Here is a 57,671-nt window from a genome sequence, read left to right as displayed (position 1 = left end):
TTTGCTGTGGCATGAGTGTGTCGATTCCGTCTGATTCTGAACCCGCAGGCTTATTGCCCGCAGCACTTTTTATATTTTTTGCCTGAACCGCAGGGGCAAACGGCATTTCTGCCCGGTTGAGGTTTGGTTCCGTCGATATAGTACCAGCGTTGTTCAAGACGAAGGAAGCGGGAACGCTCATGCATGGCACTCTCGCTTTCTCCATCGCGCGAACGGGCGATGAATTCCACGAACCCTTCATCGGCGCTATTGCCAGCGGTTTCCGCTACCACCGTCAGCCCAAGCCATTCGGTATCGCCAAAGCTGCTGCTGATGGCGCTGCGCCACTCTTCGGGGTTGCAGTCTGGGTGCCAGGTCGCAATTAGATAATCCACATCCCGTTTTACATAGGCGGAATATCTCGAACGCATTAATATGCCCGGCGACATAGCGTATTGAGTACCTGTTATATAGGGCGCACAGCAAGTGCTGTAGTCCTGCCCGCTGCCGCAGGGGCATAGCTCAGTCAAAATAACGCCTCTCAGTAGTTAGCTCGCACGATGTATAGCCGCGGCTAAAATCAATTTAACGCATATGTTACCTAACATCATTCGTTGATGACAATGTACCCTGCGATTGGGTTGAGTGAATTCACCGAGCAAAGGATAGGCAAAGCATGCGGAAAGTTAAAATCGGGTTGGCATTAGGGGCCGGTGCCGCCAAGGGGTGGGCGCATATCGGCGTGATTAACGCACTGCGTAAGCTAGGTATCGAAGCCGATATTGTTGCAGGATGTTCCGTGGGAGCACTGGTTGGGGAGGCGTTTGCCAGCCATCGGTTGCCAGCGATGGAGAAGTGGGTACGATCATTCAGCTACTGGGACGTAATCAGACTGATGGATCTGTCCTGGCAGCGCGGTGGTTTATTACGCGGTGAACGCGTATTTAACGTCGTTGGCCAAATACTGAAAATTAACGACTTTACCGACTGCTCATTGAAATTCGGTGCGGTGACCACCAACCTCAGTACCGGCCGTGAGCTGTGGATGACCAAAGGGGATATCCACCAGGCCATTCGTGCCTCCTGCAGCATGCCGGGTTTGTTGGCACCGGTCTGGTTTGACGGATATTGGTTGGTGGATGGTGCCTTGGTCAACCCGGTTCCTATTTCATTGGCTAGGGCGATGGGGGCAGACATCGTGATTGCCGTGGATTTGCAACATGACGCGCACCTGATGCAGCAGGATCTGTTTTCGGTACGCAATGATGCTGGCGAGCAGAGTGAAACAAGCATTAGCGATGCCAATAACTGGCGCGACCGCCTGCGGGAACGCATGAATAAAATGATGCTGAAGAAAACCACCTTCACCCCCACGGCGATGGAAATCATGAGCACCTCGATTCAGATGCTGGAGAATCGAGTGAAGCGAACCCGTATGGCCAGTGACCCGCCGGACGTACTGATCCAGCCGTATTGCCCACAGATATCTACCCTGGATTTCCATCGCGCCAGCGAGGCGATAGAGGCGGGCCGCTTGGCAGTCGAAAAACAGATAGATGTTTTGGCACCATTGATAAAAAATAAATGATTACCATTTGTTAGGGTGGAATGATGCTATTGGGCGTGTTTTCGACAGGCACAAGTGCTCATTATGAGCCACTATTACAACATCAAAAGGGAAGAGGCTGGGTCGATGGCATTACCACTGATAAGCAAGCGCATCTTAATCGTTGAGGACGAACAGGTTTTCCGTTCTGTGCTTGTAGGTTATCTTGCATCCTTGGGAGCACAAACCAGCGAGGCGGCCAATGGCCTTGTGGCGTTGAGTGCGGTTGAAGAGTTCGCTCCCGATCTCATCCTGTGCGATCTCGCCATGCCGGAAATGGACGGCATCGAGTTTGTTGAGCATCTGCGCTTGCAAGGGATAAAGATCCCGGTATTGGTGATCTCGGCGACCGATAAAATGGCGGATATCGCCAAGGTGCTGCGGCTCGGCGTTCAGGATGTGCTGCTGAAACCGTTGAGCGATCTCAATCGGCTGCGCGAAGCGGTACTGGCTTGCCTCTATCCTAATATGTTTACTTCGCAGGCGATCGAAGAGGCTGAGATGTTTCAGGATTGGCAGGCATTAAGCCAAAACCCCTCCGAGGCCGTGAGATTACTCAAGCAGTTACAGCCACCCGTGCAGCAGTCTATTGCCGGTTGCCGTATTAATTATCGGCAATTAACCACCAGCGAAAATCCGGGGTTGGTGCTGGATATCGCGGCGCTATCGGATAAAGACCTGGCGTTTTATTGCCTGGATGTCACCCGTGCGGGAGATAATGGCGTGATGGCTGCCTTGCTGTTGCGTGCTTTATTCAACGGTTTACTACAAGATCATTTAGCCAATCAACAGCATCGCCTGCCGCAAATGTCTGCATTGTTAAAACAAGTTAACCAATTATTGCGCCAAGGCAAGTTGGAAGGCCAATTTCCGCTGTTGGTGGGCTATTATCATGCCGAATATAAGAATCTGGTGCTGGCCTCTGCCGGTTTGCATGCCAATGTAAATACAGGGGATAACCTGATTCAATTAAGTAATGGCGTCCCCTTGGGCACGCTTGGCACCACTTACATGAATCAAATAAGCCAACGCTGTGATGCCTGGCAGTGCCAAGTCTGGGGGAGCGGCGGTCGGTTACGTCTGATGCTGAGTGCTGAATAAATCATCAATGGAACTCCAGCAATTGCCTCTGCCTATTCTCCATTAACGTCGTTTCCATAGGTAGTTGTCTTAATTTATTGCTATTTGAGCTTGGGGTAATACTCAGCGGATTTAAGCTGGTATACTTTGCGGGTTTTTCGTATGGCGGAGTAAGTGCGCAATTTGAGAGCGAAAAGAGAGCTACTTAGAAAGATCGTCAGGACTTCAGTAGCCATTTGCGGGTGATAAGCTCGTTGGTGAGCTCTTTGACCCATAGCGTGTCGAGACGAAAAGACCACCCAACACGGGTAAAGAATTGTTGGTTTGGCTGCGGCCTAGGGCGGCGGACAAACAGAAGTAGCTTGATAACTTTTTGTTAAATTTGAAAATTAGGACTTCCCGATGAAAGTAACCGTTTTCGGTATTGGCTATGTTGGCCTGGTACAGGCAGCCGTGTTGGCTGACGTGGGTCATGATGTCATGTGTATCGACATCGATGAACAGAAGGTCGAAAACCTCAAAAAAGGCAATATTCCGATCTTTGAACCGGGCCTGACCTCGTTGGTACAGCAAAACTATGAAGCCGGTCGTCTACATTTCACTACCGATGCAAAAGCCGGTGTTGCTCATGGCGCTATCCAGTTTATCGCCGTGGGAACGCCACCGGACGAAGATGGTTCTGCCGATCTGAAATATGTCACCGCTGTGGCACGCACCATCGCCGAACATATGACAGACCGCAAAGTGGTGATCGATAAGTCAACCGTACCAGTAGGTACCGCTGATAAAGTTCGTGAAGTGATGACCGAAACGCTGCGCAAGCGCGGCAGCGACTTGGCGTTTGATGTCGTCTCCAACCCAGAGTTCCTCAAGGAAGGGGCAGCTGTTGCCGATTGTATGCGCCCTGAGCGTATCGTGCTGGGCACCGACAACAAAGACGTCATTGAGCCGTTGCGTGAGCTCTATGAGCCGTTCAACCGTAATCATGACCGCATGATCCTGATGGATATCCGCAGCGCAGAACTGACCAAATATGCCGCCAACTGCATGCTGGCGACCAAAATCAGCTTTATGAACGAAATCTCCAATCTGGCAGAGATGCTGGGTGCGGACATTGAAAAAGTGCGTCAGGGGATCGGTTCGGATTCACGTATTGGCTATCACTTCATTTATCCAGGCTGTGGCTACGGCGGCTCCTGCTTCCCGAAAGACGTTCAGGCGTTAATCCGCACCGCAGAGCATATCGGTTATCAACCGAAACTGTTGCAGGCGGTAGAGCAGGTGAACAACCAGCAGAAATATAAGCTGACCCAGTTCATCAAGCATCATTTTGCTGATGATATAAAAGGGAAAACCTTCGCGTTGTGGGGCTTGGCGTTTAAACCTAATACCGACGATATGCGTGAGGCTTCCAGCCGCGTGCTGATGGAAACCTTGTGGGAGTTAGGCGCCAGCGTGCAAGCCTATGACCCGGAAGCCATGGCAGAAGCGCAGCGAATCTATGGGCAACGTGCCGATCTGAAACTGATGGGAACCAAAGAAGCGGCGTTGCAGGGAGCCGATGCGTTGGTGATCTGTACCGAATGGCAGAATTTCCGCGCTCCTGATTTTGATGCGATTAAGGCAGCCTTGAAGCAACCCGTCATTTTTGATGGCCGTAACCTGTTTGATCCAGAACGTCTGCAAGCTCGCGGCTTTACTTATTATGGTATTGGTCGTGGCGCATCGATTAAGCCGGTCATCTAAGAGGTGAGCATGAAATTCCTGGTTACAGGCGCTGCAGGGTTTATTGGTTATCACGTAACGGAGCGCCTGCTAGCCATGGGGCATCAGGTTGTCGGTATCGACAACCTGAATGATTATTACGCTGTCAGCCTGAAACAGGCACGGCTTGACATGCTGGCTAATCAGCCAGCATTTCAGTTTATCAAACTGGATTTGGCCGATCGCAATGGAATTGCCGAGCTGTTCGCTGAACATCAGTTTGAGCGGGTCATTCACCTCGGCGCCCAGGCCGGGGTGCGTTATTCGCTGGATCACCCCTTGGCTTATGCGGATTCCAACCTGATTGGCCATTTGAACATTCTTGAAGGGTGTCGGCATAATAAGGTTGGGCATTTGCTGTACGCGTCCTCCAGCTCGGTTTATGGCCTGAATCGCAAGCTACCGTTTTCGACGGATGACTCTGTCGATCACCCAATATCCCTGTATGCTGCGACGAAAAAAGCCAATGAGCTTATGTCGCACAGCTATTCGCATTTATATGGTCTGCCAACCACTGGCCTGCGCTTTTTCACCGTATATGGCCCTTGGGGGCGTCCTGACATGGCGCTGTTTAAATTCACCAAGGCGATATTGGCCGGTGAGAGCATTGATGTATATAACCACGGTGAGATGCATCGTGATTTTACTTACATTGATGATATTGCCGAGGCGGTAGTGCGCTTGCAGGCCATTGTTCCTCAACCCAATGCCAATTGGACGGTGGAACAAGGGTCTCCAGCCAGCAGTTCTGCGCCTTACCATGTCTATAATATCGGCAATAGTAGCCCTATTAAGTTAATGGAATATATTCATGCCCTGGAGGCTGCGTTAGGTATCACGGCGCGCAAAAATATGCTGCCGATGCAGCCTGGTGACGTTTTGGATACCAGCGCGGATACCGAGGAGCTGTACCAGACTATCGCGTTTAAACCTGAGACTAGCGTTGATGAAGGGGTTAAACGGTTTGTTGATTGGTATCGGGCGTTTTATAACGTTCAGTAACCGAACGATAGAAGGGTAGAATAAAGGGGCTTTAGCCCCTTTTTCTTTTCCTGTACATGAGAATTTTGCTAGTCAACCGGAATAACGCGTGTGAAGGTCAGGGGGATTACCGTGGCTGCAAAGCAAAAAGGCTCCCATAGGGAGCCTTTTGAAGGTAACTAAAATGCTATTACAGCAGGAAATCGTCCAGAGATTTGCCTTGCTCTTCGATAGCTTTTTTAATCACGGCTGGAGTACGGCCCTGGCCAGTCCAGGTTTTCATTTCGCCGTTTTCGTCTTTATACTGGTATTTAGCTGGGCGTGCAGCACGCTTTGCTTTACCAGCGGCTTTGGTAGCAGCCATAGTTTGCAGCAGTTCGTTTGGATCAATACCGTCTGCAATCAGCATTTCGCGGTATTGTTGCAGTTTACGAGTGCGCTCTTCAATTTCTGCTTGAGCCTGGCTGTCTTCTTCGCGGCGTTCGTTAACAACAACTTCCAGCTTCTCCAGCATCTCTTCCAGTGTTTCCAGGCTGCATTCTCTTGCCTGTGCACGTAGAGTACGGATGTTGTTCAAAATCTTCAATGCTTCGCTCATTGTTCTAGCTCTCAAATTATATTGGTGGGGGGCGTGACGATAATAATAGAGTGCTCCTTTCTTTTCTGCAATAGCCAAATTGAAAGAGTGACTAAATTTATCTTTAAAAAACCGATATTGAGAACTGTCCGACTAATAACATAGGGGGATCAGGCTTTAATCCCCCCTGGTTTTTATGCCAAATTGTCCAACCGGATGGCATAATCGCCGAGCTTAAAGTCATTTTGGTCCTCTCGTCATAATTATGCTCTATAACAGTATCGGGAAGGATTTGTGTCCATAATCACTTCCCCAAAAGGACTAGTACTGTAAAGAATGGGGGTATAGCGGAAAACAGCCTGACAGGAGAGAGTAAGTTGTTAAGCGTTCCAATTAACCGGGTAGTCATCGCTCAAAACACATTTAATTGCATTGTTGGCGGGAGGGGCTGGGCAGGCTGTTTGCTCGCTGGCAGGACATATCCGTTTGAGCATTAATGAATTTAGTTAATCATTAACAAAAATTAATTGTGCTTGATAAACCACAGTAATCTGTAAATAGATGTAAAAGTGTCCGTTGCGCGTGTAAAATGTTTCACATGAAACTTGGCTTATGGCTATTTTCTTAGGTCAAGATAATGTCAGCCCGCTTGCTGAGTCTGACCAGGGTCTATGCTACACTGTCAACCTGCACCTTCCGACAGTATATACCCGTCGTCTTTCAGGCCGCAGCGTTGTTAACCGCAACAGACTCATCAACCGGGGGCGAATATATTCTCCCTTATTGGCAAGGGCGCAGTGAAGCGCGCCAGCTAGACCAGATGATGAGTCAGCGGGGGGCTCAGCTACGACCAGAAAGTCTTAGGGTATATATTTTAAACCATTGGAGTCGCGGCCACATGGCTCAGCTTTATTTTTATTATTCCGCTATGAACGCGGGGAAATCGACGGCACTGTTACAATCTTCATATAATTATCAAGAACGTGGTATGCGCACGCTGGTGTTCACCGCGGAAATCGACCACCGCTTCGGCGTGGGCAAAGTGAGTTCGCGGATTGGGTTGTCGTCGCAGGCACAGCTTTATAATAACGCCACTCAGCTGTATGCCATGATTAATCAGGAGCATCAGCAGCAGCCCGTACATTGCGTGCTGGTGGATGAGAGCCAGTTTCTAACTAAAGAGCAGGTTGAAGAACTTTGCGAGGTGGTCGACCAACTGGATATTCCTGTGCTGTGTTATGGCTTACGTACGGATTTTCTTGGGGAACTGTTTGTTGGCAGCCATCATCTGCTGGCCTGGGCCGATAAACTGGTCGAACTGAAGACCATTTGTCATTGCGGGCGTAAGGCCAATATGGTGCTACGCCTGGGGGACGATGGCAAGGCGATGCATATGGGGGAGCAGGTGGTGATCGGGGGTAACGAAAGCTATGTTTCGGTATGCCGCAAACACTACAAGGAAGCGATCAAGACCCCAGAGTGATATTGCGCCAGAAGCGCCGCAGAAGGCCTATGTGGCGTTTTTGAATGCCGACCTGTGGGGTAGGGTAGTATCGTTGTCAAAATCGTGTGGTGCTCATTGGGAACAATTTGTCTCACGCATAAAAAAACCCGCCTTTCGGCGGGTTTTGACCATTCAGAGAACGGTTATTTCTTGGACTTTTTTTCCGCTTTGGCTGCAACTGGTGCCGCAACTACCGCCTCTTCTTCAGTCGCTTCGCTGAATTCGCGACCGTAGAAGGTATCCATCAAGATTTGCTTGAGTTCGGCAATCAGCGGATAACGTGGGTTAGCACCGGTACATTGGTCATCGAACGCATCTTCAGACAGTTTGTCGACCTTGGCCAGGAAGTCGGCTTCCTGTACGCCAGCTTCGCGGATCGAGGTTGGAATACCCAGCTCTGCCTTGATTTCGTCCAGCCATTTCAGCAGTTTTTCGATCTTCTGCGCGGTACGGTCACCGGCAGCGCTCAGGCCGAGGTGGTCTGCGATTTCCGCGTAGCGACGACGAGCCTGAGGGCGGTCATACTGGCTGAAGGCGGTCTGCTTGGTCGGGTTGTCGTTGGCGTTATAACGAATAACGTTAGAGATCAACATGGCGTTAGCCAGGCCGTGCGGGATGTGGAACTCAGAACCCAGTTTGTGGGCCATTGAGTGACAGACACCCAGGAAGGCGTTGGCAAACGCGATACCGGCGATGGTAGCGGCGTTGTGTACACGCTCACGAGCAACCGGGTTTTTCGCCCCTTCGTGATAGCTGGCTGGCAGATATTCTTTCAGCAGTTTCAGCGCTTGCAGCGCCTGGCCGTCGGAATATTCGTTAGCCAGTACGGAAACGTAGGCTTCCAGGGCGTGAGTGACCGCATCCAGCCCGCCGAAGGCGCACAGGGATTTAGGCATGTTCATCACCAGGTTGGCATCGACAATCGCCATGTCCGGGGTCAGAGCATAGTCAGCCAGTGGGTATTTCTGGCCGGTGGCGTCATCGGTTACTACCGCAAACGGCGTGACTTCTGAACCGGTACCTGAAGTGGTGGTGACGGCGATCATTTTCGCTTTCACGCCCATTTTCGGGAACTTGTAGATACGCTTACGGATGTCCATAAAGCGCAGCGCCAGATCTTCGAAGTGGGTTTCAGGATGTTCGTACAGCACCCACATGATTTTCGCGGCGTCCATTGGTGAACCACCACCCAGCGCGATGATCACGTCTGGTTTGAAGGAGTTCATCTGCTCGGCACCTTTACGTACGATGCTCAGCGTTGGGTCAGCTTCAACCTCAAAGAACACTTCAGTTTCAATACCGTGCGATTTCAGAACCTTGGTGATCTGATCGGCATAGCCGTTATTGAACAGGTAGCGGTCGGTAACGATGAAGGCACGTTTTGCCCCGTCGGTAGCCACTTCTTCCAGCGCGATTGGCAGTGAGCCACGGCGGAAGTAGATTGATTTCGGAAGTTTGTGCCACAACATGTTTTCTGCTCGCTTCGCTACAGTTTTCTTGTTGATCAAATGTTTTGGACCGACGTTTTCAGAGATGGAGTTACCACCCCAGGAACCGCAGCCCAACGTCAGTGACGGAGCGAGTTTAAAGTTGTACAGGTCACCGATACCCCCCTGAGAAGCCGGGGTGTTGATCAGAATACGTGCGGTTTTCATTTTGTCGCCAAAATATTCCACGCGTGCAGTCTGGTTGTCTTGATCGGTGTACAGACAAGAGGTGTGACCGATACCGCCCATGGCGACCAGTTTCTCGGCTTTGCTGACGGCGTCTTCAAAGTCTTTGGCCCGGTACATCGCCAGGGTAGGTGACAGTTTTTCGTGAGCAAACGGCTCAGATTCGTCAACCAGTTTCACTTCACCAATCAGGATTTTGGTGTTGGCTGGCACTTTGATACCGGCCATTTCAGCGATTTTTGGTGCAGACTGGCCAACGATAGCGGCGTTGAGGCCACCGTTTTTCAGGATGATGTCCTGAACGGCTTTCAGCTCTTTGCCCTGCAGCATGTAGCCGCCGTGGGAAGCGAAGCGTGCGCGCACTGCATCGTATGCGGAATCCACCACAATCACGGACTGTTCAGACGCACAGATCACACCGCTGTCGAAGGTTTTTGACATCAGGATAGAAGCAACAACGCGTTTGATGTCGGCAGTTTCATCGACGACAACTGGAGTGTTACCGGCACCAACACCGATAGCGGGTTTACCAGAGCTGTATGCGGCTTTAACCATGCCTGGGCCACCGGTTGCCAGGATCAGGTTGATGTCTGGGTGATGCATCAGCTGATTGGACAGTTCCACCGTTGGCTGGTCGATCCAACCGACGATGTCTTTCGGCGCGCCAGCAGCAATGGCAGCCTGCAACACGATATCTGCGGCTTTGTTGGTGGCGTTCTTGGCACGTGGGTGCGGAGAGAAGATAATGCCGTTACGGGTTTTCAGGCTGATCAGCGCTTTGAAGATCGCGGTAGAAGTTGGGTTGGTGGTTGGCACGATACCGCAAATCAGGCCAATTGGCTCTGCAATGGTGATGGTACCGAAAGTGTCGTCTTCGGAGAGGATCCCGCAGGTCTTTTCGTCTTTATAGGCGTTATAGATGTATTCGGAAGCGAAGTGGTTTTTGATGACTTTGTCTTCAACGATACCCATGCCAGATTCTTCAACGGCCATTTTAGCCAGAGGAATACGGGCATCTGCGGCGGCGAGGGCAGCGGCGCGGAAGATCTTATCAACTTGCTCTTGTGAGAAGTTGGCATACTCGCGCTGGGCTTTTTTGACACGTGCAACTAGCTCGTTCAATTCAGCGACATTCGTTACAGCCATGATGCTCTCCTGATAAATGTTAAACTCTTTCAGTAAATAAGCCGTTCGAGGAACTAGTATAGACATCTGTCAGGAAGGCGTCTGTTAGATCATGAGACTTTTCCCGCAGTTAGCGACCCATACTGCTGATTTACTTAAAGAGCTTTACCAAGTGCAAGTTGGTAGTAGGCAAGCGAGATAGAAATCGGTATCCATACCTCGTACTCCCTTTTGACTACGACTAAGAGCTTAACTATTCCTGAGTAGATATTTTGTGATGTACATCATAAAAATCGCAAGCTGACACCTTTCAGCTAGTGTTTGTTGAGAGTAATTATCAACAAGGTGCTTGACGATGACGCGATGATACTTGATAACAGCATGCAACACACAAAGCATTAACAATAGCGAATTGTTTTGTAACATTCTGTTGAGGTAGGGAAAAATGCTGGTCGAGTGGATGGATTAGCTGGCGCAATTCCATTACATTAGCGCGCATCGGCAGTGTCTCTTTTTACAGCTATTTATGCGGAGTTTTTCGTGGGCCAATCTCTGTTGGATTTTTCCGGCTACATCAAGTTCTTTGTCGGCCTGTTTGCGCTGGTCAACCCGGTAGGTATTCTGCCGGTGTTTATCAGTATGACCAGCTATCAGGCCGAGGTCGGGCGTAACAAAACCAACCTGACGGCTAACCTGTCGGTGGCGATTATTTTGTGGACCTCGCTGTTCCTGGGCGAGGGTATATTGCGTATGTTTGGTATCTCCATCGATTCTTTCCGTATTGCTGGCGGCATTCTGGTGGTGACCATCGCCATGTCGATGATCAGCGGCAAGCTGGGTGAAGACAAACAGAACAAGCAGGAAAAGTCAGAGAGCGCGATCCGTGAAAGCATCGGGGTTGTTCCCTTGGCTCTGCCGCTGATGGCCGGGCCGGGTGCTATCAGTTCCACCATTGTCTGGAGCTCTCGTTACCACAGCTGGCAGAACCTGTTAGGTTTTACCGTGGCAATCGCCTTGTTCGCTTTCTGTTGTTGGCTATTGTTCCGGGCAGCTCCGCTGCTGGTGCGTCTGCTGGGGCAAACCGGCATCAACGTCATTACCCGTATCATGGGGTTGTTGTTGATGGCGCTGGGGATCGAATTTATTGTCACCGGCATCAAAGCCATTTTTCCTGGGTTGTTATAACCTTAATAAAGCCGCGGATAATCCTGTTTGCGGCTTAAGTAATTTTTAATTTTTCAAATTATCCCAGCTGATGCATTATTAAAGTGCATAACCTGCCTGCTTTTTATTCTATTGCCCCACCCTGTGGCACAAATCTCACTTTATCGGTTGATAAAGCACCAAGATGTTATTTTCTCCACTTTTAAAAACCGCGTGACGGGGGTTTTTGTCTCCCTATGGGTAAAATTGTTGTTAATTTAATCACATCATTCTGTAGGGCTTGTCTCCGTTTCACACAGGTGTTATTAGTGATTAACCACGGATAGGCAGGTGTTTATTCTCTGAACGGCATTTTTGTTAACTGAATGTTTCTTTTGAGTGGTTTTTTTCATCCGTGAAGAAAAGGTTAAAAATGAAGCTGTTATTTATCCAGTAAAATCATGGTGTTAATCGGTTTGCGGGCAGATGGGAAGGCTAGGTGTCTGTAGGGCCATGGGATAATAAAAGAGAAATGCTTAACATTTCTGTAAAAATTATTAGCTATGAATTTTTGCTTCTGCTAATTTCCGAGCAACTCGTTGGAAAGAAAAATCTTATCTTTGGCGCGCCAAGTAGGAATGATTTTTGCTGGTATCCGTATATTTAGCCCGCTTGATAACTATTTCACAATTATTGCTTAGCCGTGAAAAGGAGCCTGTAGTATGCCGCAAACCACGAAGCATCAACCGTTGGCCGTTATCACCGCCGCCGTGTTGGGGATGAGCGCCAGCCAAAACCTGCAGGCCGTTGAGGTTCCGGCCGGGGTGCAATTGGCACCACTGCAGCGCATGGTGATCAACAACGGTTCAGAAGTCGCTTCATTGGATCCGCATAAGGTCGAAGGAACGCCTGAAAGCAATATTATCCTCAACCTGCTTGAAGGGTTGGTCAGCACCGATGCCAATGGTCATCTGGCCCCTGCAGTGGCGGAAAACTGGGAAAATACCGATTACCAGACGTGGACCTTCCACCTGCGTCCAGGGGCGGTATGGAGTGATGGCTCTCCGGTGACCGCACAGGATTTCGTATACAGCTGGCAGCGGCTGGCGGATCCCAAGACCGGTTCCCCTTATGCCAGCTATCTGCAATACGCCCGAATTGAGAATATTGACGCTATTCTTGCCGGTAAAAAACCGCCTGAATCGCTTGGCGTAAGCGCCATTGATGATAAAACGTTGAGGGTGACGCTCAGCGAGCCGGTGCCCTATTTTGTCAGCATGCTGTCCCATACCTCAATGAAACCGGTGAAACAGTCCGTGGTTGAGAAATTTGGCGATAAGTGGACACTGCCACAAAACTACGTGGGCAACGGGGCATATCGCTTATCCGAGTGGGTCGTCAATGAACACATCATGCTCGAACGCAGCCCGAGCTACTGGAATAACAGCAAGACGGTAATCGAGCAGGCCACGTTCCTGCCGTTGTCTTCAGAAGTCAGCGATATTAACCGCTACCGCAGCGGTGAAATCGATATTACCAATAGTGCCATCCCGCCGAATCTGTATGCCAAAATGAAGCGTGAGATCCCGGAACAGTTGCACGTTAACCCTTACCTGTGCACCTTCTATTACGAGATCAACAATCAGCGTGCGCCGTTTACCGACGAGCGCGTACGTGCGGCAGTCAAGTTGACGCTGGATCGCGACATTATTGCCAACAAGATCATGGGCCAGGGCCAAATCCCGGCCTACAGCTTTACGCCAACCTTTACCGAGGGGGGCAACTTCAGCCAGCCAGAATGGGCTGGGTGGACGCAGGAAAAACGCAACGAAGAAGCGAAGAAACTGCTGGCGCAGGCCGGGTTCACCGCTGAGAAACCGCTCAAGTTTACCTTGTTGTACAACACCTCCGATCAAAATAAACAGCAGGCCATCGCTGCTGCCTCAATGTGGAAGAAGAACCTCGGCGCACAGGTCACATTGCAAAATCAGGAATGGAAAACCTCGCTGCAGAGCCGCCATGAAGGGCAGTTTGATGTGGCCCGTGCCACCTGGTGCGGCGATTACAACGAACCGAGCGCGTTTCTGAATATGCTGCTTTCCAACAGCAGCAATAACACCTTCTTCTATAAAAGCTCGGCGTTCGATGCGCTGATGGCCAGCACCCTGCAAGCACCGGACGCCGCTGCACGAGGGGCCATTTATCAGCAGGCGGAGACCTTGCTGGACAAAGATTCTGCGTTGGTCCCGGTTTATTATCGGGTCAGTGCGCGGCTGGTCAAACCTACGGTTGGCGGTTTCACCGGCAAAGATCCGCAAGACTATATCGATCTGAAAAACTTTTACATCATCAAACAGTAATGAAGGGTGTTACCGGCGGTGATAGCAGCCGGTAATACACAGGAAAGGCAGCGTCGTTTCGTTCCACAACGTCCAGCCAAAGCAACCCCCGGTTAACGGGCAACGCAGCTCCCACGACGGAGTTGTGATAATAAAAACTGGAGTTTAACCACATGACCAACATCACGAAGAAGTCCCTGCTGGCAGCAGGCATTATTGCGGCGCTAGGCTTGACGGTGGCAGGAACTGCTTTTGCGGCCGATGTGCCAGCGGGCGTTCAGCTGGCAGACAAGCAGGAAATCGTCAAGAACAACGGTTCCGAAGTACAATCCCTTGACCCGCACAAGATCGAAGGCGTGCCTGAAAACAACGTCACTCGCGATCTGATTGAAGGTCTGGCAAATAACAGCCTGGACGGTTCAGTGGTGCCGGGTGTCGCAGAAAGCTGGGATAACAAAGATTTTAAAGTGTGGACCTTCCATCTGCGTAAAGACGCCAAATGGTCGAACGGTGAGCCGGTAACGGCACAAGATTTCGTGTATAGCTGGCAGCGTTTGGTTGACCCGAAAACCGCCTCACCTTATGCCAGCTATCTGCAATATGCTCATGTAGAAAACGTGGATGACATCATCGCGGGTAAGAAAGACAAATCGACGTTGGGCGTCAAGGCCATCGACGATCATACCTTCCAGGTAACGCTGACCGAGCCGGTGCCGTATCTGGTAGAAATGACTCCGCACTACGCCATGAAGCCGGTGAATAAAGAAGCGGTAGAGAAGTTTGGTGAGAAGTGGACCTTGCCACAGAACTACGTCAGCAACGGCGCGTACAAGCTGAAAGACTGGGTAGTTAACGAACGTATCGTGCTGGAACGTAACCCGCAATACTGGGATAACGCCAAAACCGTCATTAATAAAGTCACCTTCTTGCCGATCGCGTCAGAAGTCACCGACGTCAACCGCTATCGCACCGGCGAAATCGACATGACCTATAACAACATGCCGATCGAACTGTTCCAGAAGCTGAAGAAAGAGATCCCGAACGAAGTGCACGTCGATCCTTACCTGTGTACTTATTACTACGAAATCAACAACCAGAAAGCCCCGTTCACCGATGCTCGCGTACGTGAAGCGCTGAAGCTGGGGATGGATCGCGATATCATCGTCAACAAGGTGAAGAACCAGGGCGACCTGCCAGCTTACAGCTTTACTCCTCCTTACACCGATGGTGCCAAGTTGACCCCGCCAGAATGGTTTGGCTGGACGCAGGAAAAGCGTAACGAAGAAGCCAAGAAGCTGCTGGCCGAAGCCGGTTATGGCCCTGGTAAACCGCTGACCTTCTCACTGTTGTACAACACCTCCGATCTGCACAAGAAACTGGCCATTGCCGCTGCGTCTATCTGGAAGAAAAACCTGGGCGTGGACGTGAAGTTGGTGAACCAGGAGTGGAAAACCTTCCTGGATACACGCCATCAGGGCACCTATGACGTGTCACGTGCTGGCTGGTGTGCGGACTACAACGAACCAAGCTCCTTCCTGAACATGATGCTGTCCGACAGCAGCAGTAACACCCCGCACTATAAGAGCGCAGAATTCGACAAGCTGATGGGCAACGTCTTGACGGCGAAAACCAAAGAAGAGCGTGCCGATCTGTATCAGAAAGCCGAAGTTCAGCTGGATAAAGACTCTGCCATCGTTCCGCTTTATTACTATGTGAATGCTCGCCTGGTGAAACCTTACGTGGGTGGTTACTCAGGCAAAGATCCACTGGATAACGTTTACGACAAAAACCTGTACATCATCAAACATTGATGCGGCAAGGGCTGGCGGCATAGGTCGCCGGCCCATTTCAAGACAATAAGCCGTTATCAGGCTGAAGCACAGGGCTAGGGCAATGCTTAAATTTATCTTTCGTCGCCTGTTAGAGGCGATCCCGACACTATTTATACTTATTACCATCTCTTTCTTTATGATGCGCCTCGCACCCGGCAGCCCGTTTACCGGTGAGCGTGCGCTGCCACCCGAAGTGTTGGCCAACATTGAAGCCAAATATCACCTTAACGATCCGATCTGGAAACAATACGGACACTATTTGGTGCAGCTGTCGCAGGGCGATTTTGGCCCTTCATTCAAATACAAAGATTATTCGGTTAATGACCTGGTCAAGGCTTCGTTTCCCGTTTCAGCCAAACTGGGTTTTGCCGCTTTTGTTCTGGCGGTGGTGCTGGGGGTGAGCGCTGGGGTTATTGCCGCGTTGAATCAGAATACCAAGTGGGACTATACGGTGATGGGGTTCGCCATGACCGGTGTGGTGATCCCCAGCTTTGTCGTGGCCCCTTTACTGGTGCTGATTTTCGCCATTACCTTGAAGTGGTTGCCCGGTGGAGGCTGGAACGGTGGGGCGCTGAAGTTCATGATCCTGCCGATGGTGGCGCTGTCTTTGGCCTATATCGCCAGCATCGCGCGTATCACCCGTGGCTCGATGATTGAGGTGCTGCACTCCAACTTTATCCGTACCGCCCGTGCCAAAGGTTTGCCGATGCGCCGCATCATTCTGCGTCACGCATTAAAACCTGCGCTGCTGCCGGTGCTGTCGTATATGGGGCCAGCGTTTGTTGGGATTATCACCGGTTCGATGGTGATTGAGACTATTTACGGCCTGCCAGGAATTGGTCAACTGTTCGTTAACGGTGCATTGAACCGTGACTATTCGCTGGTGTTGAGCCTGACCATTCTGGTCGGCGGCTTGACCATCCTGTTTAACGCGATCGTCGACGTGCTATATGCCGTGATCGATCCGAAAATCCGTTACTAAGCTGGAGCACGCAAGATGTTGACGAAAAAGAACAGCGAAGCTCTGGAAAACTTCAGCGAACAGCTGGAAGTTGAAGGGCGCAGTCTTTGGCAGGACGCTCGCCGCCGCTTTATGCACAACCGTGCGGCGGTGACCAGCCTGTTTGTGTTAGCGCTGATCACCCTGTTTGTGATCTGTGCCCCCTGGCTGTCGCAGTTTGCTTATGATGACACCGATTGGGCCATGATGTCTGCCGCGCCTAACCTGGAGTCCGGGCACTATTTCGGTACCGATTCCTCAGGGCGTGACCTGCTGGTGCGCGTGGCCATTGGTGGGCGTATCTCGCTGATGGTGGGGGTTGCTGCGGCGCTGGTGGCCGTGGTATTGGGCACCTTGTACGGTTCACTTTCTGGCTATCTGGGCGGCAAGACCGACTCGGTGATGATGCGTTTGCTGGAGATCCTGAACTCCTTCCCGTTTATGTTCTTTGTGATCCTGCTGGTGACCTTCTTTGGGCAAAACATCCTGCTGATCTTTGTGGCGATCGGCATGGTGTCGTGGCTGGATATGGCGCGTATTGTGCGCGGGCAGACGCTCAGCCTGAAACGTAAAGAGTTTATCGAAGCAGCGCTGGTGTGCGGCGTATCGACTCGCAATATCGTCCTGCGGCATATCGTGCCAAATGTACTGGGCGTGGTGGTGGTATACGCCTCGCTGCTGGTGCCGAGCATGATCCTGTTTGAATCCTTCCTCAGCTTCCTGGGGCTAGGTACTCAGGAGCCGTTGAGCAGTTGGGGCGCATTGTTGAGCGATGGCGCCAACTCAATGGAAGTATCACCGTGGTTGCTGCTGTTCCCAGCCTGTTTCCTGGTTATCACTCTGTTTTGTTTCAACTTTATCGGCGATGGCCTGCGTGATGCCCTCGACCCGAAAGATCGTTAAGGAGTGCAACCATGAGCATTAATTCTCAACCACAAGACGGACTGCTGCTGGACGTCAAAGATCTGCGTGTAACGTTCGGTACGCCAGACGGCGATGTTACCGCGGTGAACGATCTCAATTTCGATCTGCGCGCGGGTGAAACCCTGGGCATCGTCGGGGAGTCGGGTTCCGGCAAGTCACAGACGGCATTTGCGTTGATGGGCCTGCTGGCCAGCAATGGCCGCATCGGTGGCTCGGCAAAATTCAACGGCCGTGAAATTCTCAATCTGCCAGAAAGCCAGCTCAACAAGCTGCGGGCCGAAGAGATCTCGATGATCTTCCAGGACCCGATGACTTCATTGAACCCTTATATGCGGGTTGGTGAGCAGCTGATGGAAGTGCTGATGCTGCATAAAAAAATGAGCAAAAGCGAGGCGTTTGAAGAATCGGTACGCATGCTGGATGCGGTCAAAATGCCGGAAGCCCGTAAGCGTATGCGGATGTATCCGCATGAGTTCTCCGGCGGGATGCGCCAGCGCGTGATGATCGCCATGGCGTTACTGTGTCGGCCAAAACTGCTGATTGCCGATGAGCCAACCACCGCGCTGGACGTTACCGTGCAGGCACAGATCATGACGCTGCTTAACGAACTGAAGCGTGAGTTCAATACGGCGATCATCATGATCACCCATGATTTGGGCGTGGTTGCCGGGATCTGTAACAAGGTTTTGGTGATGTATGCTGGCCGCACCATGGAATACGGTAGCGCCCGCGATGTGTTTTATCATCCGAGCCACCCATATTCTATCGGGCTGCTTAACGCGGTGCCGCGTCTGGATGCTGAAGGTGAAGCGTTGATGACCATCCCCGGTAATCCGCCGAACCTGCTGCGTTTGCCGAAAGGCTGTCCGTTCCAGCCGCGTTGTCCGCATGCGATGGAGCAGTGCGCGAGTGCTCCGCCATTGGAGCAGTTTGGTGAGGGGCGCCTGCGCGCCTGTTTCAAGCCGGTGGAGGCGTTGGTATGACCGCAACCGATAAAAGAGTGCTGCTGGAAGTCGCAGACCTGAAAGTTCACTTCGATATTCATGATGACAAGCAGTGGTTCTGGCAGGCACCGAAAACCCTGAAGGCGGTTGACGGTGTCACCGTGCGCCTGTTTGAAGGCGAAACGCTAGGGGTGGTAGGGGAGTCAGGCTGCGGTAAATCCACCTTCGCACGGGCAATTATCGGCCTGGTGAAGGCGACCAGTGGCCGCGTTGCCTGGTTGGGCAAAGATCTGCTGGGCATGAGCGATGCCGACTGGCGCAAGACGCGCAGCGATATTCAGATGATTTTCCAGGATCCGCTGGCCTCGCTGAACCCGCGTATGACCATCGGTGAGATCATCGCCGAACCGCTGCGTACCTATAATCCGAAAATGCCGCGTCAGGAAGTGAAGGATAAGGTCAAAGCGATGATGTTGAAGGTGGGCCTGTTGCCGAACCTGATCAACCGTTATCCGCATGAATTCTCCGGCGGGCAGTGCCAGCGTATTGGCATCGCCCGCGCCTTGATCCTGGAGCCGAAACTGGTGATTTGTGATGAGCCGGTCTCCGCCCTGGACGTGTCTATCCAGGCACAGGTGGTGAATCTGCTGCAGCAGTTGCAGCGTGAGATGGGGTTATCGCTAATCTTTATCGCCCACGATCTGGCGGTGGTTAAACACATTTCCGATCGGGTGCTGGTGATGTATCTGGGCCATGCGGTGGAGCTGGGAACCTATGATGAGGTCTATCATAACCCGCAGCATCCTTACACCAAGGCACTGATGTCGGCGGTTCCGGTGCCGGATCCTGACAAGGAGAAGGAAAAGCAGATCCAACTGCTGGAAGGGGAACTGCCATCACCGATCAATCCGCCTTCGGGCTGTGTGTTCCGCACCCGTTGTCCGATTGCCGGGCCGGAGTGCGCTAAAACTCGCCCATTGCTGGAAGGCAGCTTCCGTCATGCGGTATCGTGCTTGAAAGTCGATCCGTTGTAATGTATTGATTAATAATAAAAAACCTGCCACTTGGCAGGTTTTTTTGTACCGTTCACCGGCTTATTCTTTCCACAAAATGTGGCACAGCTTGTTATCTTTCTCGCGGCAGATCAGCACGCGGGCAAAGACATCGTTGATAGGTTCGCCATCGCTGTCCGCCAGGCCGATCACCACCTCGGCAAAGAAGTCCGGATTCAGATCGTAATCCACGTGTTCCTGCCAGTCTTCTGCCGGATCGTACAGCTCGGCACCGCCGCGCTCTTCAAACTGTAAATTGAACAGCAGAATATCCGCGGGATCCAGATTGTCGCCTGCCAGCTCAAGGAAGATGTCGTAGGCTTGTTCCAGCGTTTCATCTTCGGTAAGGCGATTATTCAAGTCCATATAAAAATCCTGATAACAAATGATTTGAGGCTATTAAACCATGCTCGTTGCCGCTTTTACAGCAACGGGCTGAAAAAGTAAAACAGGCGTTCGACCAGACGGTGCCAGTACGGGCGCTTCAACCATTGCTCGGCATCCAGCAGTTGCGAGCGGGCGATGTAATCATCTTGCACACAGGCCAGATCGGCACCAAAGCCGCTGTCGTCAATCACCAGGGTGATCTCAAAGTTCAGCCACAGGCTGCGCATATCCAGATTGACCGTGCCGACCAGGCTGAGCTGGCCATCGACCAACACGCTTTTGGTGTGCAACAGCCCGCCTTCAAACTGATAAATCTTCACGCCCGCTTCCAGCAGCTCTGAGAAGAAGGCACGGCTGGCCCATCGCACCATCATTGAATCGTTGTCGCGTGGAACGATAATGCTGACGTCAACGCCACGCAGCGCAGCCGTGCAGATGGCATGCAGCAGATCGTCGCTTGGTACCAGGTAGGGAGTGGTCATGATCAACTGCTCACGCGCGGAATAGACCGCCGTCAACAGCGCCTGATGGATCATCTCTTCCGGGAATCCCGGGCCAGAGGCAATAACCTGGATGGTGTGGCCGCTTTCCTGCTCAAACGGCATGATATTCACGTCTGGTGGCGGTGGCAAAATGCGTTTGCCGGTCTCAATCTCCCAGTCACAGGCGTAAACGATACCCATCGTGGTTGCCACCGGGCCTTCCATGCGTGCCATCAGGTCGATCCATTGACCAACCCCGGCATCTTGCTTGAAGAAGCGTGGATCGACCATATTCATACTGCCGGTGTAGGCGATGTAATTGTCGATCAGCACCACTTTGCGATGTTGCCTCAGGTCCATACGCCGCAGGAATACGCGGAACAGGTTCACCTTGAGTGACTCAACCACCTCAATACCGGCGTTACGCATCATGCTGGGATAAGGGCTGCGGAAGAACTGTACGCTGCCAGCCGAGTCCAGCATCAAACGGCAATGTACGCCACGGCGTGCGGCGGCCATCAATGATTCGGCGACCTGATCGACCAGCCCACCTGGCTGCCAGATGTAAAACACCATCTCGATATTATGGCGTGCCAGTTCGATATCCCGCACCAGGGCATTCATCGTTGAATCGGTGGTCGTCAGCAACTGAAGCTGGTTGCCTTTGACGCCATCAATCCCTTGGCGGTGGTGGCAAAGCTGGAACAGCGGGCGGGCCACTTCACTGTACTCGGTAGCAAAAATCCGGCTGCTTCCTTTAAGCTCATTCAGCCAGCGAGCGGTTGAGGGCCACATGGCTTTGGCTCTCTCTGCGCGGCGCTTGCCCAGGTGCAGTTCGCCAAAGGATAAATAAGCGACGATACCGACCAAGGGCAGAATATAGATCACCAGCAGCCAGGCCATGGCCGAAGGCACGGTGCGTCGTTTCATCAGAATACGCAATGTGACCCCGGCGATAAGCAGCCAGTAGCCAAACACCAAAAGCCAACTAATTACGGTATAAAAGGTTGTCATAAAGGCAAAAATTTCCGTTGGTAAGCCACCAATAATGAGTGTACGCACAGAACAACAAAGGTGAAACCTTTTCTCGGTAGTTAAGTTACATAAAAATGATTGACCAAAGGAACTTGCTGAAAATAAAAACCGTACTTTTTGTCGTCTCTGATAGAGCTAATGTGGTGAAAGGGCGACTTGGATCGTACGTTGAAAGGGATATAATGCCCGCGGTTGGCATTGATGGGTAACGTAAAATGAGACGCAGTAGAAATGAAGTGGGCCGCTGGAGGATGTTACGGCAGAGCCAGCGGCGCAGGCACCGTTGGTTAGAGCGCCAGTCGTGCAGTAATCGGCATATCATTCGTGTTCGCCGTCGTTTGGACGATCAACACCGCAGAGCCTTATTGTTCGTTGTGGCTTACGAGTGGTAAAACAAGAACAGCCCGTTATGGGCTGTTCTGCTATTGGCTGGACCTGGGTTATTTACCCAGATAGGCGTTCAACATCCACACCTGTTTTTCCTGCTCTTTGATGTAATCGCTCATCAGCGAAGAGGTACCCTCGTCACCGGCCTCTGCGGCCAGCGTCAGCAGTTCGCGCTGCTGTTGCAACAAAATGGCGTAACCTTCCAGCAAGCCGCGCAGGGTGCCTTTATCGTCGGTGACATTGGTGTCTTCCTTGATATCCGCCGTTTTCAGATAGTCACTGAAGGCGTGGCGAGGCTGTGAACCCAGAGTCAGAATACGCTCTGCCAGTTCATCCACCTTGGTCAGCAGGTCATTGTAGGTTTCTTCAAACTTGACGTGCAGTTCAAAGAAGTGCGGGCCGGAAATATTCCAATGGTAGCCGCGCACGTTCATGTACAGCACCTGGTAGTTAGCCAGTAGGGCGTTCAGTGCTTCAGAGAGTTTTGCTGATTGTTTGGTGTCCAGGCCGATATGAGTCTTGGTCGCTTTCTTTGCCGTTGCCATAATAATCTTCTCCTGATTATTTGTTTCGATTATCTAGATTGATATCCATACAAAACAGGTTAACCGCATCTATCATAAGGTTAAAGTTGCTACTAAGCATCAATTCAATCGTTCAAACCAATTTACCCGCCATCTTTCAAGCTGCTTACATTCATCAATTGGCTAATCGGGTAGGGGCGCTGCATGCTGCGCCCACTTAACCTCATCGATTAAATTACACTGAACTGACCCCAAGAAGTTGGACGGTTTAAAATTAAGCAACCATCAAAGCCTGCGTTCTGTACTCCACAGGGCTCAGGCCTTTGAGCTTCTGTTTGATACGATGGTTATTGTAGTAATCTATGTACATGTCTATCTCTTCAGACAGCTGTTCCACACTCTCAAAGCGTTGTAAATAATACAGTTCAGCTTTCAGATGGCCAAAGAAGTTTTCCATTACCGCATTATCCAGGCAGTTACCCTTGCGAGACATGCTCTGTTCTATCCCATTTTCCTGCAACTGATGCTGATAAGCCGCCATCTGATAGTGCCAACCTTGGTCACTGTGCAGCAACGGCTTTTCTTCCGTTTTTAGCGTACTGAGCGCCTTATCCAGCATCGTTTTTACCAGACTGAACACAGGTTTACGGGACATCTCATAGGCAATGATTTCACCGTTAAACAAGTCGAGTACCGGCGATAAATACAGCTTTTTATCCGCCACCCGGAACTCCGTGATATCGGTCACCCACTTTTGGTTAGGCTCCAGAGCGGTAAAATCGCGCTGCAAGGTATTCGGGGCCACTTTACCGACATGTCCCTTGTACGAACGGTATTTTTTACGGCGAACGGGCGATTTCAATTGCAGCTCAACCATCAGTTTTTGCACGGTTTTATGATTTAGCACAGCCCCCATCTTTCGAAGAACACTGGTCACCCGGCGATAGCCGTAACGGCCTTTATGCTCGTTAAAAACAGCCATTATTTGCTGCTTGGTTTCACCATACTTATCCGGTGCTTGATGGCTTTTACAACAATAGTAATACGTACTGCGCGGCAGTTTTCCGGCCCACAGCAAAACCTCCAAACGGTGTTCTGACCTCAATGCTCTGATTATTTTTGCCCTTTTCGACGAGTCTGGGCTTCCTTCTGTTGCATCAAGGCTCTCAACTTTTTTATGTAATCATTCTGCGCACGTAAAAACTCGATTTCCTCCCGCATCTCTTCGGGGGTCAACTCATCAGGCGATTTATCGGCATGGGGGGTTTTGGGATGCTGACGCATTTGGCGACTACGCTTATTCAGGTTGAGGGCTTCAGCCCCATTCTCCCGATAGAGTTTAATCCAGCGTTCCACAGTAAGGTAAGAAGGAATATTGAATTTAGCGGCGACTGTCGCTAAAGAGAGCGGATTTAAAAGCGCGAATTCGACAACAGAGAGCCTGAAGTCAGGTGTGTAATGTTGCTTGCGTCCTAACCGCAGCCCCTGTTCCCCATGATGCTGATAAGCGGCAATCCATCTGCGTAGTTGGACATGGGCAATAGAAAACTTCTTAGCGGTCTGTTTTTGACCGCCGAGTCCGGCAAGATAGTACCGGACAACGTCAAGTTTGAACTGAAGTGAATACTTCATCAGAACTGTACCTCCAAATGTCAGATGTTTGTCCAACATTTGGGGTTCAGTTCACACCTGCGCCCTTTTGCGCAAAGCAAATTTTAGCACACCGGCGCTCAGGCTGGTGAGCAATGCGGCGGCGATCAGCACGGCAATAAAGGCCTGATCAAAGGCGCCTCTAGCCAGCTGGATCAGCCTTTCTGCGCTGTCTGCGCCCATATTTCCGGCTAACCGTAGCGCCTCATCAATGCTGTCATATGCGAGATCGCCTGCAGGAAGATTGGCAGGCAATATCAGGCTGTGGCTATAGACCGCCGTCATCAACCCGCCCAGCAGCGTGACGCCTAACACGCCACCCAACTCCCACGAGACGTCTTCAATGGCGGCGACCATGCCCGCCTTGTCTTCCGGGGCGTTGAGCATAATGGCCGTTGAGGCGGCTGTGATGGCACCGCCGAGGCCAAAGCCCACCACAAACAGGCAGACCAACTGCATAATGACGTTGCCTTGATACCACAGCGCGACACCCGCAATGCCTAAGGCGGTGAGAATAAAGCCGCCAACCAACATGGATCGCTCGCCATAACGCGGTAGCAAGGCCCCAGCCAACGGGCCAGCCAGAGCCGAGGCTACTGGAATGGGTAAAATAAACAACGCGGCCAGCAGCGGCGTCATCCCTAGCACCAACTGTAACCGCTGGCTTAACACCAGCTCGACCCCTATCAGCGCGATCATTGAAACGATCGCCACACCGACACCGCTGGCAAACAGCCGATTGCGGAACAGTGAGAAATCGATCATGGGGTATTGCGACCGCTGCTGACGGCGGACAAACAGCGTCAGGAACAGCGTACCGAGCGCCGCCGCAATGGCGAAGTAACTCAGGGAGAACGCGGGTTTGCTCAGCTCTTTCAGCGCATAGATCGACGCCACCAGGCCGAACATGATCTGTAGCGAACTGATAAAGTCGCAGGGGCGTTGACTGTCTCCACCGCAACGAGGGATCAGATAGACCGCCAGCGGCAGAACCAGCATCACCACCGGCACGTTGATCAGAAATACCGAGCCCCACCAGAAATAGGACAGCAGAACGCCGCCTACCACCGGGCCAAGTGCGGCGGCGCCGGAGGCCACGGCGGCCCAGATGCCAATCGCCAGCGCACGTTCACGCTCATCGGTAAAGACGTGGCGCACAATGGATAGCGTGGCTGGCATCATCATCGCAGCCCCGATGGCCAGGAAAGCCCGTGACGCAATGAGCAGCTCGGCACTGGGGGAGAACGCGGCGCACAGTGAGGCCAAGGCAAAGACCGGCAAACCGGCGATAAACATTTTCTTGTGGCCAAGACGGTCGCTTAACATGCCAGCGCCGGGCAGCAGGCCAGCAACCACCAACGGGTAGGCGTTAACGATCCATAGCTTTTGTGAGGCTGTGGCATCCAATGCCTGGGTCAGGCGCGGCAACGCGGTGTAAAGCACCGTCATATCGGTAATGATTAAAAATAGCGCACTGGAGATCATTGCCAGGATCAGCCAGCGGTTTTGGGCGTGCATAAAGAGTATCCTAGTAAACCGATGACGCGGCTGCGTCACCTTACGGTAACCACCCGGTAGTACCGGTGGTATACTGCTATAATATAAATCCATACGTACGTATTGAAAAGGGGCTTTCTCAATGGGGCGTCAACGGAGTATCGATCGTGACAAGGTGCTGGATACCGCAGAAGAGATTGTGGCGACCCAAGGTGCGGCAGGGTTGACCATCGATTCGGTGGCTAAAGCCATGGGGATCTCCAAGGGGGGAGTGCAATATTGCTTTGGTAGCAAAGATGCGCTCATCGATGCGATGTTTGACCGTTGGGGTAAGGTTTATGAGCAGGTTTTTGACGATATCGCAGGCAGCGATCCGGACCCATTAACCATTGTCCAGGCGCATATGCAGGCTACCCGCAGTTCCGATCAGGCTTCCAGCGCCAAGGCGGCCGGGTTGATGGCGACGTTAATTCAGACGCCAGAACACCTGGACAGTACGCGAGAATGGTATCGCAGCCGCATAGCAGGTTTGGATCTGACTACCGAGGCGGGGAGAAAGGCGCGATTGGCCTTCCTGGCCACCGAGGGTGCCTTCATGCTGCGCTTCTTCGGCTTTATGGATATCACTCAGCAGGAATGGGAAGCGATGTTTACCGATCTGCAAAAGTGGGTTCTTAACGATACGGCTCGCAATGGTTGACCTATCACACTGATAGATGGCGATCGCTCCGGGTGGCGAGTATGTTTAGCGAATAAAGATATTCCCTCGAAGAACCCACTTTTAGCCAGCCACCTCCGTGCTGGCTTTTTTTTTGCTTAAAATACCTGCTTGAAGGGTTTCACCGTGACTTCGCCGTATACTCCAGCGTCCACGTACGGGTCTTGTGCTGCCCAGGATTTTGCCGCCTCCAGCGAAGGGAACTCGGCGATCACGGTAGAACCGGTAAATCCAGCCTGGCCAGGATCGTTGCTATCGATAGCCGGGTTAGGGCCAGCGACCACCAACCGGCCTTCATCACGCAGTGCCTGCAGGCGAGCCAGATGGGCGGGGCGAACCGCCATACGCTGTTTCAGCGTGCCAGGTACGTCTTGTGCGTAGATCAGATAAAGCATATTTCACCTTTAAAATCATTGCCATACAACGGTAATCACAAAGTAGCGCAAAACCTGTGACAAGGGAATGCCAATCCAGATAAAAATTCATTACCGCGTTGAGGATAGCTGCGTGTGCTGCGATTGACGAGTGAGGGAACACATGGTTAACAATCCGTATTAAAGCTCAATAAAAGGCTAATTAAACGTTAATATCCCTATGAGTTTGCTGGTTTTAGCGCCTAATGATGCCGATTAAAGCGATAGTTTGTCTTTCGTTATTGAATATGATTGCTATTTGCATTTAAACTTGGCGCACCAGAGGAAACAGAATCATTATGCCGCTAAACAAAATGTTCCTTATTCGCCGAATTTCCGTGCCAATTGTCCTCTCCGTTGGTTTGCACAGTGCCCTGGTGGCCGCCTTGCTCTACGCTTCCGTCAACGAAGTGTTGGAGCTGCCGAAGCAGGAAGATGCCCCTATCAGCGTCATGATGGTGAATATGACCGCGCTGGCAGAACCGCCACCGCCGGCTGCGGCGGAACCGGAGCCACAGGTAGAACCTGAGCCTGAGCCTGAGCCAGAACCGATCCCGGAGCCCGAGCCGCCTCCGCCAGTACCGGTAGCCATTCCTAAGCCGGAGCCGGAGAAACCCAAGCCGAAGCCAAAACCGAAGCCGAAGGTAGAAAAGCCGGTCAAGCGTGAAGTGAAGAAGAGCGAACCGCGTGAACCTTCGCCGTTCGACAAGGCACTGGTTAAACAGGCGCCATCAGCACCCGCGCCGGGAACTTCCCGTGAGTTGGGGCCGAAAGCTCTGAGTATTGGCAAGCCGATGTATCCACCGCGCGCCCTGGCATTGCAGATTGAAGGCAATGTGAAGGTTCAGTTCGATGTCGATAGCGATGGACGGGTCACAAACGTGCGTATTCTGTCTGCGGAACCACGTAATATGTTCGAACGTGAAGTGAAGCAGGCAATGCGTAAATGGCGTTATGAAGCCAAAGCCGCGCAGAACCTGACGAAGACCATCGTCTTCAAAATGGAAGGTTCGACGGTTGAGTAAGCAATAAAAAAGGTCGCATTTGCGACCTTTTTGCTATCTGACGTAGGCTTACTCGCCAACGCGGAAGTTCATCTTACCGTCTGGCAGAGCACGAGGGCTGCCGCCATCATCTACCGCTACATAGGTAAAGACCGCTTCTGTTGCACGGTAGCGCTGGCCGATCGGGGCGGAAGACACCTTCTTGACCCAAACTTCCACATTAATGGTAATGGAGCTGCGGCCACTGCGGATACAGTTGGCATAGCAGCACACCACGTCACCCACGGCGACTGGCTTGAGAAAGGTCATGCCGTCTACCCGCACGGTCACCACGCGCCCTTCGGCAATCTCTTTGGCCAGGATCGCGCCGCCGATGTCCATTTGCGACATCAGCCAGCCGCCAAAGATATCGCCGTTGGCATTGGTATCTGCCGGCATGGCCAGCGTGCGCAGCACCAGCTCACCGCTAGGCAAAGGTCGTTGTTCGGTCATTATTTCTTCTGCTCTTCTGGCATATGACGGTAAATATAGATACCGCTCAACAGGGTGAAGACCAGCGTCAGCACGGTCAGGCCGAATACCTTGAAGTTAACCCAAACGTCCTGCGGCATCCAGAATGCCACATAGATATTGGCCAAGCCGCAGGCCAGGAAGAACAGGGCCCAGGCAATGTTAAGGTGGTTCCAGACGCTGTCCGGCAGGGTCAGCTCTTTACCCAGCATGCGTTGGATCAGCGGCTTTTTCAGGATCAGCTGGCTGATCAGCAGCGCCAGGGCGAACAGGGTGTAGATGACAGTGACCTTCCATTTGATAAACAGGTCGTTGTGAAACACCAGAGTCAAGGTGCCGAATACGGCGACCATGGCAAAGGTGATCAGCGTCATCTTCTCAACCTTGCGATATTTCAGCCAGGTAAAGACCAATGCCAGGGCGGTGGCGACGATCAAGGCACCCGAGGCGACGTAGATATCGTAAAGCTTATAAAAGGCAAAAAAGACAATCAGGGGTAAAAAATCAAGAAACTGCTTCATAAATCAATCCATCATAGGTTCATCGGGCGACTATACCGGATTTGGCGCGCTCTGTGTATCGCACTAAAGGGCAGATTATCGGTGTTCGTCCGGTAGATTGCTGCTGTAAACGCCAGAATTTGCATAAACTTACGATTGTTACCCTCGGTTATTTGCAAGCGCTGGGTGTACCACGCATATTAAGCATAATAATAGCCGCATAATTTACCCTGGAAAATAGCTATGCAGTGGAAGTCTCTGCGGGCGTGGACGCCCGGTTTGACGCATTTGTTAGGATATGAACGCAGTTGGTTGAAGCCGGATATTCGAGCGGGGTTATCGGTCGCAGCAGTAGCTTTGCCGGTGGCGATCGCCTATGCCGAATTGGCCGGTGTCAGCCCGGTTGTCGGGCTTTACTCCTGTATTTTACCGATGATCGCCTATGCCATTTTTGGCTCGTCCCGGCAGTTGATTGTTGGGCCGGATGCGGCCACTTGTGCGGTGATCGCCGCCGTGGTGACTCCGCTGGCCGCAGGAAGTATGGAACTGCACTGGCAGCTCACCATCATGATGACCGCCATGACGGGGGCTTGGTGTCTGCTGGCCAGCCGCTTCCGGCTCGGGGCCTTGGCAGACCTGCTTTCGCGCCCGATCCTCAGCGGATTGCTGAACGGCGTAGCGGTGACCATCATTGTCGATCAGATCGGCAAAGTGCTGGGGTTCGGTACGCCACCGGCGCAGCTGATTGAACGTATTTATGCCTTGCCCGGTAACATTCTGCATAGCGATTGGCCGACGATGGGCATTTCATTGCTTACGCTGACAATGCTGGTGGGGGTTAAAAAATTGCGGCCTAACTGGCCTGCGCCGTTGTTTGCCATCGTGCTGGTCGCCTTCATCACCTGGGCGGCTAATTTGCAGCAGCACGGTATTATTACCGTAGGGGGCTTCAGCGGCATGCTGCCTATCGTTCAGTGGCCGGATTTTCAGCCGGGCTTACTGCGTGACATGGTGATACCGGCGCTCAACCTGGCGGTGGTCAGCTTTGTCAGCATGATGCTAACGGCGCGCAGCTTTGCGGCGAAAAATGGCTACGAGGTCAATGCCGATGCGGAGTTCCGTGCGCTGGGGCTGGTCAACATTGTTTCTGCGCTGTCGCAAGGGTTTGCCATCAGCGGGGCCGATTCGCGTACGGCGGTAAACGATGCCAACGGCGGCAAGAGCCAACTGGTATCAATTATTGCCGCCATCGTCATCGGCATTGTGCTGCTGTTCCTGACTTCTCCGCTGCAATTTATTCCGGTAGCCGGATTAGGCGTGGTGCTGATGTACGCCGCCTGGTCGTTGATCGACATTCGCGGCATCTGGATCCTGCGCAAGCGCAATGCCCAGGCGTTCAGGCTGGCAGCTTTCACCTTCGTCAGCGTGCTGCTGGTGGGGGTGATCAGCGGAATTGGCTTAGCGGTATTGCTTGGCCTGATGCAGTTTCTGCGCACCGTGTTCCGCCCCACGGAGCAACTGCTGGGGGTCAATGAGGAAGGCATGATCCACTCAATGGGCAACAACAACGGGGTGAAGGCGGTGCAGGGCGTGATGATGTACCGCTTTAACTCCCCGCTGACCTATTTTAACGTGGCTTACTTCAAACGGCGCATCCTCAATCTGGTCGACAGTACGCCGTTCCAACCACGTTGGGTGGTAGTGGATGCGGTGGCCAGTTTTACCCATGCGGATATCAGCGTGCTGGCGGCCATTGACGAGTTAAAGCGTGACTTGTTACAGCGTAACGTTAAGCTGGTGTTGGCCGGACGGCGCACCGAGTTAACGCGCTGGTTCCGTATCAATCAGGTGGGGCGCGATAAGGATCTGATCCTGGTGCCCGACCTTTATCTGGCACTCAAGCTGATACAAAGTAAGGAACAGGCCGAACCGGGCACAGCACAGTAAATAAAAAGGGCACGCTAAAAGCGTGCCCTTAAACGTCAACCGACCCTATTTATCTTTTATCTAAGGACACGCCAGAAGTGGGCGCTGTGTCCCGCAGCAGCATATACAGCCGGAACAGATAAATCAGCAGTAAGGCAGAAACCAGGTTGCTTAATGCAGTCAGAACGATGCTGGCAACGTGTGGCGTCAACACCGACAAGTGGCTGACCATAAACAGCACCAGTAGTTTGGCCGCCAACCACAGCATCATCGCCGGTACGATCACCCGCGCGTTAGCAAAGGCCAGCTTGCAGCTCAGTTTCAGTGAGGCAAACATGCCTTTCCCATCGGCTACGGAAATCACCGGGGCCAACGAGAACGAGATCGCCATGATCACACCGGGCACGACAAACAGCGTCAGGCCAAGCTGGGTCAGCAAGGTGCAGACAAACAGCAGCAGCAGTAAACGCGGCAATAGCGGGGCAGATATCCCGATAGCCCGTAGCGCACTGGTACGCTGGCCTTCAGAAACCAGGCGGATCAGCGTCAACATGCCCCCCACCAGCAGCACGTTACCCACTAAAGCGGAAATCGTCGCGGCGGCGGACACTTTCAACAGCACCATCTGCTGTTCAGGCGTCATTTGCTGAATGATTTCCTGGATCCCCATGCCGGCACCGGCGTTGGAGGCCAGATCACTTTCCGTCGCGGTCAGGATCTTCAACTGCTCAATATCGGGGCTAAACGCCTGATTAAGCAGCACAGAAATGAATGCGGTCAGCAGTGCCAACAGCACAATGCTGGCAACCTGATTACGGAAAAAGTTAAAACTGTCACGGTACAACGTGTTGGCCGTAATTGGCATGCTTGGCATGCAGACTCCTTGGCGTCGGGAACGTAGTTAAATCAGTGGGCGATTGTACCCTGTTCCGCGCCGCTGTGGCACCCCGCGAATGGCACTGTGCTGATTTCTTGGGCGATTATGGTCTCTGACAATGATAATGGCAGGGGAACCGGCAAGGGCGGCAGGCCGTAGCGCTCACGGGCCCGATCGCAGGCTTCATTGCGTAGGCCGTTTTCCCCGGATTGATCGAATTCGCGGCAGGGGCTGGGGCGATTGGGGTAGATCGAACAGGACACCGCCTGACCAATCTCACCTACCAGCGAGGTGCAGCGTGGTGACTTGCTGTTGGTCCCTTGCATACAGCGCAGAAAGGGGCTCAAGGGTTCAGTTAAGGATATAGGTACCACGCCGCCGCCATCTTCCGCTTCGGCCCAATAGAATGATACTCGAAAATAACCGCAGCAGGCGCCGCAGCTGGTGCAGGGATTTTGAATTTCGCTCATCTTGATTGCCACCGACTCCTTACCGGCCCAACCAAAACCAACAGGAATAATGAAATTACGCAGTGGCATTTTTTTTAGCAACTTTTTTTCGGTAACAGAAATTCAAACATGCATCATATTTGCAACAAAAGGCGTTTATTGATTCAGATCAATTATCGATTTATTAACACCTTAGGTGGCTTTGTTTTTGGTGGGATTTTAAATTTTTACACTTAAGATGTGATCTCGATGGGATCATAAATACCTGTTAATAGGTATATTCATCGGGACTGTAAACCACACAAATGGAATGGATAATGAAAAAGACAACTCTGGTGGTGTTAGGGGCTCTGATGGCTCCTATGGTAGCAAGCGCGCATCAAGCGGGTGATTTCCTGTTCCGTGCAGGGACTGCAACAGTTCGTCCTAATGCAGGTTCGGACAACGTTTTAGGCCAAGGATCGTTCAACGCCAATAACAACACCCAATTGGGTCTGACTTTTGGCTATATGGTGACGGACAATATCGGCGTCGAGTTACTGGCTGCAACGCCGTTCCGCCATAAAGTTTCTCTGGGTGGCCCAGCGGTCAACGGGGATATTGCAACCGTTCGTCAACTGCCACCAACGCTGATGGCGCAGTACTACTTTGGCGACAAGCAAGACAAGCTGCGTCCATACCTGGGCATCGGTGTGAACTACACCATGTTCTTCGACGAGAAATTCAACGACAACGGCAAGGATGCGGGTTTAAGCAACCTGGATCTGAAAAATTCCTGGGGCGTAGCCGGGCAGGCGGGTCTGGATTACAACCTGGATGAGCACTGGATGTTGAACATGTCGCTTTGGTGGATGAATATCGAAACCAAGGTACGCTTCGACGCTGGCGATCAACATCAGAGTATTGACACTCGTCTGGACCCATTTGTCTTTATGTTTGGTGCAGGCTACCGCTTCTAAGCCAGCAGTAAAGGAGGCGCTGTTCGGCGCCTCCCTCTTCAGTTATTTAATGCGCATATCGTTTTCGACAGATTTAACCCCTGCCACGCCGCGAGTCACCTGAACGGCGCGATTGGCATCGGCGCTAGAGCTGACGAAACCGCTTAACTGAACCTTGCCTTTAAAGGTCTCGACGCTAATCTCGGTGGATTTGATGGTTTTATCCGCCAGCAGTGCTGACTTCACCTTGGTAGTGATGACCGTATCGTCAATATAACCGCCAGTCCCCTCTGATTTTGCCGTTGGAGCACAGGCAGAAACTGCCATCGCCAAAATAGCTGCCATGCACAGCGCCGAAAGGGTTTTAAATAGCTTCATAAATGACTCTCCTTGCAAATGTTATTGTTGAAATTAAATGCTGATTTCAATCAGCTAACGAAATCGTATGCACTGAGCCACTGAATATTTAGCGGCAAATATGATTGTGGGGCAGGTTGCTGGTTTGTTCAAATTGTTTGCAAAAATATCTTTGGCAAGAATGAGGCTAAACAATGTGTTATCACCGGATACTTTCGTAGTATCCGGTGATTGAGAGCGGGAGATTAAACGCGGGTAGCGGCTTTCATTTCACGTACAAACTTGCCCAGCTTGGCCAGCATTTCTGCCGGTTGTGCCTGATTCTGTTCGATGATCTTAACAATTGCCGAACCGGAGATTGCCCCGGCGGCCCCGGCTTGCAACGCATCCTTGACCTGTGAAGGTTCAGAGATGCCAAAGCCTTGCAGCGGTGGCGCCGCATGATACTCGCGAAGCTTATTGACCAGGTGGTGCAGCGGTAACTGCGCCCGGCTTTCCGTCCCGGTTACCCCGGCGCGTGACAGCAGGTAAGTGTAACCCCGGCCGTGGGACGAGATTTCACGCAGTAAATCCTCATCCGCATTTGGCGGGCAGATATAGATTGGCGCGATGCCGTGGCGAGTTGCTGCCGCGCGGAAAGGTGCGGACTCCTCGAAAGGTACGTCCGCGATCAACACCGAATCTACACCGGCCTGCGCACAGCGCTGATAAAATGCGTCAATGCCGCCGTGGAACACCAGGTTGGCGTACATCAGCAGGCCAATCGGAATATCAGGGTGCTTCTGGCGGATTGCCGTCAGCATTTCAAAACAGTGCGTTGGCGTAACGCCAGAAGCGAAAGCACGCAGTGCTGCACTTTGAATGGTTGGGCCATCGGCCAACGGATCAGAGAAGGGGATCCCTAACTCCAAGGCATCTGCACCGTTCTCCACCAGCGTATCGATAATCTGTAACGATAGCGTCGGGTTTGGGTCGCCGAGGGTGACAAACGGCACGAAGGCGCCTTCTTTATTATTTTCCAACCGTTTGAACAGTTGCTGATAACGTTCCATCAGATTTCTCCCCGTGCTTTCAGAATGTCGTGAACGGTAAATATGTCTTTGTCGCCGCGGCCGGACAGGTTAACCACCAGGATCTGTTCTTTCTGCGGCTCTTCACGGATCATTTTCAGCGCGTGTGCGAGGGCATGGGAAGACTCCAACGCCGGGATAATTCCTTCGTGGCGGGAAAGCGCTTTGAAAGCCTCCAGCGCTTCATCATCGGTGATCGACACGTATTCTGCGCGGCCGATGCTGTTCAGATAGGCGTGTTGCGGGCCAACGGAAGGGAAGTCCAAACCGGCGGAAATCGAGTAAGACTCCTCGATCTGGCCTTCAGAGGTTTGCATCATCGGCGATTTCATACCGAAGTAGATCCCCACCTTGCCATGCTTCAGCGGCGCACCATGCTGGCCGGTTTCGATCCCCAGGCCAGCGGGTTCAACGCCGATCAGGCCAACGCTGTCATCATCGATAAAGTCGGCAAACATGCCGATGGCGTTGGAACCACCGCCAACGCAGGCCAATACGGCATCCGGCAGACGGCCTTCACGCTCCAGCACCTGAGCTTTGGTTTCTTCACCGATCATGCGTTGGAATTCACGCACTATGGTCGGGAACGGGTGTGGGCCTGCGGCAGTGCCCAGCATGTAGTGGGCCTTATCGTAAGAGCCAGACCAGTCGCGCAGCGCTTCGTTACAGGCATCTTTCAGCGTGGAAGAACCGCTGTGCACCGGGATCACTTCAGCCCCCATCAGGCGCATACGGAATACGTTAGGTGACTGGCGTTCAATGTCCTTGGCACCCATGTAGATACGGCATTTCAGACCGAGCAGGGCGCACGCCAGCGCAGAGGCCACACCGTGTTGGCCAGCGCCGGTTTCCGCGATGATCTCGGTTTTGCCCATGCGTTTGGCAAGCAGCGCCTGGCCCAATACCTGGTTGGTCTTATGGGCACCGCCGTGCAGCAGATCTTCACGCTTTAGGTAGAGTTTGGTTTTGCTACCGGCGGTCAGGTTTTTGCACAGCGTCAGTGCCGTTGGGCGGCCCGCATAGTTTTTTAGCAGATCGATAAACTCTGCCTGGAACTCAGGGTCACGCTGGGCGCTGACGAAGGCTTCTTCCAGTTGTTTCAGGGCTGGCATCAAAATTTGCGGCACGTACTGACCGCCAAATTCGCCGAAGTAAGGGTTAAGCAGCGTCATTATTTTTCCCGTTATTATCCGTTAAATGAGGTTCGCAATCAGTAGGCGCGCAGGGTCTGGAACACCGCCGCGAGACGCTCGGCATCTTTGATGCCGGGTTGGCTCTCTACGCCAGAGTTGAAATCGAGGCCCGCACAGCCCAGTTGGGCCGCATCTAGGCAGTTGTCTGCACTCAGGCCGCCAGCCAGCATCACGTTGTCCAGCGTTTGGCCCTGCAACACCGACCAGTCAAAGCGAACTCCGGTACCGCCAGCGCCGTTATCCAGCAGGTAACGATCGACCTGTTGCAGATCGCGAGCGGGCAGGCTGTCTTTTACGCTCAAGGCTTTCCAGATCTGACAGGTGGCAGGCAGCTCGGCGCGCAGGGCGTTAATATAAGCTTGGTCTTCCGCTCCGTGCAGTTGCACCGCATACAGACCAAGGCGCTCAGCAGTTTGCGCTACCGTAGCGATGGGCGCATCACAGAAAACACCCACGTATTTCAACGGCGCTCCGGCGATCACTTCCCTGGCGCGGGCAATGTCCACGTTACGTGGGGAACGGCCAACGAAGATCAGACCGCCGTAGTTGGCACCTGCCTGATAAGCGGCGGCGGCATCTTGCGGCCGGGTCAGGCCACAGACTTTGTTGTCACCGAGGATCACGCGGCGTACCGCGCTGCGCAGGTTGGCCTCCGACATCAATGCGCTACCGATCAGAAAACCGTTGGCATAGCGGCTGAGTTCACGGATCTGGCGATAGTTATTGATACCGGACTCGCTGATCACCGTCACGCCATGTGGCACTTTTGGAGCCAGGGTGCGGGTGCGATCCAGATCGATAGACAGATCGCGCAGATCGCGGTTGTTGATGCCAATCACTTTGGCTTCCAGCTGTACCGCACGCTGTAATTCTTCTTCGCTTATCACCTCGGTCAGCACGCCCATATTCAGGCTGTGTGCCACCGCAGCAAGTTGGCGGTACTGTTCGTCATCGAGCACTGACAGCATCAACAGAATGGCGTCGGCCTGGTAGTGACGTGCCAGATAGATTTGGTAAGGGTCGATCATAAAGTCCTTACACAGCACCGGCTGGGTCACGGTTTTACTCACCAGCGGCAGAAAATCGAAGCTGCCCTGGAAGTATTGCTCATCGGTCAGCACCGAGATCGCCGAGGCGAAGTCCTTATACACCGAGGCGATTTCCACCGGGTCAAAATTCTCGCGGATCAGCCCTTTGGAAGGAGAGGCTTTTTTGCATTCGAGAATAAATGCCGTTCTGGCGCCTTGTAGCGCATGATAAAAGCTACGTTCGCTTGGCACGATTTCGTTTTGAAAGCTGGCTAAGGGCTGTTGTTGCTTACGTGCCGCGACCCACTGCGCCTTGTCACGAACAATCTTGTTGAGCACGGTTTCCTGCATCATTTATCCTCTTGCTGCCAAAGCAGTGACACGCTGGTAAGCCTGCCCACTGTGGATCATTTCCAATGCCTGCTGCGCGTTCTGGCGCAGGTCTTCCTGTCCGAATAGTTTCAGCAACAGTGCGACGTTGGCGGCGACCGCCGCGGCGTGCGCTGGCTCACCTTTACCTTGTAACAACCTTGCCAGAATGTCACGGTTTTCTTCCGGCGACCCTCCCAGCAGGGAGCCCAGCGGGTAGCTGTCCAACCCAAAAGATTTAGGTGTCAGCTGATAACTTTCAATTTCGCCGTCATTCAGCTCGGCGACGTGAGTGGTGGTGTGGATCGCCACTTCATCCATACCGCCACCGTGCACGACGGCGGCGCGCTGATAACCCAATACGCGCAGGGTTTGGGCGATTGGCAGCACCAGCTCCGGGCTGTAGACCCCAATCAACGCCAACGGTGGGCGAGCCGGGTTAATCAACGGCCCGAGTACGTTGAACACCGTGCGGGTCTTCAACTGTTGGCGTACCGGCATCGCATGGCGAAAACCGGTGTGATACTGCGGCGCAAACAGGAAACATACGCCCAGTTCATCCAAAGCCTTGCGGGATTCTTCCGCAGGCAGATCCAGACGGATCCCGAAGGCGGCCAACAGATCGGATGAACCGGAACGGCTGGAGACGCTGCGGTTGCCGTGCTTGGCCACCTTGACCCCACAGGCTGCGGCAACAAAAGCGCTGGCCGTGGAGATATTGATGCTGTTGGTGCCGTCACCGCCGGTGCCGACGATATCCGCGAAGGCATAGTCCGGGCGTGGGAACGGTAGAGCATCGGCCAAGAGTGCCTTGGCAGCTCCGGCGATTTCTTCCGGGTGCTCACCGCGGATCTTCATGCTGATTAAGGCCGCCGCAAGTTGGCTAGGTTCCAGCTCACCGCGCACGATAGCGCTGAATAACTGCTGGCTTTCTTCCTGGCTCATCGACTCCGATCGATACAGTTTTTCAAGAATAGGTTGCATAGTCGGTTCCCCTTGATTATTTCGCCAACGCCCAGGCCAACGTCTGCTCAAGCAAACGCGCGCCTTGGGTGGTCAGAATGGATTCTGGATGGAATTGGAAACCACATACGCGGTGTTCATCGTGACGCACTGCCATCACCATGTCGCCGAAGCGAGCATTGACGGTCAGCCCTTCAGGGATATTGCTGCCGACCAGCGAGTGATAGCGGGCGACCGGCAGCGGGTTGGCCATACCGGCAAACATCCCCTGGTTATCGTGAGTAATGGAAGAAGCCTTGCCGTGCAAAATCTCACCGGCCTGGCCAACGTGGCCGCCATAGGCTTCCACAATCGCCTGATGGCCGAGACAGATCCCGATGATTGGCATCTGGCCGCGCAGGCGTTGCAACAGCTCTGGCATACAACCAGCGTCGGCTGGAGTACCAGGGCCTGGGGACAGCATTAAAATAGGCTGCTCCATCTGTTGCAGGCGCGCGATGATGATCTCGGCGGCAATCTGGTTACGGTAAATGACTACCTGATGACCGCTGGCACGCAGTTGATCGACCAGGTTGTAAGTAAAGGAGTCGACGTTGTCGAGCAGTAAGATATCGGCCATTAGAAAATCTCCTTGGCCTGGTGCGCGCTGGCGATGGCACGCAGCACGGCACGTGCCTTGTTACGGGTTTCATCGGCTTCTGCCTGCGGAACGGAGTCCAGCACCACACCGGCACCGGCCTGCACGGTGGCAATACCGTCCTCAACATACGCGGAACGAATGACAATACAGGTATCGAGATCGCCGTGAGCGGTAAAGTAGCCCACGGCACCGCCGTAGCTGCCACGACGAGTGCCTTCAGAGGCGGCAATCAGCTGCATGGCGCGTACTTTCGGGGCGCCGCTCAGCGTGCCCATATTCATACAGGCCTGATAGGCATGCAGCACGTCGAGATCGCCACGCAGCTTGCCGACCACGCGGGAAACCAGGTGCATCACGAATGAGTAACGGTCTACTTTGGTCAGGTCGGCAACGTAGCGGCTGCCAGCCTCACAAATACGGGCCAGATCGTTGCGGGCCAGATCGACCAGCATCAGGTGTTCCGCCAGCTCTTTATGGTCGGTACGCATTTCCAGTTCGATACGGCTGTCGAGATCCAGATCCAGCGAACCGTCGGCGCGGCGTCCGCGAGGACGAGTACCGGCGATCGGGTAAATTTCGATTTGACGGCTGGTAGCTTCATATTTCAGCGCGCTTTCCGGCGAGGCACCGAACAGCGTGAACTCGTCGTCCTGCATAAAGAACATGTAAGGGCTTGGATTGTTTTCCTTCAGCGTCTGGTAAGCCGCCAGCGGGTTAGGGCAAGGCAGGGAGAAGCGACGAGAAGGCACTACCTGGAAAATCTCACCGTGACGGATCGCCTGCTGCAACTGGCTGACCACCGCGCCGTACTCTTCATCGCTCTGATTGCAGCTTAGCTGCATGTCTTCCAGTTTTTGATGAGGAATGGCGATCGGAGTTTGTTGCAATTGCACCTGAAGCTGTTGCAGACGCTGCTGCAAACGCAGAGTTTCAGCGTGGTCACCGGTAAATACGCTGGCTTGCAAACGGGCCACACCGCGCTGGTGATCCAGCACCAGCAGCGTTTCCGCCAGGTAGAAACAGAAGTCCGGGCAGCGTTGGTCTTGGCGCAGCTCTGGCAGGTCTTCAAACCCGGCCACCAGGTCATAGGCAAACAGGCCACCGAGCAGCATAGCTTCACGCTCATCGGCTGGGGCGTCGACCAGCGTCAGCATCGTGCGCAATGCATCAAACACCGACAGTGAACGCAGGCGTGCATCTTCGTCTTGTACCGTATCAATTGCTGGGAAGGTTAGCTCACGGCCATTAGGCCGAGCCTGGATTTGAACGTCGGCAGGCAAGGTTTCATCCAACAGTGGCAGCAGGGCTGCACCGTTAGCGGTCAACGCCTGAAGGCTGACCTTACGGCCCAAGGCGGTAATGCGCAGGGCACTGTCTACAATCAGCAGGCTTTTCAGGTTTTGCTTGCTGTTGATTTCCGCCGAGTCCAGCAACAGGGTGGCAGGGCGCGCGCCGCACAGCTGATGAAAAATCGCCGTCGGATCGCTGCGGTAACCGGCCTGTGCCGTGAGGAGTTTGAGCTGTGGTTTGATGTTCATCTTCGGTAGTTCCAGTCAAATCTTGTCCATAAAAAGGCCCGCTGTAATGAGCGGGCCTAGGGAATCTGCAGTGTCAGATGACAGGTATGCGTGATTACTCGACCCTTGATTGGGAAGTACGCCACCAGCGAAGAAGAGAAGTGTGCTTAGTCATCATGTTGCTCTCTGTATTTTCATCCAACACGGTTATTGCCGTGAACTTGTGTACTAGTTAACTGGAACGAAGGGGCAATGTCAACTCTCTTTTTGCACAATATGTTAGCGGCCAGCGTGGAATCGTTAATCTGGCGGGAGCGCCATCGGCAGAATAGATTTCCGTCCGGCCAACCATAACGGGTATGATAGAAAGCCAAGCCATCGCAGGATATCCCTTTTGACAGACAGCAGCCCACAATCCTCCGCTTTTACCCTGTACGATCTCCACAGCCACACCACCGCTTCGGACGGTTACTTAACGCCGACTCAACTGGTGCAGCGAGCCGTTGAGATGCGCGTTGGCGTGCTGGCTATTACCGATCACGACACCACCAACGGATTGGCAGAGGCCGCGGCCGCGATAGCCGATCTTGCCTTGCCCTTGCAGTTGGTTAACGGCGTGGAGATTTCTACGCTGTGGGAAAACCATGAGATCCACATTGTTGGGCTGGGGCTCGATATCACCCATCCGGCGCTGTTACAGCTGCTGGTCGAACAGACCGAGCGCCGTAATCTGCGGGCGCAAGAAATCGGCGTTCGGTTAGCAAAAGCGCGCATTCCCGATGCCTATGCCGGAGCGCAACTGCTGGCGGGGGATGGGGCGGTTACCAGAGGGCATTTTGCCCGTTTTCTGGTGCAGCAGGGCATAGCTGGTAACATGGCGCAGGTGTTCAAGAAGTATCTCGCCAAAGGGAAAATCGGCTATGTTCCGCCACAGTGGTGTACAATAGAACAAGCCATTGATGTCATTCATCAATCCGGTGGCCAAGCGGTGATGGCGCATCCGGGCCGTTACGATCTGACGGCAAAATGGCTGAAACGTCTGTTGGCCTATTTTGCCGAACACGGCGGTGATGCGATGGAGGTGGCGCAGTGTCAACAAGCCCCCCATGAGCGTACGGTGTTGGCTAAATATGCGCAGGACTACCAATTATTGGCGTCTCAGGGTTCGGATTTCCATCAGCCCTGTTCGTGGATTGAGTTGGGGCGCAAACTGTGGTTACCCGGCGGTGTTGAACCGGTTTGGCGTGATTGGCCGCAGCCCCAACAGAACTTAGTCGATTGATTTAACGCGGGCGTTGTTTTGCGCGTGCATCATTTTCAGGAGTTAGAGATGAGCCAGCTATTTTATATTCACCCGGACAACCCGCAGCCGCGCCTGGTCAATCAGGCCGTAGAGGTGCTGCGCAAGGGCGGCGTGATCGTCTATCCAACAGACTCTGGCTACGCGCTGGGCTGCAAACTTGAAGAGAAGACGGCGTTGGAGCGTATCTGCCGCATTCGCCAGTTGGACGGTAACCACAACTTCACGCTGATGTGCCGCGATCTGTCCGAGCTGTCGACCTATGCCTATGTGGACAATTCGTCGTTTCGCCTGATCAAGAACAATACGCCCGGCAATTACACCTTCATCCTGAAAGCGACCAAAGAAGTGCCTCGTCGCCTGATGAATGACAAGCGTAAAACCATCGGTTTGCGCGTGCCATCCAACCCGATCGCTCTGGCATTGCTGGAAGTGCTCAATGAGCCAATGATGTCGACCACGCTAATGCTGCCAGGCAATGACTTTGCCGAATCCGATCCGGAAGAGATCAGCGAACACCTTGGCAAGCAGGTGGATCTGGTGATCCACGGCGGTTTCCTGGGCCAGCAGCCAACCACGGTTATCGACCTGACCGAATCCTCCCCGGAAGTGATCCGTGAAGGGGCGGGCGATCCAGCGCCTTTCCGCTAAACTGCCGGACGAAGTCAGTGCCAAGGAGGGATAAAGCCTGTATAATAAGCGGTTGGTTTTGACCAAGTGCTAATCTTTGCGGCCGTCTCTCCTTGCTGAGAGTGGCGGCAAAGTCCCCCCGACGCCTGTGAAGGCGACATTAGAGGTTGCTCAATGAGCGAAAAGTTACAGAAAGTATTAGCGAATGCTGGCCATGGCTCGCGTCGTGAAATAGAAACCATGATTGAGGCAGGTCGCATCAGCGTCGACGGCAAGATCGCCAAACTGGGCGACCGCGTTGAAGTGGTCGCCGGGATGAAAATTCGCCTGGACGGTCATGTTGTCTCGATCAAAGAATCCGAAGAAGCGGTTTGCCGCGTGCTGGCTTATTACAAGCCGGAAGGTGAACTCTGTACCCGTAGCGATCCAGAAGGTCGCCCAACGGTCTTCGATCGCCTACCAAAACTGCGTGGTTCTCGCTGGGTAGCGGTAGGGCGTTTGGACGTGAATACCTCAGGCTTGCTGCTGTTTACCACTGACGGTGAACTGGCTAACCGCCTGATGCACCCAAGCCGCGAAGTTGAACGCGAATACGCCGTGCGCGTGTTCGGCCAGATCGACGACGAAAAGCTCAAGCAACTGAGCAAAGGTGTCCAACTGGAAGATGGCCCGGCGGCATTCCGCACCATCACCTTCCAGGGTGGCGAAGGGATCAACCAGTGGTACAACGTCACGCTGACCGAAGGCCGTAACCGTGAGGTGCGTCGCCTGTGGGAAGCCGTTGGCGTGCAGGTAAGCCGCTTGATCCGCGTGCGTTACGGCGATATCGATCTGCCAAAAGGCCTGCCTCGTGGCGGCTATACCGAGCTGGATCTTAAAGCGATCAACTATCTGCGTGAGCTGGTGGAACTGCAGCCGGAAACCGTCAGCAAACTGCCGGTAGAACGCGATCGCCGTCGTGTGAAGGCCAATCAGATCCGCCGTGCGGTAAAACGTCACAGCCAGGTTGCTCCCGGCAGCCGTCGTGGCGCACCAGGTAGCAGCAAACCGGGTAAACCGGCCAAGTCTTCCAAGCGTAGCTAAATTTATCACCGTGGCCTTGCCTTCTGGCTTGGCCACGGGTTATTCAGTTACCAGTCAATACCCTGCTGAGCCTTGATCCCCGCTTCAAACGCGTGCTTCACCGGCCGCATCTCCGTCACGGTATCCGCCAGCTCCAGCAAATCGCGATGACAGCCACGCCCGGTGATAATCACCGTCTGGTGTGCAGGACGCTGCTCAAGGGCTTCCAGCACCTCTGACAGCTCTAAATAGCCGTAGGTGACCATATAGGTCAACTCGTCCATCAGCACTAGATCCAGGCTGCTGTCGGCCAGCATCCGCTTACCGTGTTGCCAGACGGCCTGGCAGGCGGCGGTATCGCTTTCCCGATCCTGGGTTTCCCAGGTAAAGCCGGTTGCCATGACCTGAAATTCCACGCCGTGCTGTTGCAGCAGGTTTTTCTCGCCGTTGGGCCACTGGCCTTTGATAAACTGGATCACTCCGGCCTTCATCCCGTGGCCGACGGCACGAGTGACGGTGCCAAATGCAGCGGTGGTCTTGCCTTTGCCATTGCCGGTAAAGACCAGCAACAGACCGCGGGTTTCCTGCGCGGCGGCAATGCGGGCATCCACCTGTTCTTTCAGCCGTTGCTGGCGTTGTTGGTGACGATCTTCAGCCATGTTAAATGCTTCCTTATTCGGCGGCGCCGGGTTTACGGTTGGGCTGAGCATCGAAGCTCATGCCGGTTTTACGGCGGCTGTCATCGCCCATCAAATACAGATAGAGCGGCATGATATCGGCCGGTGTTTTCAGCTTGTTTTTATCTTCCTGTGGGAATGCAGATGCGCGCATTTTGGTACGAGTTCCGCCAGGATTGATGCAATTTACCCGCAAGTTACGGTTTTTATACTCATCGGCCAATACCTGCATCATCCCTTCGGTAGCAAACTTGGAAACGGCATAGGCCCCCCAGCCAGCACGGCCGGTGCGACCGACGCTGGAGCTGGTGAACACCAACGATCCCGCATTGGATTTCAGCAGCAACGGCAGCAGCGCCTGGGTAAGCATGAAAGTGGCATTCACGTTGACCTGCATCACTTCGTTCCACATGGTCATCGAAAGCTCGGCCATTGGGGCGATGTCGCCCAACAAACCTGCGTTTTGCAATACGCCGTCCAGACGTGGCACCTTGGTGGCCAAGTCTTCCGCCAGGGTTTGGCACTGCTCTGGCGTGGTGTGTAACAAATCCAGCGTAACGATATGCGTCGGGGCGCTGGAGATGGCGGCAATTTCGGCCTGGACGGCCTGCAGTTTGCTTTCCGTGCGGCCAAGCAGCACTAGCTGTGCGCCGTAGCGAGCGTAAGTCAGCGCCGCTTCTCGACCAATGCCGTCGCCCGCCCCGGTGACCAGAATAATGCGTTGTTCGAGCAGATCCTGTTTAGGTTGGTAATGCACAATAATTCCTCGCGCCTGTTTGGCGGCTCCCGCGCTATGGCTGGGAGCTTGGGTGGATTGCGGATCGCTGGCAGGAGCAGGGTTGCTCAACCACAATGGCGATCCGCTGCGAATTTTTGTCAGTAATTTAATGAATAATGTCTGTTATATGCCTGAAATGGATCGCATTTTCAATGAGTAACCTACAGAAACGGCATTCTTTTGTAACAAAAACGGTACAATAGTGGCTTGGTTATCGCTGCGGGCAACCCCATAGCACAGAGGTGTGCCGCATGCTCATCAATCTGAATTTTCATTTAGGCGCGACAGCCGTGGTGCCATTTGCTAAAAAGTACCTAGGGGCGCTGCATGCTGCGCCCGCTCAACTAACAAACTGTAAATAAAGGCGGTATCTGTGGAGTTTATATCTGTTTATGGCCTTTTCCTGGCCAAAGTTGCCACGGTGGTGATTGCTATTGCCGCGCTGGCGTTGCTGGCGGTAAGCCTCGGGCAGCGCAAGAGCCAGCAGAAAGGGGAACTACAGCTTACCGACCTGGGTGAGCAATATCGTGAAATGCAGCGGGAAATGCGCCTTGCCCGCATGGGGGCGGCAGAGCAGAAGGCCTGGAGCAAGCAGTTCAAAAAGCAGAACAAGGCCGACGACAAGCTGAAAAAACAGCGCGCCAAGGCCGGTGCGGTAGAGGCCGTCAAACCTTGCCTGTATGTACTGGACTTCAAGGGTAGCATGGATGCCCATGAGGTCAGCTCACTGCGTGAAGAGATCTCTGCCGTGTTGGCAGTAGCTACGGCTAAGGACGAGGTGTTGCTGCGTTTGGAGAGCCCTGGTGGGGTGGTGCACGGCTATGGTCTGGCAGCGTCGCAGCTGGAGCGCCTGCGCAAGGGCGGTATCCGCCTGACGGTGGCGGTGGATAAGGTCGCGGCTAGCGGCGGTTATATGATGGCCTGTGTGGCCGACCGCATTGTGGCAGCACCGTTCGCCATCATTGGTTCGATCGGCGTGGTTGCGCAGATCCCCAACTTCCATCGCTTGCTGCAAAAGAGCAATATCGATGTGGAATTGCACACCGCGGGCCAGTTCAAACGCACCTTGACCCTGTTTGGTGAGAATACCGAACAAGGGCGGGAAAAGTTCCGTGAAGATCTCAACGAAACCCACGAGTTGTTCAAACAGTTTGTTCATCAGCAACGCCCTTCATTGGCTATCGAAGAGGTCGCGACCGGTGAGCATTGGTATGGCACTCAGGCAAAAGATAAAGGGCTGGTTGACGCGGTCGGCACCAGTGACGATCTGCTGATTGCCGAGATGGAAAACCATGAGGTGGTGGGGGTACGCTATGCCCGCCGAAAACGCCTGATCGATCGCTTTACCGGCAGTGCGGCAGAGAGTGTCGATCGTCTGCTGTTGCGCTGGTGGCAGCGCGGTGAGAAACCGCTGTTGTAAGCCGGTAAATCGGTGAATGCACGGGGCCTGATGGCCCCGTTTTTAATGGTTAACCCACCAGATGGTATTTCTCGGAAAGCACATGAGCCAGGTGCTTAAACATATTAAATACGGCGGTGGTTTTTGCCGTTGGCAGACCCTCGGGATCTAAAAAGAACTCGCCGCGGAAAACCAACACGCTGCCTTTCTGCTCAACGTCGGTGGCCACCATGCCGTGCATATAATCTTCATGTTGGCGGATGATGTTATTTGCTTCAGTAAGCAGATCTGCTCGTTCGATGGGTTGAGTGTTGTTACGCATTTATTTCTCCTGCTAGCGAAAATTCTGAACGTATTCTAGCGCGGGTTCGCGTTTATCCGCAAACCAGCTAAGGTTTAATTGCCGTCTGGACGGCCAGTGATTTGACCGTCCGTGGCGAAATGAGGTTTTCCGCGCTAATTAAGTTGCGTCGCGTTTGTTATCAGGTAGAGTGTGGGATTTTGCGGCTTCCGGTGGAAGGATTTGTTTACGCTCAACGCAGGTCATAGCTGGCCTGGCTTCTGGGGTTTGGCGTGAACAGGTTAGGCTGGTGAAATGCGTTCAGGTTGACCAGTTAGGCAACCATTAGAAAAAAACAGGTTGATCTCTTGCCAGAGTACCGCAATATAAATAAGAGATACGAATTGCCGCGGTACGGCGAGACAAATGGCTTCTTTTTAGAAGTATTAAATTCAGGTAAAGGTAATTATGGGCAAAGCTCTCGTAATAGTTGAGTCCCCGGCAAAAGCCAAAACTATTAATAAATATTTAGGTAATGACTACGTGGTGAAGTCCAGCGTCGGTCATATCCGTGATTTGCCGACCAGTGGCTCAGCTAGCAAAAAGAGCGCTGAGTCAACCGAAGACAAAACCAAAGACAAAACCAAAGACAAAGCCAAAAAGAAAGTCAAGAAAGATGAAAAGACCGCGCTGGTCAATCGCATGGGCGTCGATCCTTACCACGGGTGGGAAGCGCAATATGAGATTTTGCCCGGTAAGGAAAAAGTGGTCGCCGAGTTAAAGTCGTTAGCCGAAAATGCTGACCACATTTACCTCGCAACCGACCTTGACCGCGAAGGGGAAGCCATCGCCTGGCACCTGCGGGAAGTGATCGGTGGGGACGACAAGCGCTTTAGCCGCGTGGTGTTTAACGAAATCACCAAAAACGCGATCCAGCAGGCGTTCCAAGCGCCAGGCGAGCTGAATATCGATCGTGTCAACGCACAGCAGGCGCGTCGCTTTATGGACCGCGTGGTGGGCTACATGGTGTCGCCACTGCTGTGGAAAAAAATTGCCCGTGGCCTGTCTGCTGGCCGGGTGCAGTCCGTTGCGGTACGGCTGGTGGTGGAGCGTGAGCGCGACATCAAGGCGTTCGTACCCGAAGAATACTGGGAACTGCATGCCGATCTGCTGGCGAAAGGCGAAATTGCACTGCAGATGGAAGTCACCCACGCCCACGATAAGCCGTTCAAACCGGTTAACCGTGAGCAGACCCATGCCGCGCTTAACCTGCTGGAAAAAGCCCGTTATACGGTGCTGGATCGTGAAGACAAGCCAACCAGCAGCAAACCGGGTGCACCGTTCATCACCTCCACGCTGCAACAGGCTGCCAGTACCCGCCTGAGCTTCGGCGTGAAGAAAACCATGATGATGGCGCAGCGTTTGTATGAAGCCGGTCATATCACCTATATGCGTACCGACTCCACCAACCTGAGCCAGGACGCGGTCAACATGGTGCGTGGTTATATCGGTGACAACTTCGGCGACAAGTACCTGCCGAAGGCGCCTAACCAATACAGCAGCAAAGAAAACTCCCAGGAAGCGCACGAAGCGATCCGTCCTTCCGATGTCAGCGTATTGGCTGAACAGCTGAAAGATATGGAAGCGGATGCGCAGAAACTGTATCAGCTGATCTGGCGTCAGTTTGTCGCCTGTCAGATGACACCAGCGCAATACGACTCCACCACGCTGACGGTGAAAGCCGACGACTTCCTGCTGCGTGCCAAAGGCCGTACGCTGCGTTTCGATGGCTGGACCAAGGTGATGCCTGCGCTGCGTAAGGGCGATGAAGATCGCACCTTGCCGTTTGTGGAAGTGGGCAGCGAGCTGGATCTGCAAAAGCTGATCCCGAGCCAGCACTTTACCAAGCCACCGGCGCGTTACAGTGAAGCTTCACTGGTTAAAGAATTGGAAAAACGCGGAATTGGCCGTCCATCTACTTACGCCTCGATCATCTCGACCATTCAGGATCGTGGCTATGTGAGGGTAGAGAGCCGCCGGTTCTACGCGGAAAAAATGGGTGAGATCGTCACCGACCGCCTGGAAGAAAACTTCCGTGAGCTGATGAATTACGACTTCACCGCGCGCATGGAAAATGGCCTGGACCAGGTCGCCAACAACCAGGCGGAATGGAAAGCGGTGCTGGACGAATTCTTTGCCGAATTCAGTGAGCAGCTGGAAACCGCCGAGAAAGACCCTGAAGAGGGCGGTATGCGGCCGAACCAGATGGTGATGACCAGCATTGACTGTCCAACCTGTGGCCGCAAAATGGGTATCCGCACCGCCAGTACCGGCGTGTTCCTTGGTTGCTCCGGTTATGCGTTGACGCCGAAAGAGCGCTGTAAAACCACCATCAATCTGGTGCCGGAAGCGGAAGTGCTGAACATCCTGGAAGGGGATGATGCAGAAACCAACGCCCTGCGTGCCCGTAAGCGTTGCCAGAAGTGCGGCACCGCGATGGACAGCTACCTGATCGACAACCAGCGCAAGCTGCACGTGTGTGGTAACAACCCGGCCTGTGACGGCTACGAAATCGAGCAAGGCGAATTCCGCCTGAAAGGTTACGACGGCCCGATCGTTGAGTGTGAAAAATGTGGTTCCGAAATGCACCTGAAAATGGGGCGCTTTGGCAAGTACATGGGCTGCACCAACGAAAACTGCAAGAACACCCGTAAGATCCTGCGCAGCGGTGAAGTTGCGCCGCCGAAAGAGGATCCGGTCCCGCTGCCAGAGTTGCCGTGCGAGAAATCGGACGCCTACTTTGTGTTGCGTGATGGGGCGGCAGGCGTGTTCCTGGCGGCCAACACCTTCCCTAAATCGCGCGAAACCCGTGCGCCGTTAGTGGAAGAGTTGCTGCGCTTCAAAGATCGTTTGCCGGAGAAATTGCGCTATCTGGCCGATGCGCCGGTGGCCGATCCGGAAGGCAACAAGACGATGGTGCGCTTCAGCCGTAAAACCAAGCAACAGTATGTCTCATCAGAGAAAGACGGTAAGGCCACCGGCTGGTCCGCATTCTTCGTTGATGGCAAATGGGTTGAAGGCAAGAAGTAACCCGTACGCAAGGCAACAGCAAAAAACCAGCTCACTGAGCTGGTTTTTTATTGGCGAAAATCGGCTGGCGGATCTATTCTTCTCTGCTTTTTCTTATTTTTATCGGCAAGGCTCGGCGTTGATAATCATGCGAAAAGATCGTTATCATCTTGTGAAGCGGCTCTATACTTGGTCGCGCGACATGATATAATGGTTATATAAAAACGTTTTTTATGATTAAAGCTTATTAGCAACGGCGTTTTCATCAGCATCTGGGCGAAATCACTGTGTTTAAGGCTTGTGAGAATTAAGCATACCGGGCAACACCGAGATACCTGGCTGCGGCAAGCCGCAGTGTTTTAACCTAGGATGGTATTCAAATATGAAATTGCAGCAGCTTCGTTACATCGTAGAAGTGGTGAATCATAACCTCAACGTCTCTTCCACGGCTGAGGGTCTCTATACCTCGCAACCGGGTATCAGCAAGCAGGTGAGGATGCTGGAGGATGAGCTCGGCATCCAGATTTTCGCCCGTAGCGGCAAGCACCTTACCCAGGTGACGCCTGCTGGCCAGGAAATTATCCGCATTGCTCGCGAAGTGCTGTCCAAAGTGGAGGCCATCAAGGCCGTTGCCGGGGAACATACTTACCCGGACAAAGGTTCGCTGTATGTGGCAACCACCCATACCCAGGCACGCTACGCCTTGCCCAATGTGATCAAAGGCTTTATCGAGCGTTATCCGCGCGTGTCGCTGCATATGCACCAGGGCTCGCCAACGCAGATTGCCGAAGCGGTTTCCAAAGGCTCGGCAGACTTTGCCATCGCTACCGAAGCATTGCATCTGTATGACGACTTAATCATGCTGCCGTGCTACCACTGGAACCGGGCGGTAGTAGTGAAGCCCGATCATCCTTTAGCGGGAAAGAGCCACATCACCATTGAAGAGCTGGCCGAGTATCCTATCGTTACCTACACCTTCGGCTTTACCGGGCGCTCAGAGCTGGATACTGCGTTTAACCGGGCGGGGTTGACGCCGCGCATCGTATTTACCGCTACCGATGCCGACGTGATCAAGACTTATGTACGCCTGGGGCTGGGGGTTGGCGTGATCGCCAGCATGGCGGTCGATCCGGTGCAGGATCCGGATTTGGTGATGGTGGATGCCCGCGATATCTTTACCTATAGCACCACCAAGATCGGTTTCCGTCGCAGTACCTTCCTGCGCAGCTATATGTACGATTTTATCCAGCGTTTCGCTCCGCATCTGACGCGCGACGTGGTCGATACCGCCGTGGCTTTACGCACCAATGATGAGATCGAAGCCATGTTCAAGGACATCAAACTGCCGACCAAATAGGCCGTTAACTTGAGCCGCATTACACCATTTAAACCGCCGAAGGGCGGTTTTCCATTGTCTGATACCTGCTAACTCATTGACCTACCAGTAGCTTCCCGCCTTTGATTGCTCTTGCCTATCGTTATGATCAATACGTGTTGTTATCAAAACGTTACATGGCGTTTGTGTTATCTTTAAATAACACCTCAGAAATCACCCTGGTTTGACATAATAAAAAATGGAGGAGCTATGTCGTCCGATCTTCGTAAAACGAGTATGGATAAGCTGGTAGCACTGGGTAGTGAGTATCACTATTACAGTTTGCCACTGGCGGCCAGACAGTTAGGGGATATTGACCGGCTGCCGAAATCGATGAAAGTGTTACTGGAAAACCTGTTGCGCCATGTGGATGGTGATACGGTACAGGTTGACGATCTGAAGGCTATCGTAGGCTGGTTGCAAACCGGCCATGCCGATCGCGAAATTGCTTATCGCCCGGCGCGGGTGCTGATGCAGGACTTCACCGGCGTGCCTGCCGTGGTGGATTTGGCGGCAATGCGTGAGGCCGTTCTGCGCCTGGGCGGGAAAGTCGATCAGGTGAATCCGCTATCACCGGTCGATCTGGTTATTGACCACTCGGTCACTGTCGATGAGTTTGGCGACGATGACGCCTTTGGCGAAAACGTGCGTATCGAAATGGAGCGCAACCACGAACGCTACACCTTCCTGCGTTGGGGGCAAAAGGCCTTCAACCGCTTCCGCGTGGTGCCACCCGGCACCGGCATCTGCCATCAGGTGAACCTGGAGTATCTGGGGCAAACCGTTTGGCATACCGAAGAGAATGGCCAACGCATTGCTTACCCCGATACCCTGGTGGGGACCGACTCCCACACCACCATGATTAACGGCCTTGGTATCCTCGGTTGGGGCGTTGGCGGTATTGAGGCCGAAGCTGCCATGTTGGGCCAGCCGGTCTCGATGCTGATCCCGGATGTGGTGGGCTTTAAACTCAGCGGTAAGTTACCTGAGGGGATTACGGCCACCGACCTGGTGCTGACGGTCACCCAAATGCTGCGTAAGCATGGCGTCGTCGGCAAGTTTGTTGAGTTTTATGGTGATGGGCTGGCCGATTTACCGCTGGCGGACCGGGCAACCATTGCCAACATGTCGCCAGAGTTTGGGGCAACCTGTGGCTTCTTCCCGGTGGATGACGTGACGCTGAGCTACCTGCAGTTAAGTGGTCGTAGCGCTGAGCAGATCGCATTGGTGGAAGCCTATGCCAAGGCTCAGGGGATGTGGCGCAATCCAGGCGATGAACCGGTGTTTACCAGCACGCTGTCGCTGGATATGTCGACGGTTGAGGCAAGCCTGGCAGGGCCAAAACGCCCGCAGGATCGCGTCGCGCTACCGCAGGTGCCAACAGCATTCACCGCCGCGACCGAGCTGGAAATTGGCGGTCAGAAAGATAAGCAGGAAGTGAAAAGCTTCATGCTGGGTGGCAAAAACCTGGAGCTAAATGCTGGCGCGGTGGTGATCGCAGCCATTACCTCCTGTACCAACACCTCCAACCCGAGCGTGATGATGGCCGCTGGCCTGTTGGCCAAAAAGGCCGTTGAAAAGGGTTTGAAGACCAAGCCTTGGGTGAAAACCTCACTGGCACCGGGTTCCAAAGTGGTGACCGAATACTTCGACCGCGCCAAACTGACGCCGTACCTGGAACAATTGGGCTTTAACCTGGTTGGCTATGGTTGTACGACCTGTATTGGTAACTCTGGCCCGTTGCCCGAGCCGATTGAGCAGGCGATCAAGGAAGGGGATCTCACCGTAGGGGCCGTGCTGTCCGGTAACCGTAACTTTGAAGGGCGCATCCATCCGCTGGTAAAAACCAACTGGCTGGCTTCGCCGCCACTGGTGGTTGCCTATGCGCTGGCAGGTAACATGAAGGTTGACCTGACCAAAGATGCGTTGGGCGTAGGTCGCGACGGGAAACCGGTCTATCTGAAGGATATCTGGCCCACCAGCCAGGAGATTGCCCAGGCCGTGGCCGAAGTCAGCACCGAAATGTTCCATAAGGAATATGGTGCAGTGTTTGATGGCGATGCCAGTTGGCAAGCGATCCAGGTGACCGGTTCCGCGACGTACGAATGGCAAGCCGACTCTACCTATATTCGCCATCCGCCATTTTTCAGTACCATGAAGGCGCAACCGGATCCGGTGCAGGACATTCACGGCGCGCGTATTCTGGCAATCCTGGCAGACTCGGTGACCACTGACCATATCTCGCCTGCGGGCAACATCAAGCGTGACAGCCCGGCGGGACGCTACCTGAGCGAACGTGGTGTCGAGGTGAAAGAGTTCAACTCTTACGGTTCGCGCCGCGGTAACCATGAAGTAATGATGCGGGGCACTTTCGCCAACATCCGTATCCGTAACGAAATGGTTCCGGGCGTGGAGGGCGGCTATACCCGCCATCTGCCTTCGCAGAATCAGATGGCGATCTATGATGCCGCCATGCAGTATCAGCAGGAGCAGGTGCCACTGGCGGTGATTGCGGGTAAAGAGTATGGCTCTGGCTCCAGCCGCGACTGGGCAGCCAAAGGCCCGCGTTTATTGGGGGTGCGAGTGGTGATCGCGGAATCCTTTGAGCGCATCCACCGTTCCAACCTGATCGGTATGGGCATCTTGCCGTTGGAATTCCCGCAGGGTATAACGCGCAAAACGCTGGGTTTGACGGGGGAGGAACTGATCGACGTGAGTGGTTTGCAGGCGTTGCAACCCGGCCAGACGGTACCGGTCAATATCACCTATGCCGATGGTCGGCAGGTGGTGGTGAATACCCGTTGCCGTATTGATACCGGCAATGAGCTGACTTATTACCAGAACGACGGCATCCTGCACTACGTTATCCGTAAAATGCTGTAGAGAGAACAAGGGCGCCAAAAGGCGCCCTTGTTGTTATTTTTTGTCCAGCAAGTGGCCCATTTTAGCGGCCTTGGTGGCCAGATAACGTTCGTTCTTCGGGTTACGGCCGACGATCAACGGCACGCGCTCGGAGATATTAATGCCCGCTTCGCTCAGGATCTCGACCTTCTTCGGGTTATTGGTCAGTAGGCGCACCGCATCCACCCCCAGCAGTTTGAACATATCGGCGCACAGGGTGAAGTCTCGCTCATCGGCGGCAAAGCCTAGCTGATGGTTGGCTTCCACCGTGTCCGCTCCTTTATCCTGCAAAGCATAGGCGCGTATCTTGTTCAACAGACCGATATTACGGCCTTCCTGGCGGTGATACAGCAGAATGCCACGGCCTTCCTCGGCGATCTGTTCCAACGCGGCTTCCAGTTGAAAACCGCAGTCACAGCGCAGGCTGAACAGCGCATCACCGGTCAGACATTCGGAATGAACCCGTGAGAGGACCGGTGTTTCGCCGGTAATATCGCCGAAAACCAGTGCCAGATGATCGTGCCCGGTGGCCAGTTCTTCGAACCCCACCATCAGAAAATCACCCCATGGTGTTGGCAGTTTGGCTTCCGCCACACGTTTAAGCTGCATGTCACTCTCCAAAAACACTACCTGTCAAATCGCTGCGTGCATCCTACGACTGGAACAGGGGACTGACCAGCATTAAAACAGACGGCGACGATCGCTTTTTCATTCATTACCGGCTATTTTGCCATAACTTGTGGACGAACGGTGCTCAGCAAAGCAGCATACGGCGTTTTACCGCCCCTATTGCTACAATAGGTCAGTTATCTATCTAATTTCTCTTGTTTTGCTGAGTTATCAAGATTGTTACACTGCGGGTTAACCACAGTGGAAGGATAATGGGATGTTAAAGATAGCAAAACGCACGGCGGGTGGAGCGATTGTGCTGATGTTGTTGCCGCTGGCGGTCTGGTTGTTTGGCTGGCACTGGCAACCCGGCGGTAATGACGGTCTGTTAAAAGCGCTGTTCTGGGTAACGGAAACCGTCACTGCGCCCTGGGGTATTCTCACCAGCCTGATCCTGTCGGCCTGGTTTCTGTGGTGTCTACGCTTTCGGCTGAAAGCGGCGGTAGGGCTGTTCATCCTGTTGTCTGCGGCAATCGGGATTGGGCAGGCGATCAAATCTTCCATCAAAGAGCAGGTACAGGCACCGCGGCCGTTTGTCGTGTGGCTGGAATCGACCCATCAGATTGATGAAAAATACTTCTACTCGCTGGACAGGAAGCAGCGTAGCGCGCTGGTCAAAGAGCAGTTGCTGGACCAGGCGCTGGTACCTGAATGGTTGAGTAAACACTGGCAGTTTGAAACCGGCTTCTCGTTCCCTTCAGGCCACACGATGTTTGCCGCTATGTGGGCATTGCTGGGGGTTGGGCTGTTGTGGCCGCGGCGGCATTATAAAACCGTAGCGGTGTTGATGATTTGGGCATTTGGCGTGATGGCGAGCCGCCTGATGCTCGGCATGCATTGGCCGCGGGATCTGGCGATGGCGATTGTCATTAGCTGGTTGCTGGTTACCCTGGCCAGTTGGTTGACTCAGCGTTGGTTTGGGCCACTCACCATTCCACCGCAGGAGCAGCAGGAAATCGGCGAGCGGGAAGGCGAGCAGTAATTTAGCAGGAGAGGTGATGAAAGCTTAGTGTGACGTTGTCACTAATGGCGGCTCCAACCCGGGGCCGCATCAACGCGGGTTTTTACCCTGCATTGCAATCTGTCCTTTCGCCCCCATATCTTATCAAACTCGTGATTTTGAGAAGCTTTCTCATTAATTTGCTCAGGCGCTGCATTTGTTGCTGAATATCCCAGCAGATCTGCGGTTTTATCGTCTGCCAGGGTTTCCCTGCTACGACGGGAAATGCTAACTTAAGTCATAGGGACGCCACTTAGCGGCAATTACCCGTGGGCGGCAAACCCTGTATTGGGTTCCGGTTTGTGGCCTTGAGGGTAGAGTTCATCCGATTCACTCGGCATTGCGGGAAAGAATGTGAAATATTTACTGATTTTTTTACTGGTTCTGGTGATTTTCGTGGCTTCAGTCACGCTGGGCGCGCATAACGACCAGGTGGTGACGTTTAACTATTTGGTTGCTCAGGGCGAATATCCGGTATCAACCCTGTTGGCCACCCTGTTTGGTGCTGGCTTTGTGCTGGGTTGGATTATTTGTGGGTTATTTTATCTGCGCACACGTATCGCTCTTGGGCGTGCAGAGCGGAAAATCAAAAGGCTGGAACTGCAGCTCGAAGCACCTGTCGAGCCGGCATCGTTGCCCGCAGTCAGCAAGGAATAATCTGTTATGTTAGAGCTGCTGTTTCTGTTGCTGCCTGTAGCTGCCGCGTACGGTTGGTACATGGGGCGCAGAAGTGCTCAGCAGGATAAACAACAGGAAGCCAACCGCCTGTCGCGTGAATACGTGGCTGGGGTTAACTTCCTGCTTTCCAACCAGCAGGATAAAGCGGTCGATCTGTTTCTCGACATGTTGAAAGAGGACAGCAATACCGTTGAAGCTCACCTTACGTTGGGCAATCTGTTCCGCTCTCGTGGTGAAGTCGATCGCGCCATCCGCATCCATCAGGCCTTGATGGAAAGCGCTTCTTTAACCTTCGAACAGCGTCTGCTGGCGATACAGCAACTGGGGCGTGACTATATGGCCGCCGGGTTGTATGACCGCGCCGAGGACATGTTCAGCCAGTTGATCAATGAAGAAGACTTCCGAGTTTCCGCGCTGCAGCAATTACTGGTGATCCACCAGGCCACCAGCGACTGGCAGAAAGCCATCGAAGTGGCAGAGAAGTTGGTCAAGCTGGGTAAGGAAAAGCAACGCGTCGAGATCGCGCATTTTTATTGTGAGCTGGCCCTGCAGGCGATGGGCAGTGACGATCTGGACAAGGCGATGGGCCTGCTCAAGCGCGCGGCCTCGGCGGATAAACAGTGCGCCCGTGTGTCGATCATGGTTGGGCGTATCTTCATGGCGCAAGAGGAGTATGCCAAGGCGGTAGAAACCCTGACGCGCGTATTGGATCAAGATAAAGAGCTGGTCAGCGAAGCGTTACCGATGCTGCAGGAGTGCTACCAGCATTTGCCTCAACAAGAGCAAGACTGGGCGGACTTTCTCAAACGTTGTGTGGCGGAGAATACCGGAGCCACGGCAGAATTGATGCTGGCGGAAGTGATCGAGCAACGGGAAGGGAGCGATGTGGTACAGGTGTACATCAATCGCCAGCTGCAGCGCCATCCGACCATGCGCGTGTTTTATCGCCTGATGGATTATCATCTGGCTGATGCAGAAGACGGTCGCGCCAAAGAAAGCCTGCTGTTGCTACGGGATATGGTAGGCGAGCAGATCCGTACCAAACCGCGCTACCGCTGCCACAAATGCGGTTTTACCGCCCATTCACTTTACTGGCATTGTCCTTCGTGCCGGGCCTGGTCTTCGGTTAAACCGATACGCGGGCTGGACGGGCAATAAAAAAGCTTGTTAGCTAGGGGCGCTGCACATGCGGCGCCCGCCAAGATTGTCCGGGTTACTTTTTCTTGCCGCTTTTCGCGCCGCCTTTCAGCAGTTGACGCAGCTTCTTCAGCTCTTTCTGGCTAAGAGGTTGTTCAATCTCCTCTTCGGTGCCCTGATTATCGATATCGTCATGATGCAGCGGAGCCGCTTTCTTACTGGCTTTGGCAGGGACTTCGAAGCTATGTTCCAGCCGTTGGCAAACCTCTGCACTCAATGAAAGCTGGTTCTCCAAGGCAATCGCCTTGATTTGCTCTTTCAGTGCCAGAGGGATCTTGATGGTTAGTGTCGATATCTCGCTCATTTTGCTGCCTTTTACGCGGGAGGTTACCATCAAGCTAAGTCAGCCGTGCAGATCTGTCCAGTGTGTAATAAAAATTTAATAATTTTGTAACATAAATGGGCTACACCAATGCGCTACGCTTTCCTCATTTTTTTGGCCGAGATACTATGAGCCATGACTGAACCCGATCTCAATTTACTTATCGCCCTTGATGCGCTGCTCGCTGAAGTCAGCGTGGCTGGTGCTGCGCGTCGTCTTGGTTTAAGCGCTTCTGCCATGAGCCGCACGCTCACCCGGCTACGCACCGTTACCGAAGATCCCTTGTTGGTGCGTGCCGGCCGCCACATGGTGCTGACGCCTTATGCCGAGGAGCTGCGGGAACGTACGCAAAATGCCGTATTTGCGGCGCGTTCGGT

Annotated in this window: 54 protein-coding genes and 1 other annotated feature (2 of these 55 running past the window's edge); of the genes, 28 read left to right on the top strand and 26 right to left on the bottom strand. The window is 53.4% G+C overall.

Annotation, left to right across the window (positions count from 1 at the left end; genetic code table 11):
* Both purU and KGP17_RS14170 read right to left on the bottom strand, forming a co-directional pair.
* A protein-coding gene (gene purU / locus KGP17_RS14175) for a formyltetrahydrofolate deformylase (protein ID WP_021181219.1) crosses the window boundary here: on the bottom strand, positions 1-13 show its 5' end (the start). Its footprint begins 836 nt before the window's first position; only the first 13 of its 849 coding nucleotides appear in the window; the start codon lies at positions 11-13; the stop codon falls past the left edge of the window.
* A 37-nt stretch (positions 14-50) separates the two neighbouring features.
* Positions 51-509, bottom strand: coding sequence for a YchJ family protein (locus KGP17_RS14170; protein WP_223497783.1), 459 nt, complete (start codon positions 507-509; stop codon positions 51-53).
* A gap of 146 nt (positions 510-655) precedes the next feature.
* Between KGP17_RS14170 and rssA the strand changes: the two genes are divergently transcribed.
* From rssA to KGP17_RS14150, 4 genes are all read left to right on the top strand, one after another.
* Complete coding sequence (rssA, locus tag KGP17_RS14165) at positions 656-1,567, top strand: patatin-like phospholipase RssA (RefSeq protein ID WP_223497782.1); 912 nt, start codon at positions 656-658, stop codon at positions 1,565-1,567.
* 105 nt (positions 1,568-1,672) lie between these two features.
* Complete coding sequence (rssB, locus tag KGP17_RS14160) at positions 1,673-2,686, top strand: two-component system response regulator RssB (protein ID WP_223497781.1); 1,014 nt, start codon at positions 1,673-1,675, stop codon at positions 2,684-2,686.
* Positions 2,687-3,067: 381 nt separating this feature from the next.
* The gene (locus KGP17_RS14155; RefSeq protein WP_166732673.1) at positions 3,068-4,411 is read left to right on the top strand and encodes a UDP-glucose/GDP-mannose dehydrogenase family protein; all 1,344 of its coding nucleotides are present in this window, start codon (positions 3,068-3,070) and stop codon (positions 4,409-4,411) included.
* Positions 4,412-4,420: 9 nt separating this feature from the next.
* On the top strand, positions 4,421-5,431 hold the full coding sequence (locus tag KGP17_RS14150; RefSeq protein WP_115158856.1) for an NAD-dependent epimerase: 1,011 nt from the start codon (positions 4,421-4,423) through the stop codon (positions 5,429-5,431).
* A gap of 169 nt (positions 5,432-5,600) precedes the next feature.
* Here KGP17_RS14150 and hns read toward each other — a convergent pair whose 3' ends face one another.
* Positions 5,601-6,008: a histone-like nucleoid-structuring protein H-NS gene (gene hns, locus KGP17_RS14145; RefSeq protein ID WP_021181225.1), complete on the bottom strand. Its 408-nt coding sequence runs from the start codon at positions 6,006-6,008 to the stop codon at positions 5,601-5,603.
* Positions 6,009-6,885: 877 nt separating this feature from the next.
* On the opposite strand from hns, the gene KGP17_RS14140 reads away from it, so the two are divergent.
* On the top strand, positions 6,886-7,470 hold the full coding sequence (locus tag KGP17_RS14140; protein WP_021806600.1) for a thymidine kinase: 585 nt from the start codon (positions 6,886-6,888) through the stop codon (positions 7,468-7,470).
* A gap of 164 nt (positions 7,471-7,634) precedes the next feature.
* Here the strand turns inward: KGP17_RS14140 and adhE are convergent, their stop codons facing one another.
* On the bottom strand, positions 7,635-10,310 hold the full coding sequence (adhE, locus tag KGP17_RS14135; RefSeq protein ID WP_021806599.1) for a bifunctional acetaldehyde-CoA/alcohol dehydrogenase: 2,676 nt from the start codon (positions 10,308-10,310) through the stop codon (positions 7,635-7,637).
* Between the two features lie 519 nt (positions 10,311-10,829).
* On the opposite strand from adhE, the gene KGP17_RS14130 reads away from it, so the two are divergent.
* From KGP17_RS14130 to oppF, 7 genes are all read left to right on the top strand, one after another.
* Complete coding sequence (locus KGP17_RS14130; protein WP_021181228.1) at positions 10,830-11,474, top strand: YchE family NAAT transporter; 645 nt, start codon at positions 10,830-10,832, stop codon at positions 11,472-11,474.
* A gap of 680 nt (positions 11,475-12,154) precedes the next feature.
* Positions 12,155-13,792 carry an ABC transporter substrate-binding protein gene (locus tag KGP17_RS14125; protein ID WP_223497780.1) on the top strand — a complete coding sequence of 546 codons (1,638 nt, stop codon included), beginning with the start codon at positions 12,155-12,157 and terminating at the stop codon, positions 13,790-13,792.
* Positions 13,793-13,944: 152 nt separating this feature from the next.
* Entirely contained in the window at positions 13,945-15,582 is a 1,638-nt protein-coding gene (gene oppA, locus KGP17_RS14120; protein WP_094981329.1) for an oligopeptide ABC transporter substrate-binding protein OppA, read from the top strand.
* Positions 15,583-15,664: 82 nt separating this feature from the next.
* Complete coding sequence (oppB, locus tag KGP17_RS14115; RefSeq protein WP_021181231.1) at positions 15,665-16,585, top strand: oligopeptide ABC transporter permease OppB; 921 nt, start codon at positions 15,665-15,667, stop codon at positions 16,583-16,585.
* A gap of 15 nt (positions 16,586-16,600) precedes the next feature.
* Positions 16,601-17,506: an oligopeptide ABC transporter permease OppC gene (gene oppC, locus KGP17_RS14110; RefSeq protein ID WP_021181232.1), complete on the top strand. Its 906-nt coding sequence runs from the start codon at positions 16,601-16,603 to the stop codon at positions 17,504-17,506.
* Positions 17,507-17,517: 11 nt separating this feature from the next.
* Positions 17,518-18,510 (top strand): ABC transporter ATP-binding protein, encoded by a 993-nt coding sequence (locus tag KGP17_RS14105; RefSeq protein WP_021806595.1) that lies wholly within the window; start codon positions 17,518-17,520, stop codon positions 18,508-18,510.
* A complete protein-coding gene (oppF, locus tag KGP17_RS14100; protein WP_021181234.1) occupies positions 18,507-19,505 on the top strand; it encodes a murein tripeptide/oligopeptide ABC transporter ATP binding protein OppF in 999 nt (332 codons plus the stop codon). The genes KGP17_RS14105 and oppF overlap by 4 nt, the downstream gene beginning before the upstream one ends.
* A 60-nt stretch (positions 19,506-19,565) precedes the next feature.
* Here oppF and KGP17_RS14095 read toward each other — a convergent pair whose 3' ends face one another.
* Entirely contained in the window at positions 19,566-19,889 is a 324-nt protein-coding gene (locus KGP17_RS14095; protein WP_021181235.1) for an HI1450 family dsDNA-mimic protein, read from the bottom strand.
* Between the two features lie 56 nt (positions 19,890-19,945).
* On the bottom strand, positions 19,946-21,406 hold the full coding sequence (gene cls / locus KGP17_RS14090) for a cardiolipin synthase (protein WP_021806594.1): 1,461 nt from the start codon (positions 21,404-21,406) through the stop codon (positions 19,946-19,948).
* A 236-nt stretch (positions 21,407-21,642) separates the two neighbouring features.
* Between cls and KGP17_RS14085 the strand changes: the two genes are divergently transcribed.
* Positions 21,643-21,819, top strand: coding sequence for a YciY family protein (locus KGP17_RS14085; protein WP_004945296.1), 177 nt, complete (start codon positions 21,643-21,645; stop codon positions 21,817-21,819).
* Positions 21,820-21,867: 48 nt separating this feature from the next.
* On the opposite strand, the gene KGP17_RS14080 is transcribed toward KGP17_RS14085, so the two are convergent.
* The 3 genes from KGP17_RS14080 to KGP17_RS14070 all read right to left on the bottom strand — a co-directional run bounded on the left by KGP17_RS14080 (position 21,868) and on the right by KGP17_RS14070 (position 25,506).
* Positions 21,868-22,359, bottom strand: coding sequence for a Dps family protein (locus KGP17_RS14080; protein WP_021181236.1), 492 nt, complete (start codon positions 22,357-22,359; stop codon positions 21,868-21,870).
* Between the two features lie 253 nt (positions 22,360-22,612).
* Positions 22,613-23,973, bottom strand: a protein-coding gene (locus KGP17_RS14075) for an IS3 family transposase (protein ID WP_371822183.1) whose coding sequence is annotated in 2 segments (ribosomal slippage) — positions 22,613-23,455 and positions 23,458-23,973 — 1,359 coding nt in all. Because the reading frame shifts where the segments join, the coding sequence is not laid out codon by codon here.
* 48 nt (positions 23,974-24,021) lie between these two features.
* Positions 24,022-25,506 (bottom strand): MFS transporter, encoded by a 1,485-nt coding sequence (locus KGP17_RS14070; RefSeq protein ID WP_223497779.1) that lies wholly within the window; start codon positions 25,504-25,506, stop codon positions 24,022-24,024.
* A 121-nt stretch (positions 25,507-25,627) separates the two neighbouring features.
* Between KGP17_RS14070 and KGP17_RS14065 the strand changes: the two genes are divergently transcribed.
* Complete coding sequence (locus KGP17_RS14065) at positions 25,628-26,185, top strand: TetR/AcrR family transcriptional regulator (RefSeq protein ID WP_021806592.1); 558 nt, start codon at positions 25,628-25,630, stop codon at positions 26,183-26,185.
* A gap of 116 nt (positions 26,186-26,301) precedes the next feature.
* On the opposite strand, the gene KGP17_RS14060 is transcribed toward KGP17_RS14065, so the two are convergent.
* Complete coding sequence (locus KGP17_RS14060; RefSeq protein WP_223497778.1) at positions 26,302-26,598, bottom strand: YciI family protein; 297 nt, start codon at positions 26,596-26,598, stop codon at positions 26,302-26,304.
* 317 nt (positions 26,599-26,915) lie between these two features.
* On the opposite strand from KGP17_RS14060, the gene tonB reads away from it, so the two are divergent.
* Entirely contained in the window at positions 26,916-27,641 is a 726-nt protein-coding gene (gene tonB / locus KGP17_RS14055; protein ID WP_223497777.1) for a TonB system transport protein TonB, read from the top strand.
* Between the two features lie 48 nt (positions 27,642-27,689).
* Here tonB and yciA read toward each other — a convergent pair whose 3' ends face one another.
* Both yciA and KGP17_RS14045 read right to left on the bottom strand, forming a co-directional pair.
* The gene (gene yciA / locus KGP17_RS14050) at positions 27,690-28,112 is read right to left on the bottom strand and encodes an acyl-CoA thioester hydrolase YciA (protein WP_021181241.1); all 423 of its coding nucleotides are present in this window, start codon (positions 28,110-28,112) and stop codon (positions 27,690-27,692) included.
* Entirely contained in the window at positions 28,112-28,651 is a 540-nt protein-coding gene (locus KGP17_RS14045; RefSeq protein ID WP_021181242.1) for a septation protein A, read from the bottom strand. Before KGP17_RS14045 ends, yciA begins: the two co-directional genes overlap by 1 nt.
* 222 nt (positions 28,652-28,873) lie before the next feature.
* Here KGP17_RS14045 and KGP17_RS14040 point away from each other — a divergent pair, with 222 nt between their 5' ends.
* Positions 28,874-30,577 carry a SulP family inorganic anion transporter gene (locus KGP17_RS14040; protein WP_059200958.1) on the top strand — a complete coding sequence of 568 codons (1,704 nt, stop codon included), beginning with the start codon at positions 28,874-28,876 and terminating at the stop codon, positions 30,575-30,577.
* Positions 30,578-30,626: 49 nt separating this feature from the next.
* Here the strand turns inward: KGP17_RS14040 and KGP17_RS14035 are convergent, their stop codons facing one another.
* On the bottom strand, positions 30,627-31,421 hold the full coding sequence (locus KGP17_RS14035; protein WP_039996069.1) for a YciC family protein: 795 nt from the start codon (positions 31,419-31,421) through the stop codon (positions 30,627-30,629).
* Positions 31,422-31,462: 41 nt separating this feature from the next.
* Complete coding sequence (locus KGP17_RS14030) at positions 31,463-31,903, bottom strand: YkgJ family cysteine cluster protein (protein ID WP_024529249.1); 441 nt, start codon at positions 31,901-31,903, stop codon at positions 31,463-31,465.
* Between the two features lie 296 nt (positions 31,904-32,199).
* Between KGP17_RS14030 and ompW the strand changes: the two genes are divergently transcribed.
* Positions 32,200-32,841, top strand: coding sequence for an outer membrane protein OmpW (ompW, locus tag KGP17_RS14025; RefSeq protein WP_021806586.1), 642 nt, complete (start codon positions 32,200-32,202; stop codon positions 32,839-32,841).
* A gap of 42 nt (positions 32,842-32,883) precedes the next feature.
* Here the strand turns inward: ompW and KGP17_RS14020 are convergent, their stop codons facing one another.
* The 7 genes from KGP17_RS14020 to KGP17_RS13990 form a co-directional block, all read right to left on the bottom strand.
* Positions 32,884-33,198 (bottom strand): BON domain-containing protein, encoded by a 315-nt coding sequence (locus KGP17_RS14020; protein WP_021806585.1) that lies wholly within the window; start codon positions 33,196-33,198, stop codon positions 32,884-32,886.
* Between the two features lie 224 nt (positions 33,199-33,422).
* The gene (trpA, locus tag KGP17_RS14015) at positions 33,423-34,229 is read right to left on the bottom strand and encodes a tryptophan synthase subunit alpha (RefSeq protein ID WP_059200957.1); all 807 of its coding nucleotides are present in this window, start codon (positions 34,227-34,229) and stop codon (positions 33,423-33,425) included.
* Entirely contained in the window at positions 34,229-35,419 is a 1,191-nt protein-coding gene (trpB, locus tag KGP17_RS14010) for a tryptophan synthase subunit beta (RefSeq protein ID WP_021806583.1), read from the bottom strand. The genes trpA and trpB overlap by 1 nt, the downstream gene beginning before the upstream one ends.
* Before the next feature lie 38 nt (positions 35,420-35,457).
* A complete protein-coding gene (trpCF, locus tag KGP17_RS14005; protein WP_179247624.1) occupies positions 35,458-36,819 on the bottom strand; it encodes a bifunctional indole-3-glycerol-phosphate synthase TrpC/phosphoribosylanthranilate isomerase TrpF in 1,362 nt (453 codons plus the stop codon).
* A 3-nt stretch (positions 36,820-36,822) separates the two neighbouring features.
* A complete protein-coding gene (gene trpD / locus KGP17_RS14000; RefSeq protein WP_021181251.1) occupies positions 36,823-37,821 on the bottom strand; it encodes an anthranilate phosphoribosyltransferase in 999 nt (332 codons plus the stop codon).
* Positions 37,822-37,837: 16 nt separating this feature from the next.
* Positions 37,838-38,419, bottom strand: a complete 582-nt coding sequence (locus tag KGP17_RS13995) for a gamma-glutamyl-gamma-aminobutyrate hydrolase family protein (RefSeq protein ID WP_021806581.1) — start codon at positions 38,417-38,419, stop codon at positions 37,838-37,840.
* Entirely contained in the window at positions 38,419-39,978 is a 1,560-nt protein-coding gene (locus tag KGP17_RS13990) for an anthranilate synthase component 1 (protein ID WP_209522863.1), read from the bottom strand. Before KGP17_RS13990 ends, KGP17_RS13995 begins: the two co-directional genes overlap by 1 nt.
* Positions 39,979-40,006: 28 nt before the next feature.
* Positions 40,007-40,111, bottom strand: a sequence feature (Trp leader region).
* Between the two features lie 240 nt (positions 40,112-40,351).
* Here KGP17_RS13990 and KGP17_RS13985 point away from each other — a divergent pair.
* The 3 genes from KGP17_RS13985 (at position 40,352) to rluB (ending at position 42,970) form a co-directional block, all read left to right on the top strand.
* A complete protein-coding gene (locus KGP17_RS13985) occupies positions 40,352-41,239 on the top strand; it encodes a PHP domain-containing protein (RefSeq protein WP_021806579.1) in 888 nt (295 codons plus the stop codon).
* Between the two features lie 48 nt (positions 41,240-41,287).
* Positions 41,288-41,908: an L-threonylcarbamoyladenylate synthase gene (locus tag KGP17_RS13980; protein ID WP_021181255.1), complete on the top strand. Its 621-nt coding sequence runs from the start codon at positions 41,288-41,290 to the stop codon at positions 41,906-41,908.
* Between the two features lie 153 nt (positions 41,909-42,061).
* Positions 42,062-42,970: a 23S rRNA pseudouridine(2605) synthase RluB gene (rluB, locus tag KGP17_RS13975; RefSeq protein WP_024486388.1), complete on the top strand. Its 909-nt coding sequence runs from the start codon at positions 42,062-42,064 to the stop codon at positions 42,968-42,970.
* 47 nt (positions 42,971-43,017) lie between these two features.
* On the opposite strand, the gene cobO is transcribed toward rluB, so the two are convergent.
* Both cobO and KGP17_RS13965 read right to left on the bottom strand, forming a co-directional pair.
* Positions 43,018-43,608 (bottom strand): cob(I)yrinic acid a,c-diamide adenosyltransferase, encoded by a 591-nt coding sequence (gene cobO / locus KGP17_RS13970; protein WP_021806577.1) that lies wholly within the window; start codon positions 43,606-43,608, stop codon positions 43,018-43,020.
* A gap of 13 nt (positions 43,609-43,621) precedes the next feature.
* Positions 43,622-44,383 (bottom strand): YciK family oxidoreductase, encoded by a 762-nt coding sequence (locus KGP17_RS13965; RefSeq protein ID WP_059200952.1) that lies wholly within the window; start codon positions 44,381-44,383, stop codon positions 43,622-43,624.
* A gap of 394 nt (positions 44,384-44,777) precedes the next feature.
* Here KGP17_RS13965 and sohB point away from each other — a divergent pair, with 394 nt between their 5' ends.
* Entirely contained in the window at positions 44,778-45,824 is a 1,047-nt protein-coding gene (sohB, locus tag KGP17_RS13960; protein WP_021806573.1) for a protease SohB, read from the top strand.
* Positions 45,825-45,873: 49 nt separating this feature from the next.
* On the opposite strand, the gene KGP17_RS13955 is transcribed toward sohB, so the two are convergent.
* The gene (locus KGP17_RS13955; RefSeq protein WP_021806572.1) at positions 45,874-46,125 is read right to left on the bottom strand and encodes a YciN family protein; all 252 of its coding nucleotides are present in this window, start codon (positions 46,123-46,125) and stop codon (positions 45,874-45,876) included.
* A 426-nt stretch (positions 46,126-46,551) separates the two neighbouring features.
* On the opposite strand from KGP17_RS13955, the gene topA reads away from it, so the two are divergent.
* From topA to acnA, 3 genes are all read left to right on the top strand, one after another.
* Positions 46,552-49,173, top strand: coding sequence for a type I DNA topoisomerase (gene topA, locus KGP17_RS13950; RefSeq protein ID WP_223497776.1), 2,622 nt, complete (start codon positions 46,552-46,554; stop codon positions 49,171-49,173).
* Between the two features lie 361 nt (positions 49,174-49,534).
* Complete coding sequence (gene cysB, locus KGP17_RS13945; RefSeq protein WP_021181263.1) at positions 49,535-50,509, top strand: HTH-type transcriptional regulator CysB; 975 nt, start codon at positions 49,535-49,537, stop codon at positions 50,507-50,509.
* Positions 50,510-50,737: 228 nt separating this feature from the next.
* Positions 50,738-53,410: an aconitate hydratase AcnA gene (gene acnA, locus KGP17_RS13940; RefSeq protein ID WP_223497775.1), complete on the top strand. Its 2,673-nt coding sequence runs from the start codon at positions 50,738-50,740 to the stop codon at positions 53,408-53,410.
* 33 nt (positions 53,411-53,443) lie between these two features.
* Here the strand turns inward: acnA and ribA are convergent, their stop codons facing one another.
* The gene (gene ribA / locus KGP17_RS13935; RefSeq protein ID WP_021182092.1) at positions 53,444-54,037 is read right to left on the bottom strand and encodes a GTP cyclohydrolase II; all 594 of its coding nucleotides are present in this window, start codon (positions 54,035-54,037) and stop codon (positions 53,444-53,446) included.
* A gap of 277 nt (positions 54,038-54,314) precedes the next feature.
* Here ribA and pgpB point away from each other — a divergent pair, with 277 nt between their 5' ends.
* From pgpB to lapB, 3 genes are all read left to right on the top strand, one after another.
* Positions 54,315-55,079, top strand: a complete 765-nt coding sequence (gene pgpB, locus KGP17_RS13930) for a phosphatidylglycerophosphatase B (RefSeq protein ID WP_021182091.1) — start codon at positions 54,315-54,317, stop codon at positions 55,077-55,079.
* A gap of 372 nt (positions 55,080-55,451) precedes the next feature.
* Entirely contained in the window at positions 55,452-55,754 is a 303-nt protein-coding gene (locus tag KGP17_RS13925) for a LapA family protein (protein ID WP_059200939.1), read from the top strand.
* 6 nt (positions 55,755-55,760) lie between these two features.
* Positions 55,761-56,933 (top strand): lipopolysaccharide assembly protein LapB, encoded by a 1,173-nt coding sequence (gene lapB, locus KGP17_RS13920; RefSeq protein WP_179251656.1) that lies wholly within the window; start codon positions 55,761-55,763, stop codon positions 56,931-56,933.
* Positions 56,934-56,988: 55 nt separating this feature from the next.
* Here lapB and KGP17_RS13915 read toward each other — a convergent pair whose 3' ends face one another.
* Positions 56,989-57,276 (bottom strand): Arc family DNA-binding protein, encoded by a 288-nt coding sequence (locus KGP17_RS13915; protein WP_021806568.1) that lies wholly within the window; start codon positions 57,274-57,276, stop codon positions 56,989-56,991.
* Between the two features lie 153 nt (positions 57,277-57,429).
* Between KGP17_RS13915 and KGP17_RS13910 the strand changes: the two genes are divergently transcribed.
* On the top strand, positions 57,430-57,671 hold the start of the coding sequence (locus tag KGP17_RS13910) for a LysR family transcriptional regulator (RefSeq protein WP_021806567.1). It continues 688 nt past the right edge of the window; 242 of the gene's 930 nt are visible here — the first part of the coding sequence; it begins with the start codon at positions 57,430-57,432; its stop codon lies beyond the right edge, outside the window.

The organism is Serratia sp. JSRIV001, assembly GCF_019968745.1.
In the GTDB taxonomy this organism is placed as follows: domain Bacteria; phylum Pseudomonadota; class Gammaproteobacteria; order Enterobacterales; family Enterobacteriaceae; genus Chania; species Chania fonticola_B.
The sequence above is the reverse complement of the archived record's forward strand: the minus strand, read 5'-3'. Positions and strand labels throughout refer to the sequence as shown.

Coding starts and splice junctions, on each gene's coding strand:
- rssA (WP_223497782.1), top strand. CDS start 656: ATGCGGAAAGTTAAAATCGGGTTGGCATTAGGGGCCGGTGCCGCCAAG.
- rssB (WP_223497781.1), top strand. CDS start 1,673: ATGGCATTACCACTGATAAGCAAGCGCATCTTAATCGTTGAGGACGAA.
- KGP17_RS14155 (WP_166732673.1), top strand. CDS start 3,068: ATGAAAGTAACCGTTTTCGGTATTGGCTATGTTGGCCTGGTACAGGCA.
- KGP17_RS14150 (WP_115158856.1), top strand. CDS start 4,421: ATGAAATTCCTGGTTACAGGCGCTGCAGGGTTTATTGGTTATCACGTA.
- hns (WP_021181225.1), bottom strand. CDS start 6,008: ATGAGCGAAGCATTGAAGATTTTGAACAACATCCGTACTCTACGTGCA.
- KGP17_RS14140 (WP_021806600.1), top strand. CDS start 6,886: ATGGCTCAGCTTTATTTTTATTATTCCGCTATGAACGCGGGGAAATCG.
- adhE (WP_021806599.1), bottom strand. CDS start 10,310: ATGGCTGTAACGAATGTCGCTGAATTGAACGAGCTAGTTGCACGTGTC.
- KGP17_RS14125 (WP_223497780.1), top strand. CDS start 12,155: ATGCCGCAAACCACGAAGCATCAACCGTTGGCCGTTATCACCGCCGCC.
- oppA (WP_094981329.1), top strand. CDS start 13,945: ATGACCAACATCACGAAGAAGTCCCTGCTGGCAGCAGGCATTATTGCG.
- oppB (WP_021181231.1), top strand. CDS start 15,665: ATGCTTAAATTTATCTTTCGTCGCCTGTTAGAGGCGATCCCGACACTA.
- oppC (WP_021181232.1), top strand. CDS start 16,601: ATGTTGACGAAAAAGAACAGCGAAGCTCTGGAAAACTTCAGCGAACAG.
- KGP17_RS14105 (WP_021806595.1), top strand. CDS start 17,518: ATGAGCATTAATTCTCAACCACAAGACGGACTGCTGCTGGACGTCAAA.
- oppF (WP_021181234.1), top strand. CDS start 18,507: ATGACCGCAACCGATAAAAGAGTGCTGCTGGAAGTCGCAGACCTGAAA.
- KGP17_RS14095 (WP_021181235.1), bottom strand. CDS start 19,889: ATGGACTTGAATAATCGCCTTACCGAAGATGAAACGCTGGAACAAGCC.
- cls (WP_021806594.1), bottom strand. CDS start 21,406: ATGACAACCTTTTATACCGTAATTAGTTGGCTTTTGGTGTTTGGCTAC.
- KGP17_RS14085 (WP_004945296.1), top strand. CDS start 21,643: ATGAGACGCAGTAGAAATGAAGTGGGCCGCTGGAGGATGTTACGGCAG.
- KGP17_RS14080 (WP_021181236.1), bottom strand. CDS start 22,359: ATGGCAACGGCAAAGAAAGCGACCAAGACTCATATCGGCCTGGACACC.
- KGP17_RS14070 (WP_223497779.1), bottom strand. CDS start 25,506: ATGCACGCCCAAAACCGCTGGCTGATCCTGGCAATGATCTCCAGTGCG.
- KGP17_RS14065 (WP_021806592.1), top strand. CDS start 25,628: ATGGGGCGTCAACGGAGTATCGATCGTGACAAGGTGCTGGATACCGCA.
- KGP17_RS14060 (WP_223497778.1), bottom strand. CDS start 26,598: ATGCTTTATCTGATCTACGCACAAGACGTACCTGGCACGCTGAAACAG.
- tonB (WP_223497777.1), top strand. CDS start 26,916: ATGCCGCTAAACAAAATGTTCCTTATTCGCCGAATTTCCGTGCCAATT.
- yciA (WP_021181241.1), bottom strand. CDS start 28,112: ATGACCGAACAACGACCTTTGCCTAGCGGTGAGCTGGTGCTGCGCACG.
- KGP17_RS14045 (WP_021181242.1), bottom strand. CDS start 28,651: ATGAAGCAGTTTCTTGATTTTTTACCCCTGATTGTCTTTTTTGCCTTT.
- KGP17_RS14040 (WP_059200958.1), top strand. CDS start 28,874: ATGCAGTGGAAGTCTCTGCGGGCGTGGACGCCCGGTTTGACGCATTTG.
- KGP17_RS14035 (WP_039996069.1), bottom strand. CDS start 31,421: ATGCCAATTACGGCCAACACGTTGTACCGTGACAGTTTTAACTTTTTC.
- KGP17_RS14030 (WP_024529249.1), bottom strand. CDS start 31,903: ATGAGCGAAATTCAAAATCCCTGCACCAGCTGCGGCGCCTGCTGCGGT.
- ompW (WP_021806586.1), top strand. CDS start 32,200: ATGAAAAAGACAACTCTGGTGGTGTTAGGGGCTCTGATGGCTCCTATG.
- KGP17_RS14020 (WP_021806585.1), bottom strand. CDS start 33,198: ATGAAGCTATTTAAAACCCTTTCGGCGCTGTGCATGGCAGCTATTTTG.
- trpA (WP_059200957.1), bottom strand. CDS start 34,229: ATGGAACGTTATCAGCAACTGTTCAAACGGTTGGAAAATAATAAAGAA.
- trpB (WP_021806583.1), bottom strand. CDS start 35,419: ATGACGCTGCTTAACCCTTACTTCGGCGAATTTGGCGGTCAGTACGTG.
- trpCF (WP_179247624.1), bottom strand. CDS start 36,819: ATGCAGGAAACCGTGCTCAACAAGATTGTTCGTGACAAGGCGCAGTGG.
- trpD (WP_021181251.1), bottom strand. CDS start 37,821: ATGCAACCTATTCTTGAAAAACTGTATCGATCGGAGTCGATGAGCCAG.
- KGP17_RS13995 (WP_021806581.1), bottom strand. CDS start 38,419: ATGGCCGATATCTTACTGCTCGACAACGTCGACTCCTTTACTTACAAC.
- KGP17_RS13990 (WP_209522863.1), bottom strand. CDS start 39,978: ATGAACATCAAACCACAGCTCAAACTCCTCACGGCACAGGCCGGTTAC.
- KGP17_RS13980 (WP_021181255.1), top strand. CDS start 41,288: ATGAGCCAGCTATTTTATATTCACCCGGACAACCCGCAGCCGCGCCTG.
- rluB (WP_024486388.1), top strand. CDS start 42,062: ATGAGCGAAAAGTTACAGAAAGTATTAGCGAATGCTGGCCATGGCTCG.
- cobO (WP_021806577.1), bottom strand. CDS start 43,608: ATGGCTGAAGATCGTCACCAACAACGCCAGCAACGGCTGAAAGAACAG.
- KGP17_RS13955 (WP_021806572.1), bottom strand. CDS start 46,125: ATGCGTAACAACACTCAACCCATCGAACGAGCAGATCTGCTTACTGAA.
- topA (WP_223497776.1), top strand. CDS start 46,552: ATGGGCAAAGCTCTCGTAATAGTTGAGTCCCCGGCAAAAGCCAAAACT.
- cysB (WP_021181263.1), top strand. CDS start 49,535: ATGAAATTGCAGCAGCTTCGTTACATCGTAGAAGTGGTGAATCATAAC.
- acnA (WP_223497775.1), top strand. CDS start 50,738: ATGTCGTCCGATCTTCGTAAAACGAGTATGGATAAGCTGGTAGCACTG.
- ribA (WP_021182092.1), bottom strand. CDS start 54,037: ATGCAGCTTAAACGTGTGGCGGAAGCCAAACTGCCAACACCATGGGGT.
- pgpB (WP_021182091.1), top strand. CDS start 54,315: ATGTTAAAGATAGCAAAACGCACGGCGGGTGGAGCGATTGTGCTGATG.
- lapB (WP_179251656.1), top strand. CDS start 55,761: ATGTTAGAGCTGCTGTTTCTGTTGCTGCCTGTAGCTGCCGCGTACGGT.
- KGP17_RS13915 (WP_021806568.1), bottom strand. CDS start 57,276: ATGAGCGAGATATCGACACTAACCATCAAGATCCCTCTGGCACTGAAA.